Origin of the sequence: Actinomyces sp. 2119, assembly GCF_003591215.1 — a bacterium.
Lineage (GTDB): Bacteria > Actinomycetota > Actinomycetes > Actinomycetales > Actinomycetaceae > Actinomyces > Actinomyces lilanjuaniae.
The window spans coordinates 343531-401201 of record NZ_QYRR01000002.1; the positions used below are offsets into that span (position 1 = coordinate 343531).

The following is a 57671-nucleotide window of genomic DNA, read 5'->3' on the forward strand; positions in this document are numbered from 1 at the left end:
TGACCAGTCACCACAGGACGCATGACGCGGCCGTTCTTCACAGGGTTGCCGCAGCGAGGTCCTGTGCCGGGGCCAGGACGCGCACCCTGGAGCCCTCATACCCTGCAATGCCCCGTCCCCCGCAAACTTCTGCGTGCTTGTGCCTCGGCTGCGGCCGGAGCCGGAGAGGACACTGATGCCTGACCTACTGCCCCAGCCTTCCCCAGATCCCGCACCGGGCTCCGCCCGTCGGCAGCACCGTGCCGACGGTGGTGCTGGCGGGGCGCGCCTCCTCGCGGTCACTGGTGCCCGGGGCGGCCTGGGGGCGAGCACGCTCCTGCTTCACCTGGCCTGGGCTCTTGGGCGCAGGGGCTGTCGTACGGCGGCTGTTGACCTGGACCCGGCGGGCGGTCTGGGACTGCTCCTGGGCGACGACGTCCTGCCCGGTCTGCGCTGGGCCGACCTGCCGACCCAGGAGACTGCCTTCCGGGCCGCGCGTCTGGTCGGGGCGCTACCGGTATGGCACACTGTGTCGGTCCTCACCGGGGACGCCAGAGGTGGCCCGGCCACAGGGGAGGACGGCCGCCTTCCCGGGTGCGTGCACGCCGTGCTGACAGCAGTGGCCCGCGAGCACGAGGTGGTCCTGGTGGACCTGCCCCGAGGCATGCCCGTCCCGGTGTGCGCCCAGGTCCTGCTGCTCACCGGGCGCGACCTGTCCTCGGCGGTCGCGGCGGAGGTGCTCGTCCCCAGGCTGCGGGCCTCCGCCCTGGGACAGGGGGAGGACACGATCAGCAGCGGCTGCCAGGACGCCGCCCACAAGGGTGCGGGGGAGACCGACCCGGTGAGACTGGTGGTGCGTGGCTCGGGCGAGGACGTGACCGCTGCTGACCTCGAGCGCATCACCGGGTGTCGTGTCCTGGGGTCTGTTCCCAGGGACCGTGCTGTCGTCCAGCGTGCTGCTCGGGGGGAGGACCCCGTGCGCTCACGCTCGGCCATGCGTAGGGCTGCATCTGTCTTGGCGCGACGGCTCGTACCTGGCGCGGGGACGGCCCCTGTCTCCGCGCAGCAGGAGTCGGTGGTAGGGCGGGAGGGCTCGGGGTGGCAGTGACGTCAGGTTCCGAGCTGGCCCGGGTTCGTCGTGCCCTCGCCCACGGGTCCCGGCTAGACCAGGCGCTTGAGGAGGTCACCGACCCTGCCACGGGTGAGGCGGGTCTGGCACGCCTGAGGCACAGGGTGCACGCCGATGCGGAGGGTGCCGGACCGCTCCTGCAGCCCCTTATCGACACCGCAGGGGTCACCGACGTCCTGGTGCTCGACGGCCTGACCTGGATCGACCGTGGGCACGGGGTAGAAAGAGTCGCCGGTCCGGTGATACCGGAGAGCCAGGTCCGCGCGCTCGCGGTACGGATGGCTGCTTCGGCGGGGCGCCGTCTTGACGACGCCAGCCCGGTGGTGGACGCGACTCTGCCGGACGGGACGCGCCTCAACGCCGTCCTGCCGCCCCTGAGCAGCCAGGGCACGGTGATCAGTCTGCGGACCAGGAGGCCGCAAGGCTTCACTCTGGCAGAGCTTGTCGGCGCAGGGACGGTGGCGCCAGGCCTTGACGCCGTGCTGGCCGCCCTGGTGGGGCAGCGGGCCAGCTGCCTGGTCACCGGGGCCACCGGCACAGGAAAGACCACTCTCCTGGCTGCCCTGCTGGGACTGGTGCCCTCCAGTGAGCGCATCGTCTGTATTGAGGAGGCCAGCGAGCTGCGTCCTCGCCACCCGCACGTCGTCCACCTCCAGGAGCGCGGGGACAATATCCAGGGGGCCGGTGCCGTGAGCATGACCTCCCTGGTGCGGGCGGCGCTGAGGATGAGGCCGGACAGGATCGTCCTGGGGGAGTGCCGGGGACCCGAGGTCAGGGACGTCCTGACCGCGCTCAACACCGGTCACGAAGGAGGGTGGGCCACCCTGCACGCCAACTCTGTGGAGGATGTGCCCGCGCGTCTGACCGCCCTGGGGGCGCTTGCCCGTCTCGATGAGGGCGCTGTCGCCTCTCAGGCCGTGAGCGCGCTCGACGCCGTGGTCCACCTGCGGCGTCGACCGGGAGGTCGACAGACTACAGAGCATGAAGGCGTGTCGCCGAGGCCTCCAGGGGCGCGGTGGGTGTCCTCGGTCGGAGTGCTCATGCGGGAGGTCACGGTGGCTGGGGCGGTTCTCACCTGCCAAGAGGCCCTGAGCGTGTCAGCCGACGGCGTGGTGTCCGCCGGGCCCGCCGTCGACCGCCTGGTGTCGCGTGTTGGTGAGGAGCCGGTGTCGGCGGCCCTGCCGCGCGCGTGGGGCAGCTGCCGTCCCGTGGGGAGGCGGTCGTGAGCGGGGGTGTATGGATGGCAGCAGTACCGACTTTCCCGGCGGTTTTTCTCGCGGTCTTCCTAGCGGTCTTCCTGGCGGTCGCGGTCGTGCTGCTCCCGCCGCGACGCGCTTGGGCCGACGCTCGGGGCACGACCCGTCTGAGGCTGCCGGTGCGGGTGACGACATCGCGCCAGGAGGTGGATATCGGTCTGCTGCTGACCGAGGTCGCCAGCCTCTTGCGGGCAGGGGCCTCCCCGGCCCGGGCATGGTCGCGTGCGTTGGGGCGCTGCGGAGTGGTCGAGGGGCTTGACCCCGGGGATGACGGCGTCCCTCCCGCGCTTACGGAGCTGGGGGTCCCGGCTGTGACGCTGACCTGGCCGCGCTGGGAGCAGGGGCACCTGTGCTGGCAGCTGCCCGTCCGCGGCGCGGCGCGGCGACGGCTTGAGGCCGCTGCTGCGGCGGCCCCGGGAGCCGCTGCGGCCTGTCGGTTGTCAGCCTCCCTGGGTGCCCCGTTGGCCGAGGTCCTGGATGCCGTAGCCTGCGGTGTCGCCGAGTCGGGGCGCGCCGAGGCCTCGCGGGTGAGCGCACTGACCGGGCCGCGCACCACGGCCCGTCTGCTGGGGGGCCTGCCACTGGTGGGACTGGGCCTGGGAGTTCTGGTGGGTGCTGATCCGCTCTCCTTCCTCCTGGACGGAAGGTGGGGGTCAGTCCTGGGAGCTACGGGAGGTGCGCTCATGGTCGCCGGGCACCAGGCCACCAGAGCTATGGTGCGGGCGGCCACTGCCTCGGCCTGTGGTACCGACGAGGCGCTCGTCCTGGACCTGGCCTCCGCCTCCCTTGCCGCCGGGGCGTCGTTGCCCGGGGTGCTGGTCGCTCTGGGAGAGGCCGTGGAGGAGGAGGCGTTGTGCGTGGTGGGGCGGGCGCTGCTGCTGGGGGCCGGGTGGGAGGAGGCCTGGGAGGCTCCTGGGGACCCGGTGTGGCGGAACAGGTACGCCAGCCTTGAGGGGTGCCTGCGACCCGGATGGGAGGACGGCGCCTCACCCCAGACGCTGCTGGCGGCCACGGCTGCCACGATCAGGGCGGGTCGCAGGGCCAGGGACGAGGAGGCCGCTGAGCGTCTTGCGGTACGTCTGGTGGTGCCCCTGGGCGCGTGCCATCTGCCTGCCTTTGTCCTCCTGGGGCTTGTGCCCGTCATTGCCTCGGTCGGTGCGGGACTACTGGCCTCATGACGGTAACCTCGCAGCGGTGAGCGTGGTGGCGGGGTGCCCGCTGTCTGGCCACACCCCGTCCGTCCCGTAACCATGTCTGCTGAGCTGCCTGCGGCGGTGGGGTGCGTGCGTCGTGGGCCGACAGACTGGCACGATGTGACCATGGCACTGTCAAAGAAGCTGCTGAGCCGCGACGAGGTCGTCGTGCGGCACATGCGCACCCACGTGAAGGTCCTCCTGTGGCGGGTCCTCCTGGAGGTCGTCGTCCTTGTCGCCGCAGTCGCGGGGTCGGTCCTTGCCCCGCAGAGCTGGAGGCCGTGGGGGCTTGTGGCGCTGTGGGCACTGGCCGCCGTCGTGAGCCTCCCCCTCCTGCTCCTGCCGTGGCTGAGGTGGTACACCGACACCTACACGATCACCACAAGAAGGGTGATCACTCGTTCCGGTATTCTCAGGCGCACCGGCCACGACCTTCCCTTGAGTCGCATCTCCGACGTGCAGCAGGACAAGGACCTCAACGACCGGTTCTTCGGGTGCGGCACCCTTATCCTGCAGACCAGCTCAGACGACCCGCTCCTGCTCAGGGACGTCCCCCACGTGGAGGCGGTGCAGGTCGAGATCGCCAACCTGCTCTTCAACGACGTCCAAGGGGCTGTCCAGGGGGCTGCTGACCTCGCCCCCCGCCGCTAAGCCGGGCACCAGGCAGGCCGTCGTTCCTTCTGCGCCCTCCCTGCCCAAGTGCCTCCACCGCGACCACAGCCTGGGCGACGCCGCTGAGCGTGGCGGCGGTGTCGGCCTTTCGGCTGCAGGCGCACAGCTTATCGGGCTGAATGGCCTCGACCTCCTTGAGGTTGCCGGGGACGGACGCGACACTGCCGCGGTGGTGCTGATACGGGCGGACCTGCCTGCGGCCGGGGTGTGGTCCCGGACGGAAGGGAGGAGCCGCTGCCGAACTGGGGCGGAGCAGGGGAAGCAGGAGTAGAAAGGGACATGAGTGGACGGGACGTTCCCCGTCGACGTCGGTACGTGCAGGTGGTCAGCACCGGGCTGGCCAGCCTGAGGCAGGCTGTGCCCCGTCACGACGGATCAATCGATCATCGTCAACCAGCGTACACACTAAGGAGAGACATGCGTATCAGCGTCCTGGAGCAGATTCCCCTGTTCGAAGGCGGCAGCTCCTACCAGGTCCTTCACGACGTGGTCCACCTGGCCCGTGGCGTGGAGGAGGCGGGCTTCCACCGCCTGTGGCTGGCGGAGCACCACAGCACGGGGGTCTTCCAGTCCTCGGCCCCGGACCTGCTCATGATGCACGTCCTGGACGGTACTCGGCGTATCCGTGTGGGGTCGGGTGGAGTCATGGCCATGCACTACGGGTCTCTGCAGATGGCCGAGCGCTTCGCCACCCTGGCCGCGCTCCACCCTGGTCGTGTGGATATGGGCCTGGGCCGCGCGCCCGGCGGCGACATGCGCACGGCGGGAGCGCTCAACCAGGGGCGTGTCATCGACCCTGACTCCATCAACCTCCTCGTCGAGGAGACGGTGGCCCTGCTGCGTGACGAGCTTCCGGCTGACCACCACTACGCCTCTGTGACGGTGGATCCCAGGCCCGACCAGCTGCCCGAGGTGTGGCTCCTGGGATCCTCAGGCCAGTCTGCGGCGTGGGCGGGCTCCCGGGACCTCAACTACGCCTACGCGCAGTTCTTCACCGGCCGCCAGCAGGTGGAGGTCATGGACCACTACCGGGCACACCTGCCAGCAGGACACCGAAGCGGCCAGACACTGTCGGCTCTGTGCGTCAGCGCTGCCCCGACGAGGCACGAGGCCTGGGAGCAGGCCCTCGTGGCTGCCGACGCCCGCTACGCACTGCGCACCGGCCGTCCAGCTCGCTTCCGGGACCCCTCCACGCTGGAGACCTCCTACCGGGCCAAGGTGGAGGCCCACCTTGAGCGGGACGCGGCCGTCATCGTCGGCACCTACGATGAGGTCGCCTCCCGGGTCAGGGCCTTTGCTGAGAGCCACCACACCGAGGAGGTCATGCTCATCAGCTACATCAAGGACGTCGAGACCAAGATCCACCAGTACACCGAGCTTGCCGCCCGACTGGCCTGAGCCGTCGTGGTGACGTAGCGGCAGTGGCGTGGGGGGAGGGGCAGCGACTGGGACGGCCCTGGCTGCCCAGGCAGACGTAGCGGCAGTGGCGTGAGGGGCAGGCTTGCACCAGCTCAGCCCTTGCGAGGCGCTACGGTCACCTCATGAACGTCCCGGTCTCCCAGTCCGACTCTTCTGCCGACCCCCCGGTGGTGCCCCCACCGCCGCGTGCCACTGCTGAGCAGGCCCTCAGGCTGCGCAAGGACCTGGAGGCCAGCGGCTGGGGTGTGGACGCCGTCGCCCACCTGCTGGGGGAGGTGGGCGATGCTGCTCTGCGCCGGGAGGTCCGCTCCCCCGCCCTGCGGGCGCTGCGGGCCGTCATGGACGAGGACCGGGCCGCAGGCGCGAGGCCCTCGCCTCCGGCCGTCCTGACCGCCTTGTTCATGCTTGGTGAGCCGGTGCTGGCCACCGAGCTCGACCACGTCCTGAGGCGCACTCGTACCCGCGGTGCGGTCGATATCGGCCTGGTCAGCCCGCCTGACGCCGGGGGCCGGGTCCGTGCCCTGGTGGACCTGCGCCCCCACGAGGCTCGTGACGACACCGGGCAGGTGCGCTGGTGGGTGGCTTCCGACCTAGGTGAGATGGTCACCGGCCGTGAGCTGGCACCCGGCCACGTCCTGGGCATCGGCGGGGCGGGGCTGACCCTGGCCGGCCTGGTCCCGCGCACGCCGGTGGGTACCGCCCTGGACCTGGGGTGCGGCTGCGGGATCCAGACGCTCTACCTCCTGCGCCACGCCAGGCATGTGACTGCGACGGACATCTCGCGTCGGGCCTTGGACTTCACTGCTTTCAACGTCGCTCTCGCCGGTCAGGAGGAGCGGTTGGAGCTGGCGGCGGGCTCCCTGCTGGAGCCGGTGGCAGGGCGTCGCTTTGACCTCGTGGTCTCCAACCCCCCGTTCGTCCTGACGCCTGCCGCAGTCCGTGAGAAGGGGCTGGCGCTGATGGAGTACCGCGACGCAGGGGAGGACATCCTGCCTGGTCTCGTGGCGGGCCTGGGTGCCCACCTGCAGGCGGGTGGCACCGCCGTGCTTCTGGGGAACTGGGAGCACTACCGGGGGAGGGACTGGCGCCAGGACGTTGCCGACTGGCTGCCGCAGGAGGCCGACGCCTGGGTCATCGAGCGAGAGCAGCAGGACCCGGTGTCCTACGCGACTATGTGGCTGCGCGATGGCGGGGTGGCTCCAGAGCGGGCGCCGGGGGTCTTTGACGCCGCCGTCGGGGCATGGGTCGGGGACTTCGAGGAGCGGAGGGTGGAGGGGGTCGGCTTCGGCTACCTGGTCCTCCACCGCCCGCAGGCGCCGCGCAGGCCCTGGCGGGTCCTGGAGGAGGTTACCGGGGTGGTGGACGCCCCCCTGGGACCGCACGTCGCCCAGGTGCTGGAAGTCCAGGACCTGCTGGCTGGCCTGGACGACGACGCCGTCGCCGCCTTGCACCCCGTGCTGGCTGCCGACGTCACCGAGGAGCGCCATCTGGTGCCTGGCGCTGCTGACCCCTCGGTGATCATGCTGCGACAGGGTGGGGGCCTGGGACGGGCTGTACGGGTCAGCACTGGGGTGGCCGCCCTGGCGGGGGCCTCTGACGGCGAGCTGAGCGTGGAGCAGGTGGCGCAGGCGGTCGCGGCTCTGACCGGAGTGGAGGCACTGACTGATGCCGCCGCACTGCGTGCCGAGCTCGTGGCAGGCGTGCGCGAGCTGGCCCGCTTCGGTTTCCTGGTCCTGGAGTAAACAAGGTGCGCAGCACAGAAGCGTAGTGCTGTCAAGAGTTTCCAGAGCTGCCTGGTGGCTGCTAGAGCCAGGCGGGGTGTCTAGAAGCGCGGGAGCGCCGCCTGGTCCAGGGCGTCCAGCAGCAGGTCCACACCGGAGGATGGGTTGTCCGCAGGGAACTCAGCCCTGTCCCGCTCGTGACGTCCTCGCAGGCTGCGTGCGCGTTGTGCCGCCTCGGCTCGCCTGTCCATGTAGATTACCGAGTTGATGTGCTTCGAGACGGAGCGGTCGAGCTGGTTCCGCAGCGTGCCGGCCTGAGCGGTTGTCAGGTAGCCCCAGTGATCCCTGTGGTGGAGTATGAGCCACAGCTCGAAGCAGGGGTTGGAGACGGCTGTCCTGACTCCAGCGCGTTCTGCCCGCTGGCAGGCCTGGCGCAGGTGTGGGTGCGGCTCGGGAGCCTCGACGTCGAACACGCACCAGTACTGGTCCTCCTCGGGGTAGTCGCTGTGCTCCTTGTCCCAGCACGCGGCGCGGACCAGCTCCTCAGGGTGCCCCTGGCTGCGGACGACCTGGATCGTGACGCCACCGTGCCCGGCCCTGGCCCGGTACCTGGGGTCGCTTCCCAGCGCGGTGAAGTACTCCTTCTCCGTGATCTCCCCCCTCCAGGTAGAGGTGGAAGACAGGGCGGACTCTCTTGGTGCCGGTGGAGCGGCGCAGCCTGCGTGCCTGGTGCTGCCGTCCGGTTCTCCCGGGGCTCATCCTGTTAGTCCCAGCTCGCGCAGGAGGTCCGGGCGGTGCGTGTCCGGCAGCGCGCCGAAGCGCCCCTCCAGGTACCCCTTCTCCAGGTTCGCCGAACGGCGCACCGCCCTTCCCGCGAAGTCGGAGAGCGCCCCCAGCTCGGTGGAGCCGTCCGGGCGGCGCTGCGTCAGCCAGACCTCGTCGCGTCCCAGGTGGTTGAGAAGGCCGGTGTCGTGGGTGGTGAACAACAGCTGTGCACCGTTGGGGTTGGAGTCCTGGTCCTGGAAGAGACGGAGAAGCTCCAGGGTGAGCACTGGGTGAAGGCTGGCGTCGATCTCGTCGAACAGGACCAGCGCCCCGGTGTCGAGTGCCCCCAGGACGGGGGCAATGAGGCGGAGCCAGCCCTGTGTACCAGCGGACTCCTCTGACAGCGCCAGGGTGGCCCGCTCCTGCCCGGCCCGGTGTACAAGGCGCAGCTCCGGGCCGCCATACCGAGACCTGAGGACGCGACGTCTTCTGGTCGGCTCCAGATCGGGCAGAGGCAGCTGCTTACCTGGGCTAGAGTCAGTGAGGTCTGGCTCCCTGACGAGCTCGACGTCTTCCACCCCGAGGTCTGCCAGGCGCAGAAGTGCCAGGGCGCGCCGTCGCAGCTCTGGGGAGGCCTCGGCCCAGAACTGGCTCGTCATCCGCGGCGAGACGGGGTGTGGCAGCAGTTCGAGGTTCAGGGACCTCCCCAGCGACGTGATGCGACGAAGAGCCTGCCCGCACGCGGAGGTCGTGGGCTCGTCAAAGCGCCGCATGATGCTGAGGGCGAGCACACGGTCAGTCAGGAGTGCCCTGGTCCCGGACAGGGCTCCGAGCCCCCGCTGGAGCCTGAGGGTGCCGCCGTCACGCTCAAACACAAGGCTACGCCGTCGGTGAGGGTAGTGGAACAGGGCCTCGTAGGCTACCCGCTTACTGTCAAGGTCCAGGAGGTACTCGTAGCGGATCCCATCGATGGCCAGCTCCACGGTGAAGGTGGTCTCGCTAGGACCCTCATCGCCCGGGTCACCGAACGCGAAGGGCTGTACCGGGATTTCGTCGTCCCAGCGGGTGACGGAGCCTCTGACCGCGTCGCACAGCCATTGGAGTGCGCGCAGGACGTTGGTCTTGCCTGAGGCGTTCGGGCCCAGGATGCCTGCCGCAGGCAGCAGGCCGACGCCGATGTGGGGATGGGGCCGGACGACGTCGCGGTCCTCGTCGACTGCCACAAAGGTCAGCTCCACAGGCTCGTTGACCGAGCGAAAGTTGCCAACCGAAAAACGGATCAGCATGCGCAGCCTCCCTGCAGTTGAAGGGGCTTGTTTGCACAAAGTCTACGAAGAGCCCCCTGGACCTGCAACGAGGCGCGGGACAAAAGTCGTGTCGTGGCGCCACCGTGAGCACTTCCGCAGTGGAATCGCTGGGACCTACCAGGAGCTCTCCCGGTCACTGCCTCTACCATCGCTCGGTGATGATGAGCTCCCGGACTACTCCAGGCAGGGCGGCACCCCCAGGTGTTACAGCGCCAGGTGTGCGCGGGCGGGCGTTGCTGCTGGTGTCGTGCTGCCTGGTGGGGGTGCTCGCGCTGTGGTGGCTGTTTGTGGGTACCTATACCGGCCAGCGTCTGGAAGCGGCCGCCCTGGAGGGCTCTGAGATCGGCTCCCACTACGTCTCCGACCAGGCTCGCGCTCTCCTGTCCACGGTCTCCATGCCCGCAGCGGTGGTCCTGGTAGCGGTGATCCTCCTTGTCGGCTGGCTGCGTGGCAGCCACCGCCGTGCCCTGTGGGCGGTGGTCGCTGTGGTCGGGGCGAACCTGAGCACCCAGGTCATCAAGCAGTGGGTCCTATGGCGTCCCGACTATGACATTACCGCGCGCTGGGACAACGCGAATACCCTGCCCTCGGGGCACACGACCATGGCGGCCTCAGCCGCCGTGGCCCTGGTGCTGCTCGCCGGGACCCGCTGGCGCACGGCTGCGGCCTGGGTGGGGGCTGGCGCCACGGCGGCCATGGGGTACTCCACCCTGGTGTGCCAGTGGCACCGGCCCTCCGACGTGCTCTCGGCCGTGCTGGTAGCCGTCGCCTGGGGCGCGGTGGCGGTCGCCGCGGGAGCATGGCAGGGCGGTGACCGCGACCCGGACGGGCACGGTGGTCAGCATGACGGTGGTCAGCACGGTGGTCAGCATGGCAGCGGCCACAGCGACGGGGATCGTGACGAGGGTGCTGGCGGTGAGGCAGCCGCAGCCAGGGGCTCGCAGCAGCTGTGGAACACCGTGCTCACGGTCGCAGGAGCCGTGGGCTGTGCTGGTGCCGGTCTCCTGGAGATGTGGGTGTGGTCGCGCAGCGCCGCCCCGCTGACCCGGTGGGACCTCTTTGCCGCCTATACCGCAGGATCGGTGGCGACTGTCGCAGTGTCCTGCCTCGCTCTGGGCGCTCTGGTCGGCCTGAGTGGCTGGCGGCGATAGGTAGGACGGGGTAGGAGCCGAGCCGGACCGCAGACATCCTCAGCAGCAACAACTACCAAGTCTCATAACGGACCGAATCCTTATAGAGGACTGACCTGCCGGTCGCCCTGTGAGAATCCGGTCACTCTGCGAGGAACCGGTACATCCCGGCGTCGGCTGCGATATCCGTGGCAGCCTTCGCGTTCTTGACAGGACTGGCCGGGCGGTTACCGGACCTCGACGGCAGGCAGACTGATGGCGAAGGTGGTGCCGTGGTGCTCGGGGTCCTCCTGTCGGGTCGCTGACTCCACGGTCAGCGTCCCCTGGTGCGACTGCACGATAGCCAGGGCGATCGACATCCCAAGGCCGGTGGAGCCGGTACGACGCTCACGGGAGGTGTCGCCGCGGGCAAAGCGCTCGAAGAGGCGCTCACGCAGGGCAGGTTCGATACCGGGCCCGTTGTCGGCAATCCGCACCACCAGGTGGTTGTCGTGGCGCAGCAGGGTCGTGGTGACCCGTGTCCCCGGCGGGGTGTGCACGCGGGCGTTGGCCAGGAGGTTGACCAGGACCTGGCGCAGCCGGGGCTCGTCTCCCATTACCAGCGGCGGCTCGGGGACAAACTCCTCCTCGGGCTCGGGCTCCTGGCCCTCACAGCCCTGGGGGATCCCGGAGCCGTTCTGCGCGGCCCGATCACTGTTCCCCGCAGGAGGCTCCAGCGCCTCCAGGACCAGCTCCCAGTCGTGGTCGGGGCCTGCAGCGCGCGCGTCGGCTACGGTGTCCACCAGGAGACCGACCAGGTCCACCTCCGTGAGGACCAGCCCGCGTCCCGCGTCCAGGCTGGCCAGCAGCAGCAGGTCCTCCACCAGGGCCGTCATCCTCAGGGACTCCGAGTGCACCCGCTGCAGGGCGTGCTCAGCCTCCTCGGGCAGGTTCGCGTCAGCGCCCTCGCGCTGGATCAGCTCGGTGTAGCCGCGGATGGAGGCCAGGGGCGTGCGCAGCTCGTGGGAGGCGTCGGCCACGAACTGGCGCACCTGCGTCTCCGAGCGCTGGCGGGCGCCCAGGGCGTCCTCAACCCGGTCCAGCAGCGTGTTCAGGGCGGTCCCCACCTGGCTGACCTCCGTGGAGGAGACCAGGTCCTCAGCGGGCACGCGCTCGTCGATGGAGACCTCACCGCGCTCCAGCGGCTGGGAGGCCACGTGCTGGGCGGTGACAGCCACCCGTTCCAAGGGTGCCAGGGAGGACCTGACCATGCTCCTCCCGGCCAGGGCGATCACAAGGGCACCCACCAGCGCGATCCCGGCCTCGATGAGCAGCTGGGTGCGCACCAGCCTGTTGTCGTCCTCCATGGACAGGCCGGTGACGACGACAGCGCCGGAGTCGTCCTTGCTGGCCACGACCCGGTAGTCACCCAGAGAGGTAATGCTGACCGTCATGGGGTGACCATCGGTACGAACTGGCAGCAGGTCAGCATGGGCTTGTGGGGACAGGCTGACATAGTGGCCCTCGGCATCGATATAGGTGGCGCTGCTCACGGATCCCGAGGTGATAATGACGGTCAGCGTCCCCGTGGACTGGCCTGCGGCGTCCAGTCCCGGGGCCACCTCCTCGGTGCTGCCGACGTCAGGGTACTGGGGCGGGCCCGCCGGTCCCTGTTCCAGGCCGTTGCGGCGGTTCGCGGCCCGCTCGGAGGCGGCAGCCAGCTTGTCGTCGAGGTGTTCGGTCAGTGTGTAGCGCAGGGTCAGCGTGGAGAAGGCGCTCATGAGGGCGGCAGTGACAAGGACAAGGCCGAGCACGCTGAGCACGAGTGTCGTACGCAGGCTGCGCAGCCGTCGTGGGCGCGGCAGAGGTGAGGAAGGGGTCTGGTCGTCCTGCCCGGCAGGGCCAGGTGGCTTGGGCGGTATCCCGGGGGGTGCTGCCGTCACGGGGGTCTCAGAGGCTCCCGCCCGAGGAGCCTGCCGGGCCCTGAGATGCGGCGCCTGCGGCCGTGGCGGGTTCCTGGGAGTGTCTCGCAGCGGCTGGTGCGTCAGCGGCGGGCTTGAGCACGTAACCAACGCCTCGCATCGTGTGGATCATGGGGTCCCTCCCCTTGTCGATCTTGCGTCGCAGGTAGGAGATGTAGAGTTCGACGATGTTTGCCTGCCCGCCGAAGTCGTAGTTCCAGACGCGGTCCAGGATCTGTGGCTTGGACAGGACGCGGCGCGGGTTGCGCATGAGGTAGCGTAGCAGCTCGAACTCGGTGGCAGTGAGGTGAATCTCATCCTCGCCCCGCCAGACCTCGTGGGAGTCCTCGTTCATGCGCAGGTCGCCGACCTCCAGCAGGGAAGCGGGTTTCTCCTCGCTGGCTCCCGACCGGCGCAGCAGGGCGCGCAGCCGTGCCACGACCTCCTCCAGGGAGAAGGGCTTGGTCACGTAGTCGTCACCCCCGGCGGTCAGTCCAGCCACCCGGTCGGAGACGGCGTCCTTGGCCGTCAGGAAGAGAACGGGTACCCCGGGAGTGTGTCCGTGGACGCGGCGCATGACTTCCAGCCCGTCGAAGTCGGGCAGCATGACGTCGAGGACGATGACGTCCGGCTGGATCTCCTGGGCCGTCCTGACCGCCGCCGTCCCCGTGCCGGCTGTGGTGACCTCCCAGCCCTCATAGCGCAGGGCGCTCGCCAGCAGGTCGGCCAGCATCTGCTCGTCGTCGACCACGAGGACGCGCACAGGCGACCCGTCCGGGCGCGTGAGGGGCTCAGGGGTGGTGCTCATGCTGCTAATTCCAGCATAAGGCTGCTGGATTCTTTCGAGTTGCCGCCTGGGAGAAGCCTGTGTTATCAGGTTGGGACCACAAACACCCACATGCCTTGGCGGTGTATGAAATGCTGGACCGGTTGCGCCGTGCGACCGATCGTCCTGGTGCCAGAAACCAGGGCACATGTCGAGCGGGGCAGCGTCCGGGTGGCCGCGTCCGCGAGGTGATCCGGTTCTGGTACAAAGAATCAAAGTAGTGTCGGGGCGGAGCCCGTGGTGCGCGCCCCTATACCTGCTTCTGTCGTGCTGGGCCGCCGTGCCAGGCTGTGGTCCTGCTGTTCTATCAGGGCTATGGCAGCGTAGTCTCTTGTACCTGACCGGGTCGCGTCCCGGCTGCGTGGTACGTGAACCAGCGCTACCACCGGCTGCGGCCCGCCATCCTTATAACTACGCTACCAGGAGAGTCATGGAATACGTCGATGGCAACGAGCGCCGCTTCGGTGCCGAGGACCTGTTCTTCTCGACCACGGACGCCAAGGGCGTTATCCGCAGGACAAACCGGGTATTTAACTCGCTGTCCCGCTACAGCTCTGAGGAGCTGGTCGGCGCTCCGCACAACATCATCCGCCATGACGACATGCCCGCAGGCGCCTTCAGGCTGATGTGGGACGAGCTGGAGGCAGGGCGGCCAGCATGCGTCTATGTCCTGAACAGAGCCAAGGACGGGCTAGACTACTGGGTCTTTGCCACGGTCGTCCCCCTTGCCGACGGCTACCTCTCGGTGCGGGTCCGCCCCAGCAACCACGCGCTGTTCACCCCGGTTAGGGAGATGTACGCCCGGGTCCGTGCCGCAGAGCGTGAGTACGCTGACCAGGGGCACAGCCGTCGTGAGGTGGCTGACCGTGGTGCCACCTTGATGTCTGAGGAGCTCAGCCAGGCGCAGTTCCGCGGCCTGTACTCCTTTGCCAGGGCAGCCCTGCCGAGAGAGCTGGCCCTGCTCGTGGTCGAGGGCGTGCGTGTACCCCGCCGCACGGAGTCGGACAGCCCCATGTCCACCATCTTGTCGGCCATGGCGGTCATTGAGCGGGACACCGACGAGCTGATCTACCAGCTCAACGAGTACCAGGAGCTCATTAACGGCCTGGGGGCCTGGGCGACGAGTGTCCGCTCGGTCATCGACCGGGCTAACCGCGTGGGGGCGCTGGTAGGGGAGGTAACCAGCCCGGACCAGGACTCCTCCGTGCCGACTGTCTCAGAGCGGGTCAGGGAGCGTAGTGCGCAGGCCGTGGAGGTTCTCCAGCAGCTGAACTCCTCGCTGGTGGCCCTCTACGAGGTCGCCTCCGAGGTGCGCTTCCGCTCCTCGATGATGCGTCTGCACACCTTGATGACGGGGATCTTCGCCGCCGCGGTCCTGGACGAGACGGAGGTCGACTCCGCCGACGCCATCAGTGACCTAGCTGAGGCGCTCCTGGTGGACCTTGAGCCGCTTGCGCCGTCCTGCCAGAACGCGGCCGACCTCGCTGAGCGCCTGGACGCGGACCTGCGGTCGGTGGTCAGCAACCTCGACCGGGTCAAGCGTCCGTTCCAGCGCTGGATCCGGGCGCTCCAGGACGAGGGTGCCCAGGCCCTGGCTGAGGGCGTGGACGCTGCTGCTGTGCTCCAGGAGGCGGTCGAGCTCGGGGAGCAGGGCTTCCCCGAGACTGCCTCCCTGGCCGAGTTGGCAGCGAAGGCGCGCGGGGTCGTCGTGACCCTGGACGAGCCTCTTATCCGTGAGCGTGTCTCCACGGTTCGCCAGGCCCTGGCGCAGATGGGGGGATAGCCGCTGCCGAGGGTGACCGCCAAGGCCGGGGCACGTCATGCAGTGCCGGGGTCCTGGCGGTGCCAGGGCGGGGCGTAGCGGCTCCCCGCTGAGCGTCATGTTCCACTGACCGGAAGAGAGCACCCATGGAATCGCAGATCGGATACGAGCGGCTGTTCGACCCGCAGGACATCTTTTTCTCGACGACGGACCTTAGAGGCGTCATCCAGAACACTAACAGGACCTTTGACGTCCTCTCCCGCTACTCGCGTGAGCGCCTTATCGGGTCACCTCACAATATCGTACGGCACCTGGATATGCCTGCGGGTCTGTTCCGGCTCATGTGGGACGACCTCCAGGCGGGCAGGCCCGTGTGCGCCTATGTCATCAACCGGGCGGTGGACGGCCTGGACTACCGGGTCTTTGCCACAGTAGTTCCCCTGCGTGACGGGTTCCTCTCGGTGCGGATCAAGCCGATGGACGCGAGCACCCGGACCCAGGTGGAGGAGGCCTATCGGCGTGTGCGGGCCAAGGAGCGCGAGCTGGCCGCCCGTGCAGCCTCACGGCGGCAGATCGGCGAGTACGGTGCCCAGGAGCTGTCCACCGAGCTCGCCGCTCTGGGGTTCGGCTCCCTGTACGAGATGACCGAGGCCACTCTCCCCCGCGAGGTGGCGGCGCTGGTGGCTGCGGGGGTACGTGTTCCTGCCGCGGCCCCGGACGTGCTGGGGCCGGTGGCTCGTATCCTCAGCACCGTGGCCGTGATCGAGCGGGAGACCAACGCCCTGGTCTACGAGCTTGACGAGTACATGCGGCTCATTGTCGCCATGGAGGCGGCTCACGACTCCATCTCGGCGGCCCGGGGGCGGATCATGCGTATCGGTCAGCTGGTCTCCCAGGACGGAGGGGGCGGTGCGCGTACCCGGGCTCAGTCCCTGGCTGAGCGGATCAGTGAGCTGTCCGGTACCGCGGGCAGCGAGCTCGGCGGGCTGCCCCGGCGCCTGCGCTCCATGCACGAGGCGGTCACGCAGCTGCGCTTCGCCGTAGCCCTGATGCGGCTGCTGACCCTCATGGTGGGGCGGTTCGCCCAGTCCATCCTGGACGGTTCGGAGGAGGACGCCGTCCGCTCGCTGAGGGACCTGTGCGAGGCCCTGGAGTCGGGGGTCGCGGGCCTGGGGCCTGTTCTGCGCAGCGTGAGCACCCAGGTCGGCGAGCTGGACGACGCCCTGCGCGTGGTTACCTCCAGCCTCGACCGTGCTGCCCGCCGCCTGGGCCAGTGGGTGGATGCCCGTGGCGGCAACGGGGTCTCCGGCTCCCCCGTGGTGGACGAGGTCGCCTCCCTGGCGTCCCAGGGATTCCCTGAGGTGCGGTCTCTCGCCCAGCTTGCCGCGGAGTGCCGGGGACTGGGCCTGCCCTACGACGAGACCGCGACCACACAGAGGCTCGCCACGATCCGTGGCGCGTTGTCGGAGCTGTCCTGACGGCTGGCTGACCTGGTCTGGGCGTGTAGTTCCCGGCGTGGCGGCAGGTGCGGTCCGCAGCAGCCGTGGTTCCCACGGCCTCTCCACGACCCCACGACCTCTCCACAACGACGTGGCTGCTGCGAGGTACCAGCGGCCGCAATACGTTACAGTCAGCTGGGAGGGGGTCGTCCCTGTCGGTTCCCGACCGGCTCCCAGACGTCTGGGACGCGTAGGCGTGCCTGGTTGTGCGGCTGATGCACAACGGGGTACAGGCGTGTCCTGGCTGAGGGCTTGCCAGTCGGTCTGTCTCGCCACCACCCGTCACGCCCGCCTGTGAGGAAGGTCGCCCGTGTCCACCAAGCTCGTCATCGTGGAGTCCCCCAACAAGGTGCGTTCTATCGCCGGGTACCTCGGGGAGGACTTCGACGTCGAGGCCTCCGTGGGTCACATTCGTGATTTGCCGCAGCCCTCCGAGCTGCCCGCCGCTATGAAGAAAGGGCCCTACGGCAAGTTCGCCGTGGACGTGGAGGACGGCTTCACCCCCTACTACGTCGTCAACCCGGACAAGAAAAAGACAGTCGCCCAGCTCCGGAAGGCGCTCAAGGAGGCTGACGAGCTCTACCTGGCCACGGACGACGACCGGGAGGGTGAGGCAATCGCCTGGCATCTCCTGGAGGTGCTCAAGCCCACGATCCCGGTCAGGCGCATGACCTTCACGGAGATCACCCGCGAGGCGGTGGCCCGCGCCCTGGACAGCACGCGTGACCTGGACACCCACCGGGTGGACGCCCAGGAGACCAGGCGCATCCTGGACCGGCTGGTCGGCTATGAGGTCAGCCCGGTCCTGTGGCGCAAGGTCAGGGCGGGGCTGTCGGCCGGGCGGGTCCAGTCCGTGGCGACCCGCCTGGTGGTGGAGCGTGAGCGCGAGCGGATGGCCTTTACCTCGGCCTCCTACTGGGGGGTGGAAGCTGAGCTGAGCACCGTGCTGCCCGGGAGCCCGGATACCCCCGAGGCGGCTGCGCCGTCCCAGCAGGAGTCCCAGGACCAGCACGACTCCGTCTTCTCTGCCCGTCTGACGACACTGGACGGGCGGAGGGTGGCGACCGGACGCGACTTCAACGACGACGGCCAGCTGCGGCCGGCTGCGCTGAAGGCCTCTGTGGTCCACCTGCACCAGGCGGGAGCGGCTGCTGTCGCCGAGGCGGTCGGTCGCGGGCAGCCGCGGGTAGCCTCTGTCGAGGACAAGCCGTACAAGCGCCGTCCTGCTGCTCCGTTCACCACCTCGACCCTCCAGCAGGAGGCCTCACGCAAGCTGCGGATGAATCCCCGTGAGACGATGCGTGTGGCCCAGGGACTGTATGAGAACGGCTTTATCACCTACATGCGTACTGACTCGACGGTGCTGTCCTCCCAGGCTGTGGAGGCGGCCCGGGCGCAGGTGGCCGAGCTCTACGGCTCCCAGTACCTCCCGCAGCGCCCCAGGGTCTACGCCTCCCGGGCCAAGGGTGCTCAGGAGGCGCACGAGGCGATCCGTCCCGCTGGTGACCACTTCCGCACCCCGGCCCAGGTCAGTGGTGACCTCAGCGGCGCCCAGTTCCGTCTCTACGAGCTGATCTGGAGGCGTACCGTGGCCTCCCAGATGGCTGACGCCGTCGGCTCTACCGCGACGGTGACTGTTGAGGTGCCCCTGACCCCAGCGGCGGGTAGTTCCCGGGACGCCGGGCCGACGTTCTCAGTAGCGGGGCTAAGCGCCTCGGGCACGGTCATTACCTTCCGTGGCTTCTTGGCAGCCTACGAGGAGGGGCGTGACGCTGAGCGCTATGAGGACTCCTCCGGGGCTGGCAAGGCCGATGCGGGCAAGGACGTGCGCTTGCCCGCCATGACGGAGGGACAGGAGCTCGCTGCCCTTAGGGCTGAGGCCTCTGGGCACGAGACCACCCCACCTCCCCGCTACACGGAGGCCTCCCTGGTCAAGGCCCTGGAGGAGCGCGAGATCGGGCGTCCCTCTACCTACGCCTCGATCATGTCGACGATCTCTGACCGCGGCTACGTGGACCACCGCGGTCAGGCCCTGGTGCCCACGTGGCTGGCCTTCTCCGTCACCCGCCTGCTGGAGGAGAACTTTGCCGAGCTCGTCGACTACGACTTCACTGCCTCCATGGAGAGGGACCTGGACCGGATCGCCGCTGGCGAGGAGGACCGGGTGGCCTGGCTGTCCCGCTTCTACAACGGCTCGCAGGGGAACAGCGGCGCTGCGGGTGCTGAGGGTACTGCAGGCCCCGGGGGCGATGAGGATGCTGGAGGTACTGAGGGCACTGGGAGCACGGAGCTGACGCTCCACGGTCTCAGAGGTCTGGTCGCCGGGCTGGGGGAGATTGACGCGCGGGCGGTGAACTCTATTGACCTCGGTGAGGGTGTCACCTTGCGCGTGGGGCGTTACGGCCCTTACCTGGAGGACGCTGAGGGTAGGCGGGCGAACGTGCCTGCCGATGTCGCCCCCGACGAGCTCAGCCTGGATAAGGCGCGCGAGCTGTTCGCCCGCGCTGCCGACGACGGCCGCGAGCTGGGGGTCGACCCGTCCACAGGCCACATGATCATCGCCAAGGACGGCCGCTACGGACCTTACGTGACCGAGGTCCTGCCTGATCCTAGGGAGGAGGGCGCCGACAGCGCGGTGGCGACGGGCGCGGGCAGCCAGGGCGGTGAGGCTACTGACCCCGCCGGGGCTGCGACGTCGTCTGCTAGGTCGGCCAGGGCGTCCCAGACCTCAAGGAAGGCGAGGACGGCGAGGCCCAAGCCGCGTACGGCGAGCCTGCTGAGGTCGATGGACCTGGCCACGGTCACCCTGGAGCAGGCCCTCGACCTGCTCAGTCTGCCTCGGGTGGTGGGGCAGGACCCGGAGTCCGGGGAGGACATCACTGCGCAGAACGGCCGCTACGGCCCCTACTTGAAGAAGGGCTCGGACTCGCGGTCCCTGGAGACCGAGGAGCAGATCTTCTCCGTCACCCTGGAGCAGGCCCTGGAGCTGTTCTCCCAGCCCAAGCGTCGTCGGGGGCAGTCCGCTGCGCGGCCTCCTCTGCGTGACCTGGGCACGGACCCGGCCACGGGGCGCCCTGTCGTCATCAAGGACGGCCGCTTCGGGCCGTACTTCACCGACGGGGAGACCAACGTGACTCTGCGCCGGGGGGACGACCCGGCCACGGTCATCGCCGAGCGCGCCTACGAGCTGCTGGCTGAGAAGCGGGCCAAGGGGCCTGCCAAGAAGCGCGCCACCCGTAAGACGAGTACCGGCAGGACGGGTGCCAGCAAGGCCAGCGCCCGCAGGACGGCGGGAGGCACGGCTGGGACGCGTAAGGCCGCAGGCGGTGGGACGACGTCAAAGACCGCCAGCAGCAGGGGGACCAGCACCGGGACGGCCAGCACTGACGGAACCGGTCAGAGCTAGGAAGGCTGGTACCGCCTGAGGTGGGGCGGTGCGCCGAAATGTACCAGCTACTGAAAGGTACATGTACCAAATCCTCAGAGAACGACTGGCACGTTGGTCGTCTGTGAGGAATTGGTCGTTTTCGAGGAGTCGGTCCCGGGGAGTGTTTACCTGTCAGGGCTGTTCCAGCCTGTCCTCCAGCCCAGTGGTCGTCGTGGGTGTGGGGCAGGTCGGCCGCACCGAGGCGGCCTCTCTCGGGCACGAGGCCAGCGGTCGGCGTGGGCGTGGGGCAGTTGGCGGCCTCCACACCGTGTAGCGGGCATGTAGCGGTCGTCGTGGGTGTGGGCCAGGTATAGTTGTTATGCCTGTTCCAGGTGGGGTGGAGTGACGGGGGTTTGCCTGGCGCGGTTCAGGCCTGGGTGGAGACCGTCAAGCACAGGTGGAGCGGTGTGAGCCAGGCTCACAGGCCCGGGGCAGGAGCGCTTCGGCAAGGAGTTCCCCCGGAGGGGTGCCAGGCTCACACGCCCGAGGCGGGAGCACTAGCGCGCCTGCGTGCAACTGAGGCGGGTCACGCGTTCAGGGCACGAGGCTACTGGTCGGCCTGCGGCTCGGTCACGACTGGTCGGGCACGACGCTCGGGGTGGGAGACTGTCAGGGTGAACTGGAATGAAATCGGCTCCTGTTGACGTCTTTCGGCCTGGCGAGATTCGTGGCAGCCTACCTTGTACGATTCCCGCTGAAGTGGAATTCACTTAATGGATATCCAGCCTCCACCCAGAAAATGCGACGGAAAGCACAGTATAAGGTCTTCTGGTCGAGGCGTGGTTTCCGGCTGTTGTCCTGTCGCTGATCTGCGACAGGCTCGCGACGCGGCCGCGTCACGCGGTCACTAGGCTTCACAGCGACAGCGCGGTGAGTGTTCCCGCTGCGGTGAGCGTCCCTGGAAAGGAATCCCTGTGCGTGCTTCTTGCTCTTCTCGTGTCTCTCGATACCTGCTGGCCCCTGCCGCAGCTCTTGTGCTGGGGCTGTCCCTGACGGCCTGCTCGGTGTCGGTCGGCGGCTCCGATGGCGGTGGGGCTGACTCTGCAGGTTCTGGTGACGCTACCACCACCGAGGCGGCGCAGGGCCAGGACGGCTCCAGCGGCTCCGACAACGCCAGCAGCTCGGCAGACTCTGAGGGCGACGCTGGCTCGGGCACCTCCGACAGCGACACCTCCGACATCACCGATCCTGGCTGGCAGGACGCCATCAGCAACGGGACCAGGCAGACCGTCTCCGGCTCCTACGCCGTCTCGGGGTCGGGGGAGAGTTTCAACCTCGTGGGTGACCTCGACGGTGAGCTGGGCGTCCTGGGCTCTGAAGTCACGGTTGCTGCGGAGAACGTGGGCACCCTGGCCGTTGCGGGCAGTGACGTCACCGTCTACGTGCGCAGCGTCAGCACGGTCATGATCACTGGCTCTGACGTCAAGGTCTACTGGCTCAGCGGCACTCCGGACGTCACCGACATGGGCTCCGGCAACGTCGCCACCCAGATCGGCTAGGACTGAGGTAGTCCAGCTCCTGCGCTGCCCCTGGCGGCGCTGGCGCCCGGCCTGGTCAACGCCCCCGGTCGCTGCGGTCGGCGTCACGGGGGTGGTGTCAGTGGCTGGGGCTGAGGTTGCCGAGCGCCCCCAGGACTCACCGAGCACCACCGAGGAGGATCGCGCCCATGTCAGCGCCCACCCCTGTCCCGTCCGCTCCGCAGTCGGTTGCGTCCGCGACTTCTGCGGCCCCCACGGCCCCCACGGCCACCGTCCTGCTCGTCGATGACGAGTCAGCCATCCGCCGCTCGCTGGGCCCCTACCTGGAGCGCAGCGGCTACCGGGTGCTCCTGGCCTCCGACGGGGTAGAGGCGCTGGACCTTCTTGCGGCCCGCGACGTGGATATCGTGGTCTCCGACGTCCTCATGCCCCGTATGGACGGTCGCGAGCTGGTCCGCCGGATCCGGGCGGGCGGGACCTGGACCCCGATCATCCTCCTCACCCAGGTGGACGCCTCCTACGAGCGGGTCTCCGCGCTGGACGACGGTGCCGACGACTATCTGTCCAAGCCCTTCGACCCGGCCGAGCTGGCCTCGCGCATCCGGGCGGTGCTGCGCCGCACCCAGGGGAGCACCCAGCCGCTGACCTCCGCTGCGCGCCTGGTGGCTGGGGACCTGGTGCTGGAGCGAGCCTCCCGGCGGGTGACGCTCGCGGGCAGGGAGCTGTCGCTGACCCCCAAGGCGACCATGCTCCTGGACTACCTCATGAGCCACCCCGGGGAGCTGCACACTCGTGAGGCCCTGCTGGCGGCCCTGTGGGGGATCGACTTCGCCGCCTCGACGCGGGCGGTGGATCACCGTGTCCGCGAGATCCGCAAGATCCTGGGGGACGCGGCTGGGCAGCCCACCTACATCGAGACCGTTCCCTCGGTGGGGTACCGGTTTCGCGCCAGGGTCCACGCGTGAGGGGCTCCCTGCCCGCGCCTGGGCCTGACGGCTCCCAGGCGGTGGCTGCCGTGCCAGCTGTGTCGACCACGTCGGAGCCGCCGGGTGCGCCAGGTGCCTCCAGGGCCACGGGTGGGAACGCCCCCTCGCGCAGGCCCTGGCTCGTGGCCTGGAGCCTGGCTGTGCTCGTCGTGGTCGTGACGACAGGAGCCGCGTTCCTGACTGTTCCGCACACCACTATGACCCTGACTGCGACGCTGCCGCTGCTGGTGCTCGAGACGGGTACGGTCTTGCTGGCCTCGGCCCTGGTCGTGGTCCTGGTGCGCTGGCGCCTGCGCGTCGCCGGTGAGCGCGCGCGGCGCCAGGCCCAGGAGGAGGCCTGGGCGCAGCACCAGCAGTTCCTGCGGCGCCTGGACCACGAGCTGAAGAACCCCCTGACCGCCGTGCGGGCGGCTGTGGCCGACCTCCCCCAGATCATGCCCGCCGACCTGCCAGCCCGGGCCGACGTGGTGGACGCCCAGGCGCGCCGTATGGGCCGTCTTGTCGCCGACCTGCGCAAGCTGGCCGACCTGGAGACCCTGCCCCTGGCCCTGGAGGACGTGGACCTGGCGGAGACCGTCCAGGACGCTGTCCAGGCCGTCGCCGAGGAGGCCGCCTCCAGGAACCAGGCGGTCCGTATGCGCGTGGACCTGCCCCAGGTCCCCTGGCCCCTGCCCCACGTGCGCGGCGACGGCGACCTGCTCTACTCAGCGATCTACAACGTGGTGTCCAATGCCGCGAAGTACACCTCCTCAGGGGGCACCGTTGAGGTCCGAGGCCGGGAGGAGGCGGGCGCGGTAGCGATCGAAGTGGCTGACACCGGTATCGGCGTGCCCCCGGCGGACCTGCCCGTGGTGTGGAGCGAGTTGGCGCGCGCGGGCAACGCCCGCGGCCTGCCCGGCTCCGGCCTGGGCCTGCCGCTGGTGGCCACGATCCTGCGACGCCACGGTGGGCAGGCGAGGATGACCTCCCGGCAGGGGGTAGGGACCCGGGTGTGGCTCTCCCTCCCGGTAGCGGGGCCGCCACCAGGCTGAGGGTGCGACCGCCTGGCCGCCGCAGGGCCGGGAGCGGGCGGACAAGGCAGCGCTCCCGGCGCGAGGAGAGCGTCCGGTCCCGTCTCCCCGGGGCCAGCGGGTGCCGGGCAGGCTGTCGCGAGGCTGCGACAGCACGGAGACGACAGGGCGATAACGGGACCCTAGAGTCCTCCTCATGACACACCACTTCCCCGTACGGCGCCCGGCCGCCCTGGTCTGCGCCATCCTTGCTACCGTCTCCCTGGCTGCCTGCTCCCTGGACATCGGCGGGTCCGGCTCCGGTGGCAGCGGCTCCGAGGGCGACACCGGCTCTGGCCCCCAGTCGGCGGCCCAGGAGCCGCGGGGCTTGGCAGGCTCATCGGCGTCCTCCCAGGCGTCTGCGGAAGGGTCAGCCTCGCCCGTCCCCGGAGGGGAGAATGCGGTATCCGGCTACGCCGTCGGGGAGATCCCGCCCGTCCCCATGTTCACGCTGCCCGACCTCAGCCTGCTCACCGAGTCCTCTGACGTGTTCACCCCCGACCTGACCCAGGAGGTCGACTCAGTCCCCGGGGTGAGTGTGGGGCCTGCCCGCTGCGAGGAGCCGGGTGTGCTGGCCTCGGGCTCGGGGCACACCGTGCTGGGTGGTGACGGCTCCGCGGTCACTTCCTCCGAGGGCTCCTCCACGACCAACAACGGCGACGGCTCGGGGGCGTACTCTGACCCCACGGTGACGATCACCAACAACGGTGACGGCTCGGGCACGTACTCTGACCCTACGGTGACGATCACCAGCAACGGTGACGGGTCGGGGACCTACTCCGACCCCACCCTGTCCGTGACGGTCAACGGGGACGGGTCAGGAACTTATGCGGACGCCGGGGTGACGATCACCAACAACGGCGACGGGTCGGGCACGTACTCTGATCCCACGGTGACGATCACCAACAACGGGGACGGCTCCGGTACGTACTCCGACGCCACCTTGTCCATCACCAACAGCGGCGACGGGACCGCTCTGGTCGCCAGCCCCACTGCCACCCTCACCGTGGACGCTGACCCGCTGCCCCAGGTGGGCAAGGTCGGCTCCTTCCCCTCGATCGACGCCATCCAGCCGGTGACCTCCTGCGGGACGCTCATCACCCTGGAGGACAGGGTTCTCTTCGACTTTGGCTCCTCCGAGGTCCGCGATGACGCCTCCCAGACCCTGGGCAACCTGGCTGAGGTGCTGACCAGCTCGGGCGCCCCGGCTATCCAGGTCCACGGTCACACTGACTCCGTGTCGGACGAGGCCTTCAACCAGACCCTGTCTGAGGAGCGCGCCCAGGCTGTCGTTGAGGAGCTGGCTAGCCAGGGTGTGACCGCCTCCATGGAGGCCACCGGCTACGGGGAGACCCAGCCGGTCGCGTCCAACGAGAACGAGGACGGCTCGGACAACCCGGCGGGGCGCCAGCTCAACCGCCGCGTGGAGGTCTTCATCCCCGCTTTCTGAGCCTGGCTGGCGGGCTGTCCCTTGCCGTCCCTGATCTGACCTGAACCGGAGTTTGTTGTGAACCTTGTGACCCGTTTCCGTCCTGTCCTGGCTGCTGGCGCCGCTGCGGCCTGCGTGGCCCTGAGCCTGGGAGCCTGCTCGATCTCTGTGTCCTCGCCGGGAGGAGGTGACAGCTCGTCACAGTCCTCCCAGCCGACCCAGGCAGACACCGACGCCAAGGCTACGCAGAGCAGCGAGGCCGCTGAGACCAGTACCGAGGCGTCTCCTCGCTCTGCCGAGGCCGAGGAGTCTCAGCAGGACGAGCCGACGTCCCAGGCCTCTGAGGTCCAGGTGCACAGCAGCGCGGACGCGTCTGAGCAGGAGGGGACTGACGCGGTGCCCGGTGCCCGGGACGAGGAGGAGGCAGAGGTGGGCTTGGGCTCCGCCGACCGCCCGGGCGCCTCGGCGACCATTACCGACTCGGACTGGTTGTTTGAGGAGGGGTTTGTTGACAAGACGGTGAGGTGCGACAACGGTCCGCTGTTGCTGAGCCAGCGGTCCGAGGAGGTGCGTGTCACGGGTGACTGCACCACCCTGACGGTTACGGGGGCGTACACGGTGGCGATTGCCGAGTACGCCGACACGGTGGTGATCAACGGTGACGGTATCGAGGTCTACGTGCGCGATGTCAACCGGGTAGTCGTCAGTGGCAGTTACAGCACCGTGGTCTGGGCGGGTCGGACCCCCATCATTGAGGACACCGGCTCCGGCACGGAGGCTCGTCCTGCGGAGAGCGACTGACCTCCTGCCCGGCTGTGCCCTGCCAGCCGGGCAGGTGCGAGCGCCCAGGGCGGCCCTGACTTGACCCGCTTCCGTTCATACTGTCTATAGTGTCTATGTACGGAAGGGGGTGTCATGCCGCTGACGGTTGTCCTGTCGAACACGGCGGGGGTTCCGATCTACGAGCAGATCGCCCAGCAGGTACGTGACGCGATCCTGACCGGGCGGGTCGAGGCCGACGAGGCCCTGCCCTCCATCCGGGCGCTGGCCCGGGACCTGCGCGTCAGCGTCATCACCACCACGCGGGCCTACTCCGACCTGGTGGCCGAGGGCTTCCTTGCCAACGTCCCTGGCAAGGGGTACTTCGCCCTGCCTCGTAACTCCGAGCTCGTGCACGAGCAGGTCCTGCGGGAGGTGGAGGAGCACCTCGACCGCGCGGTCGAGCGGGCCCGCCTGGTCGGGCTCAGCAGCGAGGAGCTGCACACCATGCTCGACACCGTCATGACGACATCCCAGGCCCCCGGTGGGGAGCCGGGAGAGAGCGCGAAGGAGAGCTAGTGAACCCCATTGAGGTCACTCACCTGACCAAGCACTACCCAGGCTTCAGCCTGGACGACGTCACCTTCTCGGTGCCGCAGGGCTACATCACCGGGTTTGTCGGCGCCAATGGCTCGGGCAAGACCACGACGATCAAGGCTGTCCTGGGCATGGCCCTCCCGGACTCCGGCACGGCTGCCTGCCTGCCGCACGAGCGTGTCGGTGTCGTCTTCGACACCGCGCCGTACCACGCTGAGTGGCGGGTGAGGGATGTCGAGAGCGCCCTGACGCCCTTCTACCCCACCTGGAACCGTGAGGTCTTCGCCCGGGAGCTGGCTGCAGCCCGGCTGGACCCGCTCCGGAAGGTCGGTGCGGGGCACCCCTGAGCACCTCACCGGTGCCGTGCGGCAGGTGAGCCTGGGCGTGCGCAGCACGTCGCTGGGCTGGGAGGCTCTCATGCCTGCCAGCGAGGCCGAGGCTCTGGCTGACCGGGCGGTCGTCGAGGCCCCCAGCATTGAGGAGCTCGCCGTCTACATCGCCAAGGGGGACCGTCGTGGCTGAGCCAGGAACGGCTAGCACGGGTGATCGCAGCAGCGCGGTCATGAGCACGGTGATGGCGGCGGTCCGCCTTGACCTGCGCCTGGTGCCGACGTGGTACCTGCCTCTGGTAGGGGTGGTGTACCTGCTGTGGGTGTGCGCTGGCTGGCTGGCCCGGCTCCTTGGGGAGGGGAGTTTTTCTTCTGACCAGAACCCGGTGACGAACCCGGTGGTGTGGTGTGCGGTGATGGTCTCCCAGTCTCCACCCAGGTGACCCTATATTGTCGTGATGGGCATGATGTTACTATCTCGGCCGTTTGCGTTCCCACCGGCATGAAAGGAGTGCCATCATGCACACACGTCGTCTGTACACACGCCGTCTCGTGGTCGCGGTAGCCGCCGCCATGCTCCTGCTGGGTCTGGTCCCTGCCAGCGTGGCGCAGGAGCCCCCGCCCTCCTCACCACGTCCCTCGGTGAGTGTCAGTACCCAGGTGACCCAGGTCGGCAGCTACGTGGCCTTCTCCGACAGGCTCTCCTGCGAGCCTGTCCCCGACGCCGAGGGGGCCGGTGAGGCCGGTGAGGCTGTCGTCCGCCTCGACGGTGAGGTCGTGGCCACCAGTAGCGTCGGTCAGCTGAGCGGGGGGTGGTTCGCCTCGGTCAAGGTTCCTGACCAGCCAGGGACCTACACCTACGAGGCCACCTGCTCCGGCCCCGGGGGCACCGTTACCTACGCCCCCCAGGAGGTCCGGGTCCTGCCTACCCGCCCCGAGGGCGTGAGTGCTCAGGTCGGAGAGCCTGTTCGCGAGGGGTGCACCGTGTCGGTGCCGGTGACCACCACCGGGGCCTACACCTTCCAGGCCAGGGTCTGGGACGACCAGACCCTGTTGGAGGAGACCACCTGGGACACCCAGGACGACACCACGACCCTCATCAGCTGGACCATCACGGGGCGCCCTGACCCCACGTTCCCTGACGACATCTTCTTCAGCGTGCTCGTCAACGGCAGCGTCAACGTCAACGAGGAGGAGCCACGGCGGGCAGGAGCCTCCGTGTCCTACCCGGACGAGGTCGCTGACCAGTGCTCTGCCGCCGTCCCTGTGACCGCCGCCCTGGTCGGGGACCCTGCCAGCCTGGGTGCGGGCCAGACGGTGACGGTCCAGGGGGAGGGGCTCCTCTCCGGCGAGGACGTGGACGTGGTCCTGGAGGAGACCGGCGAGCGTGTTGGCGGTGTCGCCACGGGCAGGACGCCGCGCAGCCGCACCGGGCAGGACCCCTACTCGGTCACGGCCACACTGCCTGACGACCTGGCCCCCGGCGACTACGTGCTGGTGGTCCAGGGAAGGACCTCGCAGCGCACGGCCCGGCTCCCCCTCACCGTGTCGTGACGGGGCCTGCTGCCTGCAGCCTCCCAGGCTCCCCGGCTACCCTGAGCGCGTGACCACCTCAGCCGACCGTAGCGTGCACAGTGACCGTGCCGGCTCCCGCCCCGGACTGTTCATCTCCTTCGAGGGGGCCGACGGCGTCGGCAAGACCACCCAGCTGACGCTCTTGGCCGACGCACTGACTGCGGCGGGGGTCGAGGTCGTCGTCACCCGGGAGCCGGGTGGCACCGAGCTCGGCTCCGACGTGCGCCGCCTCCTCCTGCACGGAGGCCACGTCGACCCGCGCGCGGAGGCCCTCCTCTACGCCGCGGACCGGGCGCACCACGTCGCCACGCTCGTGCGCCCCGCGCTGGAGTGCGGCGCCGTGGTGCTGACCGACCGCTATCTCGACTCCTCCGTGGCCTACCAGGGGGCTGCCCGCAGCCTGGGTCCCCACGAGCTGCGTGACCTGTCCCTGTGGGCCACCAGCGGGCTCCTGCCTGACTTGACGATCCTGCTCGACGCCGATCCCGACCTGGCCTCCCGCCGTACGCAGGATCGTGGGGAGGTCGACCGTGTGGAGCGCGAGGGCGCGAAGTTCCGTGCCGCGCTGCGGGAGCAGTTCCTTACCCTGGCCGCCTCCGAGCCCGAGCGCTTCACCATCGTCAACGCCGCCCGCAGCGTGGACGAGGTCGCCGAGGACGTCACCTCTGCCGTGTGGGGGCTGCTGGCCTCCAGCGGTCGCGCCAGCGGGGACGGGGCCGCATGAGCGTGTGGGACGACGTCGTCGGCCAGGAGGAGGTGGTGGGCGTCCTGTCGGCGGCCGCCCGGGCGGCCCGGTCCCTCGCCCACAGGCGCCAGGAGGCGGCTGCTGCGACCACCCCTGGCCGCGACGACGACCCGGATGCCGGAAACGCTGGCAACGCCGGGGACTCAGCCATGGCCCACGCCTGGTTGGTGACCGGGCCTCCCGGCTCGGGGCGCTCCAACGCGGCCAGGGCTTTTGCCGCCTCCCTCCAGTGCACCGGGCCGGTCCCCGGGTGCGGCCGATGCAAGCCCTGCCGTGACGTCATGGCGGGGTCCCACCCGGACGTGGTGCGCGTGGCCACGGAGAGGCTCATCATCACCATGGAGGAGGTTCGGGGCCTGGTCGGGGAGGCGCAGCGCCGTCCCTGGGCCGGCCGCTGGCGGGTGGTCCTCGTGGAGGACGCGGACCGCATGGCGGAGCGGACCACCAACGTGCTGCTGAAGTCCGTGGAGGAGCCCCCGCCGCAGACCGTGTGGCTGCTGTGTACGCCCAGCGCCGACGACGTCTTGCCCACTATCCGTTCCCGCTGTCGGCTGGTGACCCTGCGGGTCCCCTCGACGCAGGCGGTCGCCGAGCTCCTCGTGCGCCGTGACGGCGCCGACCCGCAGCTGGCGCAGCAGGCGGCACGGGCCAGCCAGTCCCACATCGGGGTGGCCCGTCACCTGGCCACGGACCCTGGCGCGTGGGAGCGCCGCCACCGGCTGCTCATGTCGCCGGTGTCGCTGCGCAGCGTTGGTGACGCGGTCCTGGCGGCCGCCTCCTTGGTGGAGGCGGCCGAGACGGAGGCCAAGGAGGCTACGGCTGAGCGTGACGCCCGGGAGAGAGCCGAGCTGGCCCGTGCCCTGGGGCTGGAGGAGGGAGGCAAGATTCCTCCAGCCCTGCGTGCCCAGGTGCGCCAGCTGGAGGAGGACCAGAAGCGGCGCGCCCGTCGGGCACGTACCGACGTACTGGACCGGGCCATGACTGACCTGCTGTCCTTCTACCGGGACGTGCTCGCCATCCAGCTGGGTAGCGACGTGGAGCGTGTCAATATCGACCTGGCGGACACGGTGGACCAGGTGGCCCGCACCACCGGTGCCCAGCAGTCCCTGGCGCGGATCGCCGCTATCGAGGAGTGCCGCTCCCGCCTGGGCTCCAGCGCTGCTCCGCTGCTAGCGGTGGAGGCCCTCATGGTCCAGCTGCGCCCCCAGGCCTGAGTGCGCCGTCCTGGTCCAGGATCGCGCTCGAACCGCCTGACCCTGAGGAGATCTGGGAGAGGTCGTGGAGGGGTCGTAGAGAGATCGTGGAGAAGAGGAGAGCACGTGTCAGCGACCAGTCCCGTTCCAGGCCCCGGCTCCTCCTACGGGCCGCCGCGCCTGGTGCGTCGGCCGAACCTGTCTGCCCGCGTGAACGGGGGCCTGATGATCCTGATCGGGCTGGCGATGTGCGCCATTCTGACGCGCATGGTGAGCGCGTTCCAGGAACCCGCAGGGGCCGGGTCGTTCCTGCTGTTGATCGGCCTCATACGCACTGTGGGCCTGGCGATGGGCCTGGGGGCTGTCGTGGCCGGGGTGGTGCCGTTGCGGCAGCGCACGGTCTTTGACGCCACCGGTATCCACTCCCGGGGGCTCCTCCGCACCAGGCACCTGCCGTGGCCCTGCTCGCGGGCCGCCTTCGTCGTCGACGTGTCGGTCCGCCGCGACCACGCCAGCCCGTCGAGAACAGGTGTCTCCCGGCGCGGGGCAGTGACGGTGCTCGGCCGGGTGGAGGTCTCAGCCGGTGGCCGCCGGACCAGGCTGGCCGCCCCGCGTGTCTCGGCGGTCGGCAGGGAAGGGGTCCGGGACCGCCTTGAGGCAGAGGTCGACGAGATCTGGGCGTGGGCACGGGCCAACGGGTACGTCTGCCCCGTCGGGGCCGTCCCTGGCCCCGACGGGGCGCCCGGCGCTGTGGTTGCCACGGAGACGAGCAGTCCCGGTGGTGTGTCGGCCGACCCGTCCCTGGTGAGCCAGGAACCGCTTGTCCTCAGAAGGAGGCTGACAACCTGGCTGCCGCGCGTGGTCCTTGCCGTCGTCTACGCCGTGGTGGGATGGCTCGCCTCCAGCGTCATCCTCCCCCGGATTCAGGAGGCACACAGCGTGTCTGCCGACCCTTCCGTCGGCTCCGTCCGGCCGCAGGGCTACCTCCTTGCGACCCTTCTTGTCGCGGTGCCACTCCTGCTTGCTGCCGTCCAGCTGTTCCACGCTTACAGGAGCGCGTGCACGCGTCTGACGGTCACCCGGGAGGGTCTGTCCCACGTCGACGGGCTGCGGGCCAGGTGGCTGGACTGGCCGAGGTCGCGGTCCTCCATCTTCGTCACACTGCGCGCCTCCGGCGGGCGCACCACTGCGGCGGTCGTCGTGGTTGCTGCTGATGGCTCCGGTGCCCTGCTGCCCGCGCTGGCCTGGAGGTCCAGGGATGAGCGTCAGGCGATCCTGTGCGCCCTGGAGGCGGTAGAGACGATCTGGATGTGGGGTGTCTCTCGCGGTGTGGTCCATGATGACGGCGTCTACCAGCCTCTGGCCGACCTGGAGGCGGAGCAGGCCCGGGTGAGAAGCGCGCAGCGAGCTGACTACCTCCTGCGAGGGACGCGGTGAGCGAGCCGTCAGCCTGCTGAGTCGGCACCTCGACCCGCCCCCAAGCAAGGTTTGTGACGTCAGCTGGCTATGTGCGTGTCCCTGGCCGGCTGCGTGGCAGAGGCGACCTCGCTGGCGGCCCAGGAGGCCAGCAGCCGCATGGCGTCGGCGCTGGGGCTGCCTGGCTCCACCCCGTAGACCACCATGGTCAGGCCCGGGCTGCTGGTCATCGCGGTGGACTCGCAGACCAGGTGCATCTGCCCGACCACCGGGTGGTGCACCAGCTTGTCCGCCCGACACACGTAGCGCACGTCGTGGCGTGCCCACATGACGGAGAACTCGCGGCTGTGAGTGGACAGCTCACCGACGAGCGCCGTTAGCTCCGGGTCGCCGGGGTTCGAGCCTGCCGCCAGCCGCAGCATGGCCACCAGGTCCTCAGCCCCCTGCTCCCAGCGGGGGAAGAAGGAGCGCGAGCGCTCGTCCAGGAACATGAACCGGGGCATGCTCGGTCTCGCGCTGCCCCTGCCACTACCGTTCCTGGCTAGCCCGGGGGCGGGGTCAACGAACAGCGGGGAGTAGAGCGCCCGGGCCATAAGGTTGGTGGCCAGGTAGCTGCCGGTGGCGTCGTGGACGGCTGCGGGCATCGGCATGGAGTCCAGGATCCACTGCACCCCGGGACGTAGGGCGCTGTCGGCCTGGTGGGAGCGGTGGCTCCGTACCTGCCCGCTGGGGCTGGCCGAGCGGGCCAGGTCGTGCAGGTGCTGGGTCTCCGCGTCGTCCAGGAGGAGCGCCTGGCTCAAGGCGTCCAGGACCTCCCGGGAGGCTCCTGACAGGTTCCCGCGCTCCAGGCGGGTGTAGTAGTCCACGCTCACGCCGGCCAGAAGGGCTACCTCCTCGCGGCGAAGCCCCGGCACGCGCCGGTTCCCGGCAGTGACAGGAAGCCCGGCCATCTGCGGTGTCACCCTGGCGCGGCGCGTGGTGAGGAACCTCTTGATCTCCTGGCGGATGTCCATGGGAGCCAGGCTACGTGGTGGTGCCCCCTGCCGGGAGGTTCCCTCGGGTCCCCCCCAGGGGCACGGGACACAGGTACGGATGGCTCCGCCCTGGGAAGGAGAGACGCGAGCCTAGCGTGCTCGTAGGCTCGCCTCGTGAACACCTCTACGACCAGACGCCGTGTTCGTCGGCCCCTCGCCGTATCGTGCGCCCTGCTGCTCGCGTGCACGGGCCTGACTGCCTGCCAGGGGGGTGAGCCTGTCGCGGCGACCCCTGCCTCTGCCGATGCCTCTCCGCAGGTCCCGGTCGGCCTGGAGACCTACTACTCCCAGGAGGCCGACTGGTACCCGTGCAGCGACGGCATGGACAAGACGCAGGAGGACACCGGCTACACCTGTGCCACCGTCTCTGTCCCCTTGGACTATGACGACCCGGAGGGGGAGACCATTGACATCGCGATGAAGAGGCGCGCCGCCGACGGGGAGTCGGCGGGCGTGCTGCTGGTCAACCCCGGTGGCCCTGGCGGCTCGGGGGTCACTATTGTCGAGAACGTGAGGGAGCGGTTCTCCCGGGACGTAACGGACAGCTACGATGTCGTCGGCTTTGACCCGCGTGGCGTGGGGCAGTCCACCGCCGTGGACTGCTGGACCGACGCTGAGCTCGATGAGCGGCGCAGTGGCACCGACGGGCAGGAGGAGAACGCCTCCCCCCAGCAGGCCGCTGCCGCTGCCCAGGAGGACGAGGCCGCCTGCCATGAGGCCACCGAGGTCCCCGGGCTCCTGGACCACGTCTCAACCGAGAGCGCCGCCCGCGACCTTGACGTCCTGCGCGCTGTCAACGGCCAGGACGTGCTGACCTACCTGGGCTACTCCTACGGGACCTACCTGGGGGCGACCTACGCCGACCTGTTCCCTGACAACGTGGGTCGCATGGTCCTGGACGGTGGCCTTGACCCCGCCCTCAGCCTGGACGAGGTCGCCCAGGGCCAGGCTGAGGGCTTTGAGCGGGCGCTGCGCGTCTATGTCGAGGACTGCCAGTCCGGGCCGTCCTGCCCTCTTAGCGGGGACGTCGACTCCGGGGTCGAGCAGGTCCGCCAGCTCCTGGACTCCATCGCCACCTCCGCGATCCCCACCAGTGACTCCAGCAGGTCGCTGACCCGCCCCCTGGCGCGCTCCGCTGTCCTGGGATCCCTCTATGACCCCGACACCTGGGGGGACGTGCTGACGACGGGGCTGGGCCAGGCCATGGGGGACAACCCGGACGGCTCGACGCTGCTTGCTGTGGCTGACGCCTTCGCTCAGCGGGACAGTCAGGGCGCTTACCGGGGCAACAGCTCGGAAGCCATCACCGCTGTCAACTGCCAGGACTACCCTGTCGAGGGTGACGAGGCGGCCTGGGAGCAGCAGGCGCAGGCCGTGAGGCAGGCCTCGCCTACCTTTGGCGAGGAGCTGACCTACGCCCACGCCTACTGTCAGGGCTGGGACCACTTCTCCGGCAACGAGAACAGCGAGGTCACGGCCAGCGGCGCCGCCCCGATCCTGGTCGTCGGCACCACGGGCGACCCGGCGACCCCCTACGAGTGGTCGGTCTCCCTGGCCGACCAGCTGGAGTCTGGTCGGCTTCTCACCTGGGAGGGTGAGGGGCACACGGCCTACGGCCGTGCTGGCGAGTGTGTGGGTGACGTTGTTGACGCCTACCTGCTGAGGGGGGACCTGCCGCAGGATGACCTGACCTGCTCCGGCGACTGAGCCCGTGTCGGCGCCCGTGTGCTCCCTGCCCCCGCCGAGGCGCTCGGGCTAGCCGGGCTGCTGGGCCTGCTCGGTCAGTTCTCCGGCAACTGAGCGCCCCACGGCGGCGGCCAGGTCGGCTCCGCGCAGACCCTGGCTGAGCAGGAACTGGACCTTGGCGTAGGTGGCCTCCAGGGTCATGTCTGCACTGCCGACCGCTCCGGCGCGGGCCAGCGCGTCACCGGCCTCGTAGTGGCCCAGGAGGACCTCAGCCTCCTGGCACTGGGAAGCGACGACGACTGCCGTACCTGCTGCGACGGTCTCCTTGATCACGGTGGTCAGGCCGGGCTCCTGGCTGGGGACGTTGCCCACGCCGAATGCCCGTAGCACGACGGCCTCCGGTTGGGGGGTCAGCATGGCCTCCAGCCGCTGGGCGGTGATACCGGGAGCCAGGTCCGCCACGACCACGTCGTGGCGGGTGTAGGGCAACGCCCTGGGCCAGCCTGATCCCTGGGCCTGCGGGGGCGACCACTGCCAGGGTGCTCCTGTCATGGCCAGGGGCGCGGCGTTGGGGGAGGTGAAGCCCTTGAAGGCCCACGACGAGCTCTTGGTGGCACGGTTGCCGGCCAGGAGGCGGTGGCCGAAGAACAGGGCCACTGTCTCCAGGCGTCCGCTCGTGGCCGCTCGCAGTGCCCCGGTGACGTTGGGGGCGGCGTCCGAGCCCACGACGCCCAGCGGCAGCTGGGAGCCGGTGATGACCACGGGGCAGGGGAAGTCGGTGAGGGCGTAGGACAGGGCGGCGGAGGTGTAGGCCATGGTGTCGGTGCCGTGCAGGACCACGAAGGCCTGGTGCGGGTCCGAGGCGGCGTGGGCGCGCAGGTCCTCCACGACAGCCTGCCAGGACAACGGCGTCGCGTTGGAGGAGTCGATGAGCGGGTCCAGGGCTGTCATCGTCACGTTCTGGGCGAGGTCGGTGCCGTCCAGGAGGGTGGCGAGCCACCCCTCTAGGTCTGCGCCCGGGACCAGCCCACGAGGGGAGTCCACCATCCCGATGGTCCCCCCGGTGTAGGTGATGTGGACGCGCATGTCAGTCCTCCCGGGCTGGGGCGGCCGGGTGCGGCCCGGAGCCTGGGCCGCAGGAGGCGGCAGGACCGTCAGTACCGCCGGGGTCAGCGGAGGCTGCGGTGTCCTCAGCCAGGACCTCGTCGAGGAGGTCCCCACGGATGCGGCCGCGCACCGCGTACCAGCCAGCCACCATCATGACGACGATGGCGGCGAACAGCGCCAGCGTCCAGCGTCCGGCAGGGCTGGTGAGGTTGGAGGCCACCACGATGGTGAAGAAGAGGAGGGCGGCGTAGGTGGACCAGGGTGCCCAGGGCATCTTGTAGTCGGGCCGGGTCTCCTCCCCTGCTCTGACTTTTCGCAGGTAGGCGAGGTGGGTGACCAGAATGGCCGCCCAGGTACCTGCGATACCGATTCCAGCAAGGTTCATGACGATCTCGAAGGCGTCCTCGGGCAGGTGGGCGTTGAGCACGACCCCCAGCAGCCCCAGCGCGGAGGTGAGGGTGATGCCCCCGGCAGGTACCTGGTTCCTGTTGAGCCCCGCCGCGACCCTGGGTGCCTCTCCCGCCACGGCCATTGACCGCAGGGTGCGTCCGGTGGCGTACAGGCCGGCGTTGAGGGAGGACATGGCTGCGGTGAGGACGACAACCTGGATGATGTCTCCGGCGTGGGGGATGCCCAGGCCGGAGAAGAAGGTGACAAAAGGTGACTCGTTGGCGGAGTAGGCCGTGTAGGGCAGGACCAGCGCCATGAGGGCTACCGACCCTACGTAGAAGACGAAGATGCGCAGGATCATGGAGTTGATGGCCTTGGGAAGCACGCGTTCCGCGTCCTTGGCCTCCCCAGCGGCCACACCTACCATCTCGGTGCCCCCGAAGGCGAACACCACACCGAGCGTCAGCGCGAAGACGATTGGCAGGCCCTCGGGAAAGATGCCGGAGTTGTCGGTGATGTTGTGGATGCCTGCGGTGGACTCGCCGACCGGAGCCCCCACGAGGATAGCCCAGATGGCGGCCACCATGAATGCGACGATGGCGGCGACCTTGATGAGGGCGAACCAGAACTCAGCCTCGCCGAACATCTTGACATTCATCATGTTGAGGGCGAACACGAGAGCTAGGGCGACCAGCGCGAGAACCCACTGGGGTATCACGTGGAAGGCGCTCCAGTAGCGCAGGTAGAGGGCGACGGCGGTGATGTCGGCCATGACGGTGACCGACCAGTCCAGGAAGAACAGCCAGCCGGTGACGAAGGCGCCCTTCTCCCCCAGGAACTCCCGTGCGTAGGAGACAAAAGCCCCGGAGGAGGGCCTGCGGATCGCCAGCTCGCCTAGTGCTCGTACCATGAGGAAGGCGAACAGGCCGCACACGGCGTAGGCGATGGCCAGGCCGGGGCCGCCCTGGGCAAGACGTCCACCGGCGCCGAGGAACAGGCCGGTGCCGATGGACCCGCCGATGGCGATCATCTGGAGGTGACGGTTCTTGAGGGACTTGTTGTAGCCGGTGTCCCCTCTGTCTTGGACACAGGGCTCCTGCCCTGGTGCAGAGCCCCCTCCGGGTGAGGTACGAGGCGGGTGGGAGGTCTGTGCCATGGCTGTCCTTCCGGGTCGGAGGTCATGCGGCGCGTGTGCTGGTAGCCGCTGTGCGCCTGTCTCGTGGAGGGTGGGCGGACACCGCGGCGTCCTGGCAGCCCGCTCCCCGGTGCTCCGCTGGGAGCGCAGACAGCTGCGGTGCCGTCGGCGCCGACCAGGGCGGGGGCGGGCCTGCTGGAACCAGGCTAGCGTTTTTCCCTAGGTGCGGCTGTGCGCCGGGCGGTCGCGGCTGGCTGTGCGCTCCCTCAGGTGGGCAGAAACAGCGGCTCTGCCGTGAGGCCGCAGACGGCCCTGTCTGGTGGTCGAGGTGTTCCTGCTGTGTCCAGAAACACCGTCTGCTCGTCCGGGTGCAGATTGCACGCAGGGCTCTCGGACCGGTATGTTCGGCACGCCCGCATCCAGCGGTGCGCCGCCTTAGCTCAGTCGGCAGAGCGATTCACTCGTAATGAATAGGTCGTGGGTTCGATTCCCACAGGCGGCTCGACCGGCAGCCTGGCACCATGTGCCAGGCTGCCGTCGTCTGTAGTGCCTGTGCCTGCGGGACAGGGCAGCACGCTGCGACATTACTCGGGCCCAGGAGGGAACGACAGGAGAGGTCGGGGCGGTGCAGCCTGCACGCGTCGGCCTGTAGAACCTCGCGACGACTGGCCGTCGGCTGTCGGTACCCATCCTGGGAGGATTCTGAGAAAATAGGTGGCTGATATTGAAAAGCCCTCCTGCTGCGCTCCTGCCGGGACGCGGCTGACCCATGGTCCCGTCATGTTCTTCCCTGCTGGTGCCGTGAGCACGTCCTTGTCGGCTACGCCTGCTTTCCCTCCGAGGCTGCTATCCGGATAACCCTGTGGAGTCGGCGAGGTTAGAGGGCGTCGTCTGATGACGAGTGTTGCATCAATTCTGGAAGACGTTTAGTCTAGATGCCGTCCGGAGCGGGATTCGCTCAGGTAATCCCGCACCCGTATCTGATTGAGGGACCATGGCACAGAAGACGCAAGTCATCCTTGTCGACGACGTCGACGGCTCCGAGGCGACCCAGACCATCACCTTCGCGCTTGACGGCGTTACCTACGAGATTGACGTAAACGACGAGCACGCGGCCGCTCTTCGTGAGTCTCTTGAGGAGTGGGTGGCAAAGGCTCGTCGAGTCGGCGGGCGGCGTAACACCCGGCGCCGCTCCTCTGGGTCGTCGGACACGCAGAAGATCCGCGAGTGGGCGCGGGAGCAGGGTATGGAGGTCTCCGACCGCGGGCGTGTCTCGGCGGAGATCCGCGACGCCTACTACAAGGCCCACTGAGAGGCGCGGCGCGAGGCTGCGTCGGCCGCGCAGCCCGTGTGCTGACGCCCAGGTCGTGGACGTGTGCCGTAGCCAGGGCGTACTGCCCTGTGACTCGGGTCCTCGGCGCCCTGGGACCTCTGGGGTCTCGCGTCGCGGAGCGCGGCCTGGCAGGATAGGCCTATGGCTTACACCCTCGTGCTGCTCCGCCACGGCGAGAGCGAATGGAACGCAAAGAACCTCTTTACCGGCTGGGTCGATGTGCCGCTGTCAGACAAGGGGCGTGCAGAGGCTGTCCGCGGCGGCGAGCTTCTCAAGGAGGCGGGAGTCCTGCCCGAGAAGCTCTTCACCTCCGTGCTGCGCCGTGCCATCATGACCGCTAACCTGGCTCTGGATGCTGCGGACCGCCACTGGATTCCTGTGGAGCGGCACTGGCGTCTCAACGAACGTCACTACGGCGCCCTGCAGGGTAAGAACAAGAAGGAGATCCGGGACGAGTACGGAGAGGAGCAGTTCATGCTCTGGCGTCGCTCCTACGACGTCCCTCCCCCGGAGATCGAGTTAGGCTCGGAGTTCTCCCAGGACTCGGATCCCCGTTACGCCGGGGAGCCCATTCCTGCCACGGAGTGCCTGAAGGACGTGCTGGAGCGTCTGCTGCCCTACTGGGAGGGCACGGTCGTCCCGGAGATCCGGACGGGCAGGACCGTCATGATCGCCGCCCACGGCAACTCGCTGCGGGCAATCGTCAAGCATCTTGACGAGATCTCCGACGAGGACATTGCCGGTGTCAACATTCCGACCGGTATCCCGCTCGTCTACGAGCTCGACGAGGAGACTCTCAGGCCACTGACCAAGGGTGGCCGCTACCTTGACCCTGAGGCCGAGGCCAAGATCGCCGCAGTGGCTAACCAGGGCAGGTGAGTCGGTGCGAGACGGCGGCTGCTGAGGCTGTCGCCGCTCGCTTCTCCGGCTGTCTGGGACCCTACTGGGACTGAGACGTGGGCCGTGCACCCCTGCAGCCGGGTGCACGGCCCACGTGGCGTGTGGTGGTGGGTCAGCGCCGGTGCAGGGCGTCGGCGTCCTCGTTGTCGTGGGTCTCCGGCAGCGACGCCCCTGAGACCAGGTAGGCGACTCGGCGGGCTACGGAGGTGGAGTGGTCCCCGAACCGCTCCAGGAAGCGGCCCAGCAGGACCGCGTCGATAACCTGCTGGCGGCTCAGTTCGTGAGCTGGGTCCAGGATCATCTGGAAGGACCTGCGGTGCAGGGCGTCCAGCTTGCTGTCCCCGGCCTCGATCGTCTTGGCCAGGCCCAGGTCCCTGGTCTCGATCAGGCGGGCCACGTCCCTGCCCGCGCGGACAGCCAGGTCCGCCATCTGCAGGAGGAGGCCGAGGACCGGCTCAGGGGCGGGGGGCTCGGGGTAGCGTCCCCGGGCGATTGCCGCGACATGGCGGGCCAGGTCTCCCTGGCGCTCCAGGGTCTGGGCTACCCGCAGGGCGGACAGGACGTGGCGGAGGTCGCCGGCAACCGGTTGCTGGCGGGCCAGCAGCATGACGCACAGGTCGTCGATGTCACGCTGGAGGTCGTTGATGCGCTCGTCGGCGTCAATGACCTGCTCGGCGACAATGATGTCGCCGTGACGCAGGGACTCCGCGGCGCGCTCGACAGCGGTGGCGACCTGGTGCGCCATGGACTCAAGGTCAGCGCCCAGCTGGCTGAGCTCCTGGTGGAAGATCTCACGCACGACATGCTCCTTGTCCTTGATTGTTCCTCGGCTGTTCCTTTGCTGTTCCTCAGCCTCGTAGGGGGCGTGGGAGGCCTGCGAGGACGGCCTCGGCTTCTAACCTAGAGGACGTGGAAGCTGTCTGGTTGCTCATCGCTGCTGTCGTTGGGGCGGCAGCAGGGGTGGTCGCTGTCCTGGCCGTGGGCGGGGCGCGCGGCAGGAGGCGCGGCCAGTCCTCCCCGCAGCCGGGAGGACTGGCCGGGACCGATACGGTCGTCTCCGTCCTGGCGGCCCTGAGCTCCACTGTCGTCGTCCTGGACGAGGACGACGAGGTCCTGCGAGCCTCAGCCAGCGCCTACACCTACAACATCGTGCGCGACGACGCTGTGGCCGAGCCTGCCGTGGCCGCGATGGTGGCAGCGGTGCGGGCCACGGGATTGCCTCAGGAGGCTCCCGTGACGGTGGCTCGGGGGCCCGTCAGCGGTGCGGGGCAGTTCTACCTCCAGGTGCGGGTGGCTGGGCTGGGGCAGGGGCGCGTGCTCGTCCTTGCGGAGGACCGTACAGCAGCACGGAGGGTGGAGGAGATGCGCCGGGACTTTGTCGCCAACGTCTCCCACGAGCTCAAGACTCCTGTCGGTGCGATAGCGCTGCTGGCCGAGACCGTGGAGGAAGGCGCTCGTGACCCTGCCCTGGATCCGGGTTTCGTGAGCGACTACGCGGGGCGCATACGCAAGGAGGCGCGTCGCCTGGAGGTGCTTGTCCACGAGATTATCGAGCTGACGCGGCTCCAGGAGGGTGACGCCCTGGAGGAGCCCGAGGAGGTCGACCTCGACGAGGTGGTCGCCGAGGCTCTGGACCGTGTCAGGGTGGAGGCGGAGGCCTGCCAGGTCGAGCTGGTCTCCGGGGGTGTGCCGGGACTGCGGGTCCGTGGCGACGCCGCTCTTATCACCACGGCTGTACGCAACCTCCTGGACAACGCGGTGCGTTACTCCGGCCCCCGTAGCCGGGTGGCTGTGGGCACCTCCCTGGACGAGCGTGACGACGGCCTGGTGCGCGTCGCGGTCGTGGACCAGGGCGTCGGGATCAGCAAGGACGAGCAGGACCGGGTCTTCGAGCGGTTCTACCGGGTGGACAGGGCACGTTCGCGCTCCACTGGCGGCACGGGGCTGGGGCTGAGCATCGTCAAGCACGTCGCTGCCGACCACGGAGGTGCTGTCGAGGTGTGGTCCGCCCCGGGGCGGGGCTCGACCTTCACCCTGGTCCTGCCCCGACTGCGCGGGCGGGAGACTGGGCTGCTCCAGGGGCCGGCAGCGGGAGGGCAGTGACGTGACGCGTATCCTCCTGGTTGAGGACGAGGAGAACTTTCGTGAGCCGCTGACGCTAAGTCTGAGGCGCGACGGGTTTGAGGTGGTCCAGGCCGTGGACGGGGTCGCTGCGGTGGAGATCTTTGAGGCCGCCTCCGCCCCCGGTGGCTGCGGGCCGATAGACCTGGTCCTGCTGGACCTGATGCTGCCACGCCTGAGCGGGACCGAGGTCTGCCGCCGGATCCGGCGCGGCTCCGCAGTGCCCATCATCGTGCTCAGCGCCAAGGACTCCGAGGTGGACAAGATCGTGGGGCTGGAATTGGGTGCCGACGACTACGTCACCAAGCCTTACTCCTACCGGGAGCTGGCTGCCCGGGTCAACGCGGTGCTACGACGCAGCCGGGTGGCCAGCCTGCGGCAGGAGGAAGGGCTGGTGCTGGAGGCGGGACGCGTCGTCATGGACCTGGGGCGTCACGAGGTGCGGGTTGACGCAGAGGTGGTAGCGATGCCGCTGCGTGAGTTCGAGCTCTTGGAGCTGTTCCTGCGTCACCAGGACCGGGTTCTCACCCGCCGCCAGATTATCGACGAGGTATGGGGTACTGACTACGTAGGTGACACCAGGACTCTCGACGTCCACGTCAAGCGGCTGCGTGCCAAGATCGAGGCGGACCCCTCTCGTCCCACGATGCTGGTCACTGTGCGCGGCCTGGGCTACCGGCTTGTCCCCGCCCCTGGTACCTGACCTCTGTGTTGCGGCGCGGGAGGGTAGGACTCCTGTGAGATACGTCCCCGACGTTACGGCAGAGTTCCCTGATAAACTAGGGCTCCACAAACAACCTGGAGAGTCATCCCTATGACCTTTGAGATCGGCGAGACCGTTGTCTACCCCCACCACGGCGCAGCTCGGATTATTGATATTCGACAGCGCAAAGTGCGGGGAGAGTCCAAGACCTACCTGCAGCTTGAGGTGGCTCAGGGGGATCTGACAATTCTTGTCCCTGCGGAGAGCGTCGAGCTGATCGGGGTTCGTGACGTCGTCGATGAGACCGGTCTGGAGAGAGTTTTTGACGTTCTGCGGGCCCCGCTGACAGAGGAACCCACCAACTGGTCGCGGCGTTTCAAGGCCAACCAGGAGAAGATCGCCTCCGGTGACGTCATCAAGGTGGCTGAGGTGGTTCGTGACCTGTCCCGCCGCGACACGGACCGGGGACTGTCTGCCGGAGAGAAGCGGATGCTCGCCAAGGCCAGGCAGATCCTGGTCTCTGAGCTGGCTCTGGCCCAGAAGACCCCGGAGGAGGTTGCCGAGTCCCGGCTGGACGAGGCGCTGGCATCCTGATCTCGGCGGGCACGACGGTTCCACGCTACTGTCCCCTGTGTGAGCCCCACCCGCCCTTCCAGCTCTCCTGCCATGTCACTTGCCCCTCCCGCGCAGGGCGTGGTGGCTGTCTTGACCGCAGCCGGCTCAGGCCGTCGGCTGGGGGCGGGAGGCCCCAAGGCCTTGGTGAGGGTGGGAGGGCTGTCCCTGCTACGTCGTGCTGCCCAGGGGCTTGTTGACTCCGGTGTGGTGGACCATGTCATAGTGACCGCGCCAGCCGCAGAGCTGGACCGCTTCCGCGTCGAGGTAGACGCGGTGGCGGCCGAGGCTGTCGAGGTCGTGGCGGGCTCGCCCGTCTCTCGGCAGGCCTCGGTCCGTCTGGGTCTGGAGGCTGCGCTGGACAGGATGCCGGGTGCCGAGGTGGTGCTGGTTCACGACGCGGCCCGGGCGCTGACCCCGCCGGAGGTGACGCGTCGGGTCGTGGCTGCGGTGCGCGCGGGCCACGGTGCGGTGGTCCCCGCCCTGGCCGTTGCCGACACGGTCAAGGAGGTGGCCCCCGGGCTCGTCGCGGCCCAGCCCGGGCCGGCGTACCTGTCGGCGGTGCCGGACCGTCCTGGGTGCCTGGAGTCGGGAGGTGAGGAGCCGCCCGGGCCCTGGGCCGAGGCCGTCGTCGGCACGCCCGAGCGTGCGCGGCTGCGCGCCGTGCAGACCCCGCAGGGCTTCTCAGCCGGTGTCCTGGTGTCGGCCCACCGGGCCGGCGCCGCCAGAGAGGTGGACGAGGCCCTGGCGGCCTCGGACGATGCCGGGCTGGTCGAGGCCCAGGGCGGGCGGGTCGTCGTCGTGGCCGGGCATGAGCAGGCCTTCAAGATCACCACGCCCCTGGACCTGGCCCTGGCTGAGGCTGTCCTGCGCGACGAGGATTCCCGTACGCGCCCGCCCTCGTCCGGGGAGCAGTAGTGTTCCTACCATGACAAAGCCTGCCCCGCCCTCCTCACGACTCCCGGCAGACGCAGGCGCGCCGCGTGCCTGCCCCTGGGCCTCCTCCCCGCGCCGCTCGTCGCTGCTGACCTGGCCCGTCCTCGCCTGGGGGCTGTGGGACTGGGGGTCGGCGGCTTTCAACGCCGTCATCACGACCTTTGTCTTCACCGTCTACCTCACCAGCGAGGCCTTTGGTCCCGAGGCCTCCACCCAGTCCGCGCTCAGTACCGGGCTGGCTGTGGCGGGCGTGTGCATCGCACTCCTGGCACCGGTCACCGGCCAGCGCGCGGACCGGGCCGGACGCACCGTGTTCTGGCTGGCTGCCTACACGGCTGTCGTGGTGGCTGTGTCCGCGGCGATGTTCCTGGTTCTGCCCCGGCCGGGCTACCTGTGGCTGGGGATCGTCCTGCTGGGGGTGGGCAACGTCTTCTTTGAGCTGGCCACCGTCAACTACAACGGCATGCTGGGTCACCTGGCTACCAGGGACAGGATCGGGGCCGTCTCCGGCCTGGGGTGGGGCATGGGCTATATCGGGGGCATCGTCCTGCTGCTCATCGTCTACGTCGGCTTCATACAGCCGCAGGTGGGGTGGTTCGGCGTCACTGGCGAGGACGGCCTGGACGTCCGGGTGTCGGTGCTGCTGTCGGCCCTGTGGTTTGGAGTGTTCGCCCTACCGGTCGTGGTGACGCAGTCCGGGCGGGGCGCCAGACGCCGCCGTGCTCGGGTCGCCGTGGCCAACCAGGAGGAGGCCAGCCGGGGTCAGGAGCGACAGGCAGCCACCATGGAGACTGGACCTGACGACCAGCAGGAGCAGGTGCCCAGACGCCGTGAGTCACTGGTCGCCTCCTACGTGGGCCTGTGGCGCACCCTTGCGCGTCTGCGCCATGACCACCCGGAGGTCTTGTGGTTCCTCCTGGCCTCCGCCGTGTTCCGTGACGGGCTGGCGGGCGTGTTCACCTACGGCGGCGTCATCGCCCAGGCGACCTTCGGCTTCTCTGCCGGGGACGTTGTCGTCTTCGCCGTCGCCGCGAACCTGGTGGCCGGGGTGACCACAATTGCTGCCGGACGTCTGGACGACGCCGTCGGAGCCCGTCGGGTCATCCTGGGCAGCCTTGCCGTCCTGGTGGTAGCAGGGGTCCTGGTCTTCGTCCTGCACGACGCGGGAGCCGGCGTCTTCTGGGCGCTGGGACTGGTCCTGTCCGGCTGCGTGGGGCCGGCCCAGTCGGCGTCGCGCTCGTTCCTGGCGCGGCTTATCCCGCCGGGCCGGGAGGGGGAGGTCTTCGGGCTCTACGCCACCACCGGGCGGGCGGTGTCCTTCCTGGCACCCATGATGTACGGGGCGTTCCTAGGGGTGGGCGCCTCGGTCGAGGGCGCGAGTGCCACCCACTGGGGGGTCCTGGGAGTAGTCGCGGTCGTGCTGGCGGGCCTGCTGCTCATGCTGCGGGTCAGGGACACCGACGGGCAGGTCGCCCTCGGTGGCGCCGGGGCGTGACGCTGGGCCGAGGGCAGACTGTACGCCGGGCGTGCGGGTCAGAGCGTGCCTGGAGCCGCTCAGCCTGCTTGCGGCGGGGTGGGCTTGCCTGTCGTGCTCCTGCGTCCAGTTCCTGCGTCCAGCCGGAGGCGCTGGCCTGCTGGTCTGGCGGGCAGCGTGCTCCTAGCGCCTGCGGCTCAGGCGTTCCACGTCCTCCTCGGACAGAGGGCCCTGAGTGGTCCCGGCTGAGCCGTCCTGCCGTGTCCAGGAGACAGCCAGGCCGTCGCGATAGCCAAAACGGGCCAGGTGGGAGCCGACCACCTGCTCCAGACGCTCCTGCTCGTCCTTGGCGGCCGACAGCGCCATGACCAGGGTGTCAGCCTCGCAGGTGAGGTCGACGACACCGGTCACCGGGCCGTCGAGATCGAAGGCCAGCCGTCCGGTGGACGTGGTGTCGTTCCACTCGGCCTGGATCTTGCGGGTCATGTGGTCCACGAGCTGCCGCCCGTAGCGTGACGGGCTGCTCGTGGCGACGCGGGCGGTCGAGTGGTGGTCGAGGACAGGGTGATCCGTGCTGTGGTGTGGTGGGCTAGTACTCATAAGGGAAGAATAACCTGTGTGGTGCGGAGGTCGCCAGCAACGTGCAGCGGGGCTGGCGCCGCTGACCGGGGTGGCGCGGAAGTGGGTATCGAGGTCGCCCTGGCTCGGCCCGGTGAAGACGAGGACCCCGCCCCGTCGCCCCGGGGCCTTGACTGGCAGCAGGCGGCTGCCTGATACATCCGTCAGGCTGCTACGTACTGGACGATCGAGGGCTCCCCCTCGGCAAGCAGCAGCAGGCGGGAGATGATCGTGGTGAAGTGCTGCGAGGCGCTGTGTGCCTGGAGCGCGGCGTCGTCCCTCCAGGTCTCCAGGAAGGTCAGGCGGGTGGGCTCCTCACGCGAGCGCAGCAGCTCGTAGGAGATGTTGCCGTTCTCGGCGCGCGAGGCTGACACGAGGGGCTGAGCCGTCTCGATGAACCTGTCGACCTGGTCGGAACTGACCGCAAAGGTGGCGATGACGTGGATCATAGGTGTCCTTCCTGCGATGTGGGACGGGTGGGTGTGCGGTGCGCGTGGAGGCGGTGGTCACGTACCCGGAGGAACGACGGCACCGGGGCATTCTGCAAGGTGCCCGCACAGGTGCGATGCGCCACTGTGATGCCGGGCGGGCCTGGTCCTCAGGCTTCTTGCAGCCAGGTCCGGGACCGCCGCCTACCTCAGGTCCTTGACCGCGTCCTCAAGGATCCGCAGCTGGGCCAGGGTCTCCTCGGGCCGCACCAGCGGCGGGGCGCCGTGGGCCACGGTCTCGTACAGGGCGTCGTAGAACATGGAGTAGGACGACCGCACGGTCTCCACCCGCTCCTCGTGCATGCGGCTGTCGTCGTCGTAGTAGCGCAGCGTGCCCCACTGCTCGGGCGTGTCGAGGCCGAAGTCGTCGTGGCCGGCCGGGAGGTAGAAGTGCTTGAGGTCGCGCTCCTGCTGGTCTTTCTCCACCTTGATGAAGGTACCGCGGTCGCCGTACACCTCAAAGCTCGGGCGCTGGATAGCGGCCGTGTAGCTTGCTGCCGCGGTCGCCTTGATCCCCAGGTCGTCGTAGTAGAGGTCGAAGTCGAAGTACAGGTCGGGACGTCCTGGTCCGTAGAGCTGGCGGGCCTCGGCGTGCCAGCGGTCGGGCACGCCGAGCCAGTCGATGAGCTGGTCGACGCAGTGGCAGGAGTGGCCGTACACGATACCTGAGAGGCGGTCGTAGACGCCCGTCCTCCCGTGCTCAACGAACTCCTCGCGCCAGTAGTCGTAGTGCGTGACGATCTCGAACACCTTGCCCAGCTTGCCCGACTCCATGACCTTACGCGCCGTGAGATAGTCCGAGTCGAATCGGCGGTTCTGGTAGCACTGGACGGTGACACCCTGGGCGTCGGCGAGCGCGTAGAGCTCCTCGGCCTGTGCCACGGTGCCGACGAAGGCCTTGTCGCACACCACGTGCTTGCCCGCCTTGAGCGCCTGCCGACTGAGCTCGTAGTGGGTGGAGTGCGGCGTGCTAATCTCCACCACGTCGATCTCGGGGTCGGTGAGCACGGCCTCCAGGTCACAGGTGTAGGTCACGTTGGGCAGTGCTGGCCACACGTCGTGCCTGATGTGGCGTGCGTGCACGGTCTTGACGCGGAACTTCTCAGGTAGCGCCTGCGAGAAGGGGATGTGGTACCGGTTGGTCCCCTTCCCGTTGCCGATGAACCCGATGCTCAGGATGCGCCTTGCCATGCGGTTGTCTCCTGCCGTTGTGGTGCTCACGACACTAGCACTCCCTTGGGTGTAGGAGACGGCCCGGCGTGGGACTGACCTTCGTGCTACTCCTGGGCACTTCCTCGGGGGGACGGACGGCGGTTGTCGACTCGTCCACGGCTTCGCCCCTAGGCCGAGGACGCCCCTGACCCATCCAGGGCTGCTTTGGCAGCACCGTCTCCGGGTCGTGGAACCGCAGGAGCCTCCCCAGCGGGAGACTGGCGGGGTCTGGCGGACTGCTGGGCCTGTGGCACCGACGTCATGGAGACCATACGTCCCGGGCGGCGGTGTGGTGGCGCCGGTAGACTTTTGTTCCCGAGCCTGATAACGAAAGGACCTGCATGAAAACCCGGTTCCTGGTGCTCACGGCTGTTCTGCTCCTGCCGCTGACGGCCTGTGCCTCCACTGCGGAGGACTCGGCAGGCGCAGACCCCTCCGTTCCGGGCGCCTCGGCCGAGGTGTCATCCTCGGAAGGCGCCGCTGCGGACGTCGCCCTGGAGGACCTGGTCAGTCTCACCCAGCCCGAGGGGACGCAGGACAACTCCCAGGAGGGCTACAGCATCATCTTCGTGGACCCGGACGACGACCTGGCTGGCAGCGGCGTCATCGACCTGGGGGCCGGTGAGCCGAGCGAGGACCAGGCTGTCTCTGAGATCGCTGCCGCCACGGACCTCGGGGAGTCGGACGTCACGAGCTCGGGCGCAGTGGACGTCGATGGCGAGGACGCCCAGGTCTACACCGGCACCACGCAGACCGATGGCCAGCACGTCGCGGTACGGGCAGCCATGGCTACACGCGAGGGCCGCAGCGTCGTCGTCTTGGTCCAGCGCACCGGGACCTCAGCCGACGCCGCTGCCTCCGCTGCCGAGAAGGACTTCCTCACCTTCGTCAGCGGCATCTCCTGGAAGGTCTGAGACGAGGTTGCCGACTCAGAGGGTCGGTACAGCAGCAAGGTCTGTGACCCTGCTGCTAGTGGTTGCCAGTGCTGCTGCCGTGGTCCGTGGCTCGCCAGGACCTGCGCTAAAGGACGTGCGCTAGGCGCTTGCGCTGGAAGGGCTCCAGCCTGTGGCGCAGCTGTGTCTGCCGGTGCCTCCACCGTAGCGGTACAAAGCTCCCGGTTCCCGGCCCGTCGGGGTAGGACATGTATGGCCGTTATGGGCAGGTCGGCTGTCTTTACGCAACGGTGCGCATGCACAAGTTTTATCGGCTGGTCTGGTTTTATCGGCTGGTCTGGCTGGGACGGGACCTTACGTGCCGGGTTGAGGTTCGGGGCGAGGAGGACGTGCTGTCTGCCTCTGTCCGCGCCCTGGGAGATACGGCTCTGCCTCTAAGCTGGGCTGTGCCGACACGCATGCTCTGAGGGGCCGCGAATCCGTCGGTTCGTCTTCCCCGCGCAGAACATGACTTGGCCCGTGTGCCCGGCACCGAAGGGCGCCGGGCACACGGGCCCAAGCCTCACGAGGGGCCTTCCCGCTCCCGGGCTCCCATGCACCCGGGGAGGTGGCCGCCTCCTTCGCCAGAGCGGCGTCACGCGGGCTCCCTAAGACCCGGCAACTCCTCGGAAGACGACCCGTCTCAGGGCTCCCCAACCCTCGGGGCCGGTTCCGTCCGGCGGCAAGAACTATGTAACCCTGCCACCCTGAAAGGAGCCACGACCGCTGTCTGAAAAACTCCTGGGAAGTACGGCTGGCTAGGGAGCCAGGTCCTCCACGACCTCGGACAGGGCCTTCCTCGTGGCCTCCATACCGGGGACGAAGCCGTACACGGTGGCGGCCTGCGCCACCACCGACACCGGCCGGTCCAGCTCGCGCCTGAGCAGGGAGGCGAGCTGGACCGGCGCGTCCTGGGCGTACATCGGGTGCCCCGCCTGCGTGGCCGCGTCGGCAAGACGCTGCCAGGCACGGGGGTCGTCCACGAGGTCACGGACCGTCCGGACGGCCCGGCTCGCGGCGTCGGAGCCAGCGTGGCTCGCGGGCAGCGTGACTACACGCTCGTGCAGGCCGTGCCCCACGGTCTCAGCCTCGGCTCCCGGCAGCACCAGCTCGGCCTGCGCTCCGACCGGAACCTGGACGCGTACGTGCAGCCGTCCGGCGTCGCTCCGCCAGGAGGCGCGCGCCGTCCCGCCTGGGAGGCGACGGACCACGCTCGCCGAGGAGAACCCGTGACCGACCTTCGGGGCCACCCGAAGCCGCCCGCCCCCGGGCGCGACTACCTCCAGACCCGCCAGGTCGCTCACCAGCCACTGGGTCACGGCCCCCAGGGCGTAGTGGTTGAAGCTGGTCATCTCCCCGGGGTTGACCGAGCCGTCGGGCAGCATGGAGTCCCAGCGCTCCCAGGTGGTTGTGGCCCCCATGGTCACTGGGTAGAGCCATGAGGGGCACCCTGTCTCCAGGATCAGGCGTGCCGCCACGCCGGGGTGCCCGCCCTGCACCAGAGCCGCAGGTACCAGCGGGGTCCCTACGAAGCCGGTCGAGATCCTGAAAGCCCGGGCGCGGACCAGGTCGGCCAGGCGGTCGCCAGCACCCTGGACGCGCTCAGGTGTGTCCAGCAGCCCCCATGCCAGGGCCTGGGCATAGACAGTGGCGCAGTCGGAGACGATAAGCCCGTTCGCGGTGACGTAGGCGTCCAGGTAGGCCTGGCGCACCTCGGCGGCCAGGGCACCCAGGCGCTGGGCGTCCTCGGGACGCCCCAGGGCCTCGTAGGTGTGGGCGACGACCTGGGCGGAGCGGGCGAAGTAGGCGGTGGCCACCACGTCGGGATCGGCCTTGGCAGCCGCAGGCTCCTGCGGCGGGGCGTCGGGGTCGAGCCAGTCGCCGAACTGGAAGCCGCCGCGCCACAGGCGTGAGGGGCCTGCGGCGGCGGCCACGCCCGCGACAAAGCGCTCCATCGCCTCGATACCAGCCTTCAGAACGCCCGTGTCGCCCGTGGCCTCGTAGATGGCCCAGGGCACCAGGGTGACGGCGTCGCCCCAGGCGCAGGTGAGCTGAGGGCTGTCCAGTACGTCGGGGACGACGACGGGCACAGCGCCGTCCGGAGCCTGGGCCGATACCAGGTCGCGGCACCAGGACGCCAGGAAGGCGCCCGCGTCATAGAGGGACAGGGCGGTGGGCGCGAAGACGGCGATGTCACCCGTCCACCCCAGGCGCTCGTCGCGCTGCGGGCAGTCAGTAGGCACGGTAATGAAGTTGCCGATGGTGGACCAGCGCGTGTTCTCCACCAGACGGTTGACCAGCTCCTGGTCGCAGGAGAACCAGGCGGAGCGCTCCATACCTGCTGAGACCACGCGGGCCGTGGCAGCCTCCATGAGCACCATGTCCGTACGGTCTGTGCTGGTAGCGGCCCCTTGACGGCCCGAGGTGCCTTCCTGGCCCGGGATGCCTGCGCGGTCTGCGCTGCCGGTGTCCTCACGCCTTGTCGGCTCCAGGCCCTCTACCTCGACGTAGCGGAAGCCGTGCTGGGTCAGGGTCGGGGCGAAGACCTCGGGGGTCTCAGGGGTGGCGGTACCCGCGAGGATGACCCGGTCGGTGCACTGGGCCCGCCTCAGCGGGCGGGTGCCGAGCTCGCCGTCCTCCATGACCTCGGCGTGGCGCAGGGTGATGGTGGTCCCGGGCTCACCCGAGGTAACGGTGAGGCGGACGTGTCCGGTGAGGTTCTGGCCGAAGTCCAGGACCTTCCTGCCCGACGGCGTGGTGATCACCTGCTGAGGCCTGAGCTCGCCGACCACGGTGGGCAGCGGCAGGATGGTGGGCTCCAGGTCTGCCTCGGGCAGGTCCAGAAGCTCCACCGGGGCCTCGGCGGCGACCTCCCCCAGGGCGGGCAGGCGCAGGTCGGTGGTCTGGCCGTTGTAGAGGTCGTTGGCGGTGACGTTGGAGGGGCGCCAGGTCCAGGCGGCGTCGGTGCCCACGACGGTAGTGGAGGTGCCGTCGCTGATCTCCAGCTGGGCCAGCAGCCACAGGGCCTCCCCGTAGACGCGGTCGCGCATGTACCAGGTCAGGTGCCCGCGGTACCAGCCGTTGCCCAGGACGACGGCGATCTCGTGCTCTCCGGGGGGCAGCAGCCCGGTGACGTCGTAGGTCTGGACCAGGAGTCGGTCCCGGTACTCCGTCCACCCGGGGGCGAGCTCGTGGGCGCCGACCCGAGTCCCGTCGACAAAGACCTCGTAGACCCCGCCTGCGGTGACGTGGAGGCGGGCTGAGGCAGGGGCACCGGTGGTGGTGCCGGTGGTACCGGGCCGCTGCGGCACCACGAGGCGGCGCACTAGGACGGGGGCGGCGTCCTCGCGCCGGTTGCCGGGCGCGCTGACGGGGCGGGCTGTCCAGTCACCTCGGTCGAGCAGGCCGGTCTCGACGACGGCAGGCTCGGACCACGCAGAGAAGGCGCCATCGGCTCCGGCGACGCGAACCCGCCATGTGGCGCGCTCGCGGGAGGACAGGGGAGCGGCGGGCCAGGGGACAAAAGTGGAGGTCGGGCCGTGCAGCGTGAAGGTAGAGGTCGGGGAGGCTGGGTCTTCTGGGCTGGCTGGCTCAAGCGGGTCGGCTGAGTCAACCGGGGCAGCGGAGGTCTGGGACGGGGCTGTCTTGGGTACCGGGACCGTGAGCGGGGACGTACGGGTCACCTCGACCTCGGCCACGGCCTGCGTCCAGCCGGAGGGGGCGGTGGGGACCTCCCAGGACAGGGACGGAGACGGTCCGGTTCCGCCGAGGACCTCGTAGCCCGGGCGGTGGTGGTCGACCCGTAGCCTGGTGGGCGCGGCCAGGTCGCCCACGGGGTCGGTGAGTCGGGGGGCGCCCTCGTCCAGCAGGGTCACCTTCTGTGGTGCGCGGGCCAGGCCGGTGTGGTGGGGGTGGTGGAGGTCGTCGTGCGCGGGTATGTGATCAGTGGACATCAGGATCTCCAGGGTCATCGTTGAACCGTTTCATGACTGTAGGTGCTCCCGGCTTCCACGTCAACAGCCGACTAGGAAGGGCTTGCTGCTCCAAAGGTGCGGGTAGACGATGCGGGTAGACAGAGAGAAACAGAGGGAAGGCGCGCAGAAGCGGCCGGGGTCGTGCAGGGCACAGCTACCCTGGTCCATACCCTGCCCAGTGGTGCTGGGCGTGACAGTCCCCGCCCTGGCTGTCACCTTGTCCTCCGTTCCCGGCTGCTCCCCGTCCTCTTCCTCACCTGACCCGGTCCTCACCACAGGAGACACTCCATGATTGACACCGACCCCTTTGCTACCTCCTCAGCACCCAGCCTGCCGCTGTCCGTGCCCGGCATCTCGTCAGCCACCCCGTTCCCCGAGGGCTTCCTCTGGGGCGCCGCCACCGCCTCCCACCAGGTGGAGGGCGGCAACACCAACAACGACGTCTGGCTCTACGAGCACGTGCCGGGCACCATGTACACCGAGTCCTCCGGCGACGCCTGCGACCACTTCACCCGTTACCGCCAGGACATCGCCCTGCTGGCCTCCCTGGGGCTCAACGCTTACCGCTTCTCCCTGGAGTGGAGCCGTATTGAGCCCGCTCCCGGGGAGTTCTCGGCGGTGGCCGTGGAGCACTATCGGGACGTGCTGCGCGCCTGCCACGAGCACGGGCTCACCCCGCTGGTGACCTACCACCACTTCACCTCCCCCCAGTGGCTCATCGCCCGCGGCGGCTGGGAGGACACCGGCACTCCCGCCCTGTTCGCCCGCTACTGCCGCCACGTCACCGAGGAGCTCGGGGACCTGTTCGACATCGTCTGCACCATGAACGAGCCCAACCTCGCCGTCCTCCTGGCGGAGATGGGCATGTGCGAGACCGAGCCCTCCCAGCGGCTCGGAAACCCCACCTGGGAGGGGGCTGCGGCGGCCCTGGGGACGACGCCGGACAGGGTGGCGGGATTCCAGCTCAGTGCCACCAAGGAGGCCTACGAGGTCAAGCTCGCGGCCCACCGCGCCGCCGTCGAGGCGATCAAGGCCGTCAGGCCCGCGATGCAGGTGGGGTGGACCCTGGCCAACTCCGACTTCCACGCCGCACCCGGCGGTGAGGAGCAGGTGGCGCGCGTGACCGAGGAGAACAACCTGCGCTACCTGCGTGCCAGCCAGGGCGACGACTTCGTAGGCCTCCAGACCTACAACCGCACCGTGCTCGGCCCCGAGGGTCCGGTACCACCGGAGCCGGGGGCCACCCTCAACCAGGGTGGTGAGGAGATCTGGCCCTGGGCCGTCGGGGCGGTGGTGCGTCAGGCCTGGGATGCGCTCCAGATGCCGATCTACGTAACCGAGAACGGGTTGAACACGGAGGACGACACCCAGCGGGTCGACTTCCTGCGCACCGCGATCGGCGAGGTCGGCTCCGCGATTGCCGAGGGGGTAGACGTGCGCGGCTACATGTGCTGGTCGGCCATGGACAACTTCGAGTGGGTCCTTGGCTACGGCCCCAGGTTCGGCATCATTGCGGTGGACCGCTCTACCCAGGAGCGCACGCCCAAGCCCAGTGCCTACGTGCTCGGCAAGATCGCCCGTACAAACGGGACGTGCCTGGGCGGGGACTGAGCCTGCCGGGGCCTGGCGAATCCTCACCGCAAGCCGATTCCGCTGGCATTCCTCATGGCCGGAGAGGCCATTATCCAGGTCGGCCGGGCCCTGGCGTGGTCGAGCTCCTTCCCAGCGGCTCCTTCGGTGCTGGTCAGGCCCGGGCGGGTCACGGCCACTCCCGTGGAGGCGTGCTGGTGGCCCACGGTCACTCGGGTGGGCGCGGGGGCGCTGGTCTCGGTAGCCGGGGAATCGGTGGTCGGGGGGTGCAGGCACTGGTTCTACGGTTTCTACGGTGCGCACGACGGCTTCTTTCAGCGTCTGGGCTCAGCAGGTACGGTGAAGTCGAGACCGGCCTCCTCCCCGGCGGCGACGTCGGCCTCGGCGTGGGCCTCGACGGCGAACTCGTTGCGCTGCGGCCCGTGGAAGGCCCACACGGCGACGGCGTAGCCGGTGGCGGCGATACCCAGCAGCCCCAGGTAGAAGAGCCTGGGCTCGGAGCGCAGGAGCACCGGTGTGACCGAGGCCGCCAGGGCCGCGACCACGCGGGCGACGGCGATGACGGTGCCCTGGGCGGTGGTGCGCAGCAGCGTGGGGAAGCGCTCGTTGGCCCAGACCTTCATGATCCCCTCGAAGGCGAAGGCGCTGCCCGCCATGTTGACCAGCTGGTAGGCCACGAGGGTGGCCAGTGAGAATCCGAAGACGGGATAGATGAGCAGCGACGTGAGGAACAGTGCCGCCCCGGCGTAGAAGAAGGGCATGCGCCTGGGGGTGTCGATGACCCGCATGGACCAGATCGCGAGCAGGATGATCGCCGGCATGGTCAGCAGGGCGATCCGGGAGTTGAGGGCGACGTCGACGTCAGCGAGGTTGACGGCGATCCAGGTGGTGAACTGCCCCCCGGTATTGGCCGGGATGTTGATAAGGGAGTAGAAGATGATGAGCGCGTAGAAGGGCTTGGCGTAGGGGCCGGTAAGCAGGGAGGTCAGTGAGGATCGCTGCGCCCGGACGGTGGCCTGGCCTGCCCGGCGCTCGGCCCGGGCCTCCAGCCAGGTGGTGGACTCCGGGAGGGACAGGCGTCCCAGGAGGGTGACGGCAGCGACCACGCCGACGTGGGCGAACATGACCTGGGCGCCCGTACGGCCCCAGTTGCCCACCACGGAGGAGGTGGTGATGGCCCCGATGATGCCCACTGTCCACAGGATGTTGGACAGGAGGATGATCTTGCCGCGGTTGTCGTCAGTGGCGGACTCGGCGATGGTGGCCAGAGACACCGGCAGGTCCGCCCCGGTCCCCAGCCCGGCCAGGACGGTCCCAACCAGCAGCAGGCTGAAGCCGGGGGCCACGACGAGGAGGACCGCACCGACCACGATCATCACCATGGTGACGGAGAAGACGTGCTTGCGCCCGAAGCGGTCCCCCAGCCAGCCTCCACTGAGGGCTCCCAGGGCGATGGAGAAGGTCAGGGTGCCGGAGAGCACACCAACCTGCTGGTCGGACAGGCCCAGCGCCATCTGGTAGATGGCAAAGGCGATACCTGCTGAGACGATCGTGCAGGCGTCGATGTAGGAGGCCATGCCGGAGACGATCCCCACCCACCAGGGGTTAGGGCCGGTTCGGGTAGCAGAAGTCGTGGTGGTAGTCATAGGTGTTCTCCTTTGAACGGGATGGGACTGGGCGGGTGTGGTCGTGTCGGGGGAGCTCACAGGCGGTGCGGGTCGTAGACGATGTTGGGGGCGTCGTCGGCAGGCGGGCCGGGGTCGCCGTGAGACCGTGTGACGGCACGGGCTACCAGGCCCCCCATGTCCTCGAAGCGGAAGGGGACCGCGTCGTCGTCACCTGCCAGGACCCGCTCGCACAGGGTGCGCAGGTCCTCCAGGACGGTCGGGGTGATCTCACCGCTGCCGTGGGAGACCAGGACCCGGTCGTAGCGTCTGGCAGCCCGGGCCGTGAGGCGCTCCAGCATGGCTGCATAGCTGGTGAGCGTGGAGCTCTCCGGTAGGAAGAGGAAGGTGAGTTGGTTGGCCGCGTCGCCGGTGATGAGGACTCGCTCCTCCTCCACCAGGAGGGCCACTGAGCCGGGGGTGTGCCCCGGTGCCTCCAGGACCTCGACGGTGAGGCCTCCCAGCCCGATGCGTTCGCCATCGTGCAGCGGTACCAGCCGGGTGGGGTCCACCTCCGGTGCCAGGACCGGGGCGGGAGCGTCGCCGGGTGTGTCGGCGTGGGCGGAGCGCACCGCGTTGTGGAGCCGACGGGAGGCAACCTGGTGCCGGGCCAGCACAGGCAGGTCGGCGGGGTGCATGTGCACGTCGGTAAGCCCAGAGGCGCCGAAGGCGTGGTCGATGTGGCCGTGGGTAAGGACCACGGTCAGAGGAAGGTCTGTCAGCGAGGTGACGAAGGCGGCCAGGTCACCTACCCCGTAGCCGGTGTCCACGAGCAGGGCGCGCTCGCGACCGGTGACCAGGTACATGTGGACGTCGCGCGGGTCGTGGATGCGTGTGATGTGGCGGCTCACCCGTGTGTCGGTGAATCCGGGGGCGAGGAGCTGCCGGGAGTCGGCTGGTGGTCTGCTCATGGGCACGTGAGTCCTCACAGCAGCGGGGTGCGCACGCCGAAGGCCTCGACGACAGCACGCAGCTCGGTGTCAGTGACACCCTCGCCCAGGTTGCCGCTGGTCATGTTGCGTACCTCGTACATGGCCCCGGTCTCGACGTACTCCACCGTGTCGACGGCGGCCAGAGGGGAGGTGTCGGAGCGCACCATGACGCCGTGCTTGGACCACACGACGATGACGTGGTCTCGCAGCGCCCTCACAGTGTTCTCCATGAGCTCCTGGCTGCCAGGCACCATGAAGTCCAGCACCTCCGCACCTGCGGGGACCTGCACGATGGTCTCCGGCTCCCACCGCAGGATGCGGCGGTTGAACTCACGGGTGCTGCGGATGTCCTTGATGTGGGAGAGCTGGACCAGGTGGGGCGGCTGGGCGTGGACCACCGCCTGGAATCCCAGCCCGCGCTGCTCCGCCTGGTCGTTGTGGATCGCCAGGTGGGAGTTGAACTCGCTGGTAGGGCGCTCGTAGGCCCGGTCGGGGTGGGTGTACCAGGTGGCGGTGGTGCCGCCGTCGTCCACGACGAAGGCCGAGATGGTGGCCTCAGGGGAGTCGGCGACGTCTCGCAGACGGCAGCCTGAGCCGGTGACCAGGACGGTGCGCCCAGCCAGGGCCGGGGCAGGCAGAGGCAGCCCGGTGGCCGGACGCACCTGCGGGAAGCGGCGCTCCAGCCCGAGGTCCTGCGCTCCGGCGTCGACGTAGACGGAGAGGTTACCGGCTCCGGCCTCCACGGCCGCCATGTGGTCCAGGCGGCGTCCGGCGGCGCCCATCTGGGTGAGGATCTCGTTGAGTGTGGGGTCCGTGGCTGTCGTGGTCATGAGGTGCTCCTTGGCATCTGGGTGGTCGGGGTAGGCGGGGTGGTTCATGGTGGTCGGGGGCGGTCCGGGCTGCCGTGGACAGGAGCGGGTAGGCCGTGCCGAGGGGTCAGGCAGTGGGGGCCTGTCGTCCGAGGAGCCGCTGCTCGGCCTCCTCCCAGGCGCTGGAGGCAGCGGGTGCGGGCTCGTAGCGGGTCAGTGTGCTGGAGGCCCGGACGAGGTTGCGCAGGTCGCTCAGGTCGCCCTGGACCAGCCCGGCCCCGCGCGCGGCAACCACGATGTTGCCCAGGGCGGTCCCCTCTGCGGGCCCGGCGACCACGGGCAGCCCGGTGGCGTCTGCGCACAGCTGGCACAGGAGTCGGCTACGGGTGCCTCCGCCGACCATGTGCACCACGTCCACCGACGTGCCCGACAGGGCGGTG

Annotated in this window: 49 protein-coding genes and 1 tRNA gene (1 of these 50 running past the window's edge); 34 read left to right on the forward strand and 16 right to left on the reverse strand. The window is 69.3% G+C overall.

Annotated features, from left to right (window positions below; all coding sequences use genetic code 11):
* Positions 1-175 precede the first annotated feature (175 nt).
* The 6 genes from D4740_RS03365 (at position 176) to D4740_RS03390 (ending at position 7390) form a co-directional block, all read left to right on the forward strand.
* Positions 176-1087 carry a cellulose synthase operon protein YhjQ/BcsQ gene (locus tag D4740_RS03365; RefSeq protein ID WP_119835505.1) on the forward strand — a complete coding sequence of 304 codons (912 nt, stop codon included), beginning with the start codon at positions 176-178 and terminating at the stop codon, positions 1085-1087.
* The gene (locus tag D4740_RS03370; RefSeq protein WP_119835506.1) at positions 1084-2334 is read left to right on the forward strand and encodes a TadA family conjugal transfer-associated ATPase; all 1251 of its coding nucleotides are present in this window, start codon (positions 1084-1086) and stop codon (positions 2332-2334) included. The genes D4740_RS03365 and D4740_RS03370 overlap by 4 nt, the downstream gene beginning before the upstream one ends.
* Positions 2335-2348: 14 nt before the next feature.
* Positions 2349-3542, forward strand: coding sequence for a hypothetical protein (locus tag D4740_RS03375; protein ID WP_119835627.1), 1194 nt, complete (start codon positions 2349-2351; stop codon positions 3540-3542).
* Between the two features lie 141 nt (positions 3543-3683).
* Complete coding sequence (locus D4740_RS03380) at positions 3684-4208, forward strand: PH domain-containing protein (protein ID WP_119835628.1); 525 nt, start codon at positions 3684-3686, stop codon at positions 4206-4208.
* A 438-nt stretch (positions 4209-4646) separates the two neighbouring features.
* A complete protein-coding gene (locus D4740_RS03385) occupies positions 4647-5627 on the forward strand; it encodes an MsnO8 family LLM class oxidoreductase (protein WP_119835507.1) in 981 nt (326 codons plus the stop codon).
* Between the two features lie 143 nt (positions 5628-5770).
* Complete coding sequence (locus tag D4740_RS03390) at positions 5771-7390, forward strand: methyltransferase (RefSeq protein WP_119835508.1); 1620 nt, start codon at positions 5771-5773, stop codon at positions 7388-7390.
* Between the two features lie 80 nt (positions 7391-7470).
* Here D4740_RS03390 and D4740_RS03395 read toward each other — a convergent pair whose 3' ends face one another.
* Complete coding sequence (locus D4740_RS03395) at positions 7471-8052, reverse strand: RloB family protein (protein ID WP_119835509.1); 582 nt, start codon at positions 8050-8052, stop codon at positions 7471-7473.
* Between the two features lie 72 nt (positions 8053-8124).
* The gene (locus tag D4740_RS03400; protein WP_119835510.1) at positions 8125-9420 is read right to left on the reverse strand and encodes an ATP/GTP-binding protein; all 1296 of its coding nucleotides are present in this window, start codon (positions 9418-9420) and stop codon (positions 8125-8127) included.
* Positions 9421-9659: 239 nt separating this feature from the next.
* On the opposite strand from D4740_RS03400, the gene D4740_RS03405 reads away from it, so the two are divergent.
* Positions 9660-10592, forward strand: coding sequence for a phosphatase PAP2 family protein (locus D4740_RS03405; RefSeq protein WP_259390639.1), 933 nt, complete (start codon positions 9660-9662; stop codon positions 10590-10592).
* A gap of 206 nt (positions 10593-10798) precedes the next feature.
* Here the strand turns inward: D4740_RS03405 and D4740_RS03410 are convergent, their stop codons facing one another.
* Positions 10799-12373 (reverse strand): HAMP domain-containing sensor histidine kinase, encoded by a 1575-nt coding sequence (locus D4740_RS03410; RefSeq protein WP_310732064.1) that lies wholly within the window; start codon positions 12371-12373, stop codon positions 10799-10801.
* 127 nt (positions 12374-12500) lie between these two features.
* On the reverse strand, positions 12501-13319 hold the full coding sequence (locus tag D4740_RS03415; RefSeq protein ID WP_243106795.1) for a response regulator transcription factor: 819 nt from the start codon (positions 13317-13319) through the stop codon (positions 12501-12503).
* Between the two features lie 448 nt (positions 13320-13767).
* Between D4740_RS03415 and D4740_RS03420 the strand changes: the two genes are divergently transcribed.
* The 16 genes from D4740_RS03420 (at position 13768) to D4740_RS03495 (ending at position 31602) form a co-directional block, all read left to right on the forward strand.
* Positions 13768-15120, forward strand: a complete 1353-nt coding sequence (locus D4740_RS03420) for a PAS domain S-box protein (RefSeq protein WP_119835511.1) — start codon at positions 13768-13770, stop codon at positions 15118-15120.
* Positions 15121-15245: 125 nt separating this feature from the next.
* Positions 15246-16577: a PAS domain-containing protein gene (locus tag D4740_RS03425; protein WP_119835512.1), complete on the forward strand. Its 1332-nt coding sequence runs from the start codon at positions 15246-15248 to the stop codon at positions 16575-16577.
* Between the two features lie 331 nt (positions 16578-16908).
* On the forward strand, positions 16909-20004 hold the full coding sequence (gene topA / locus D4740_RS03430; RefSeq protein ID WP_119835513.1) for a type I DNA topoisomerase: 3096 nt from the start codon (positions 16909-16911) through the stop codon (positions 20002-20004).
* 935 nt (positions 20005-20939) lie between these two features.
* A complete protein-coding gene (locus tag D4740_RS03435) occupies positions 20940-21524 on the forward strand; it encodes a DUF3060 domain-containing protein (protein WP_147392835.1) in 585 nt (194 codons plus the stop codon).
* Between the two features lie 167 nt (positions 21525-21691).
* Positions 21692-22468 carry a response regulator transcription factor gene (locus tag D4740_RS03440; RefSeq protein WP_119835515.1) on the forward strand — a complete coding sequence of 259 codons (777 nt, stop codon included), beginning with the start codon at positions 21692-21694 and terminating at the stop codon, positions 22466-22468.
* The gene (locus D4740_RS03445; protein ID WP_259390640.1) at positions 22465-23520 is read left to right on the forward strand and encodes a sensor histidine kinase KdpD; all 1056 of its coding nucleotides are present in this window, start codon (positions 22465-22467) and stop codon (positions 23518-23520) included. The genes D4740_RS03440 and D4740_RS03445 overlap by 4 nt, the downstream gene beginning before the upstream one ends.
* A gap of 175 nt (positions 23521-23695) precedes the next feature.
* On the forward strand, positions 23696-24988 hold the full coding sequence (locus tag D4740_RS03450; RefSeq protein ID WP_119835516.1) for an OmpA family protein: 1293 nt from the start codon (positions 23696-23698) through the stop codon (positions 24986-24988).
* A gap of 57 nt (positions 24989-25045) precedes the next feature.
* Positions 25046-25768 carry a DUF3060 domain-containing protein gene (locus D4740_RS12830; RefSeq protein WP_182911328.1) on the forward strand — a complete coding sequence of 241 codons (723 nt, stop codon included), beginning with the start codon at positions 25046-25048 and terminating at the stop codon, positions 25766-25768.
* Between the two features lie 114 nt (positions 25769-25882).
* The gene (locus D4740_RS03465) at positions 25883-26305 is read left to right on the forward strand and encodes a GntR family transcriptional regulator (protein WP_119835519.1); all 423 of its coding nucleotides are present in this window, start codon (positions 25883-25885) and stop codon (positions 26303-26305) included.
* On the forward strand, positions 26305-26670 hold the full coding sequence (locus D4740_RS03470; protein WP_243106792.1) for an ATP-binding cassette domain-containing protein: 366 nt from the start codon (positions 26305-26307) through the stop codon (positions 26668-26670). Before D4740_RS03465 ends, D4740_RS03470 begins: the two co-directional genes overlap by 1 nt.
* On the forward strand, positions 26654-26845 hold the full coding sequence (locus D4740_RS13165; protein ID WP_243106790.1) for a hypothetical protein: 192 nt from the start codon (positions 26654-26656) through the stop codon (positions 26843-26845). The genes D4740_RS03470 and D4740_RS13165 overlap by 17 nt, the downstream gene beginning before the upstream one ends.
* A gap of 40 nt (positions 26846-26885) precedes the next feature.
* A complete protein-coding gene (locus D4740_RS03475; protein WP_119835520.1) occupies positions 26886-27095 on the forward strand; it encodes a hypothetical protein in 210 nt (69 codons plus the stop codon).
* 76 nt (positions 27096-27171) lie between these two features.
* On the forward strand, positions 27172-28206 hold the full coding sequence (locus tag D4740_RS12835) for a hypothetical protein (RefSeq protein WP_182911329.1): 1035 nt from the start codon (positions 27172-27174) through the stop codon (positions 28204-28206).
* Positions 28207-28255: 49 nt separating this feature from the next.
* Positions 28256-28951, forward strand: a complete 696-nt coding sequence (gene tmk, locus D4740_RS03485) for a dTMP kinase (RefSeq protein ID WP_243106788.1) — start codon at positions 28256-28258, stop codon at positions 28949-28951.
* A complete protein-coding gene (locus D4740_RS03490; RefSeq protein WP_119835632.1) occupies positions 28948-30186 on the forward strand; it encodes a DNA polymerase III subunit delta' in 1239 nt (412 codons plus the stop codon). Before tmk ends, D4740_RS03490 begins: the two co-directional genes overlap by 4 nt.
* A gap of 105 nt (positions 30187-30291) precedes the next feature.
* Positions 30292-31602, forward strand: coding sequence for a hypothetical protein (locus D4740_RS03495; protein ID WP_119835521.1), 1311 nt, complete (start codon positions 30292-30294; stop codon positions 31600-31602).
* Positions 31603-31661: 59 nt separating this feature from the next.
* Here the strand turns inward: D4740_RS03495 and D4740_RS03500 are convergent, their stop codons facing one another.
* Complete coding sequence (locus tag D4740_RS03500) at positions 31662-32594, reverse strand: helix-turn-helix domain-containing protein (RefSeq protein ID WP_119835522.1); 933 nt, start codon at positions 32592-32594, stop codon at positions 31662-31664.
* A 135-nt stretch (positions 32595-32729) separates the two neighbouring features.
* Here D4740_RS03500 and D4740_RS03505 point away from each other — a divergent pair, with 135 nt between their 5' ends.
* A complete protein-coding gene (locus D4740_RS03505; protein ID WP_119835523.1) occupies positions 32730-34322 on the forward strand; it encodes an alpha/beta hydrolase in 1593 nt (530 codons plus the stop codon).
* 48 nt (positions 34323-34370) lie between these two features.
* Here the strand turns inward: D4740_RS03505 and D4740_RS03510 are convergent, their stop codons facing one another.
* Together D4740_RS03510 and D4740_RS03515 are read right to left on the reverse strand one after the other, a co-directional pair.
* Positions 34371-35387, reverse strand: a complete 1017-nt coding sequence (locus tag D4740_RS03510; RefSeq protein ID WP_119835524.1) for an asparaginase — start codon at positions 35385-35387, stop codon at positions 34371-34373.
* Position 35388: 1 nt separating this feature from the next.
* Complete coding sequence (locus D4740_RS03515) at positions 35389-36954, reverse strand: amino acid permease (protein WP_119835525.1); 1566 nt, start codon at positions 36952-36954, stop codon at positions 35389-35391.
* A 408-nt stretch (positions 36955-37362) separates the two neighbouring features.
* Here D4740_RS03515 and D4740_RS03520 point away from each other — a divergent pair.
* From D4740_RS03520 to D4740_RS03530, 3 genes are all read left to right on the forward strand, one after another.
* Positions 37363-37435: transfer RNA gene (locus D4740_RS03520), tRNA-Thr, on the forward strand.
* A gap of 492 nt (positions 37436-37927) precedes the next feature.
* Positions 37928-38245, forward strand: a complete 318-nt coding sequence (locus D4740_RS03525; RefSeq protein ID WP_119835526.1) for an Lsr2 family protein — start codon at positions 37928-37930, stop codon at positions 38243-38245.
* A 162-nt stretch (positions 38246-38407) separates the two neighbouring features.
* Entirely contained in the window at positions 38408-39145 is a 738-nt protein-coding gene (locus D4740_RS03530) for a phosphoglyceromutase (RefSeq protein WP_119835527.1), read from the forward strand.
* A 133-nt stretch (positions 39146-39278) separates the two neighbouring features.
* Here D4740_RS03530 and phoU read toward each other — a convergent pair whose 3' ends face one another.
* On the reverse strand, positions 39279-39965 hold the full coding sequence (gene phoU / locus D4740_RS03535; RefSeq protein ID WP_119835528.1) for a phosphate signaling complex protein PhoU: 687 nt from the start codon (positions 39963-39965) through the stop codon (positions 39279-39281).
* 110 nt (positions 39966-40075) lie between these two features.
* Here phoU and D4740_RS03540 point away from each other — a divergent pair, with 110 nt between their 5' ends.
* The 5 genes from D4740_RS03540 to D4740_RS03560 all read left to right on the forward strand — a co-directional run bounded on the left by D4740_RS03540 (position 40076) and on the right by D4740_RS03560 (position 45033).
* Positions 40076-41269 carry a cell wall metabolism sensor histidine kinase WalK gene (locus tag D4740_RS03540; protein WP_119835529.1) on the forward strand — a complete coding sequence of 398 codons (1194 nt, stop codon included), beginning with the start codon at positions 40076-40078 and terminating at the stop codon, positions 41267-41269.
* Between the two features lies 1 nt (position 41270).
* On the forward strand, positions 41271-41990 hold the full coding sequence (locus tag D4740_RS03545) for a response regulator transcription factor (RefSeq protein ID WP_119835530.1): 720 nt from the start codon (positions 41271-41273) through the stop codon (positions 41988-41990).
* Between the two features lie 111 nt (positions 41991-42101).
* Complete coding sequence (locus tag D4740_RS03550) at positions 42102-42584, forward strand: CarD family transcriptional regulator (protein ID WP_119835531.1); 483 nt, start codon at positions 42102-42104, stop codon at positions 42582-42584.
* 72 nt (positions 42585-42656) lie between these two features.
* Positions 42657-43520 (forward strand): 2-C-methyl-D-erythritol 4-phosphate cytidylyltransferase, encoded by an 864-nt coding sequence (locus D4740_RS03555; protein ID WP_119835532.1) that lies wholly within the window; start codon positions 42657-42659, stop codon positions 43518-43520.
* 10 nt (positions 43521-43530) lie between these two features.
* Complete coding sequence (locus D4740_RS03560) at positions 43531-45033, forward strand: MFS transporter (protein WP_119835533.1); 1503 nt, start codon at positions 43531-43533, stop codon at positions 45031-45033.
* 162 nt (positions 45034-45195) lie between these two features.
* Here the strand turns inward: D4740_RS03560 and D4740_RS03565 are convergent, their stop codons facing one another.
* The 3 genes from D4740_RS03565 to D4740_RS03575 form a co-directional block, all read right to left on the reverse strand.
* On the reverse strand, positions 45196-45612 hold the full coding sequence (locus tag D4740_RS03565; RefSeq protein ID WP_119835534.1) for a DUF2218 domain-containing protein: 417 nt from the start codon (positions 45610-45612) through the stop codon (positions 45196-45198).
* 182 nt (positions 45613-45794) lie between these two features.
* The gene (locus D4740_RS03570; RefSeq protein ID WP_119835535.1) at positions 45795-46079 is read right to left on the reverse strand and encodes a putative quinol monooxygenase; all 285 of its coding nucleotides are present in this window, start codon (positions 46077-46079) and stop codon (positions 45795-45797) included.
* A 183-nt stretch (positions 46080-46262) separates the two neighbouring features.
* The gene (locus D4740_RS03575) at positions 46263-47309 is read right to left on the reverse strand and encodes a Gfo/Idh/MocA family oxidoreductase (protein ID WP_119835536.1); all 1047 of its coding nucleotides are present in this window, start codon (positions 47307-47309) and stop codon (positions 46263-46265) included.
* A gap of 362 nt (positions 47310-47671) precedes the next feature.
* Here D4740_RS03575 and D4740_RS03580 point away from each other — a divergent pair, with 362 nt between their 5' ends.
* Positions 47672-48244, forward strand: a complete 573-nt coding sequence (locus D4740_RS03580; protein ID WP_119835537.1) for a hypothetical protein — start codon at positions 47672-47674, stop codon at positions 48242-48244.
* Positions 48245-49020: 776 nt separating this feature from the next.
* Here D4740_RS03580 and D4740_RS03585 read toward each other — a convergent pair.
* Positions 49021-52233, reverse strand: coding sequence for an alpha-L-rhamnosidase (locus D4740_RS03585; protein ID WP_119835538.1), 3213 nt, complete (start codon positions 52231-52233; stop codon positions 49021-49023).
* Positions 52234-52524: 291 nt separating this feature from the next.
* On the opposite strand from D4740_RS03585, the gene D4740_RS03595 reads away from it, so the two are divergent.
* Complete coding sequence (locus D4740_RS03595; RefSeq protein ID WP_119835540.1) at positions 52525-53847, forward strand: glycoside hydrolase family 1 protein; 1323 nt, start codon at positions 52525-52527, stop codon at positions 53845-53847.
* Between the two features lie 293 nt (positions 53848-54140).
* On the opposite strand, the gene D4740_RS03600 is transcribed toward D4740_RS03595, so the two are convergent.
* The 4 genes from D4740_RS03600 to D4740_RS03615 all read right to left on the reverse strand — a co-directional run.
* On the reverse strand, positions 54141-55472 hold the full coding sequence (locus D4740_RS03600; protein WP_119835541.1) for an MFS transporter: 1332 nt from the start codon (positions 55470-55472) through the stop codon (positions 54141-54143).
* 56 nt (positions 55473-55528) lie between these two features.
* Complete coding sequence (locus tag D4740_RS03605; RefSeq protein WP_119835542.1) at positions 55529-56401, reverse strand: MBL fold metallo-hydrolase; 873 nt, start codon at positions 56399-56401, stop codon at positions 55529-55531.
* Between the two features lie 14 nt (positions 56402-56415).
* On the reverse strand, positions 56416-57252 hold the full coding sequence (locus D4740_RS03610) for a class II aldolase/adducin family protein (RefSeq protein WP_119835543.1): 837 nt from the start codon (positions 57250-57252) through the stop codon (positions 56416-56418).
* A gap of 106 nt (positions 57253-57358) precedes the next feature.
* Positions 57359-57671: the final stretch of a rhamnulokinase family protein gene (locus D4740_RS03615; RefSeq protein WP_119835634.1), read on the reverse strand. 1268 nt of this gene lie beyond the right edge of the window; the window shows 313 of its 1581 coding nt (coding positions 1269-1581); its start codon lies beyond the right edge, outside the window — the gene reads right to left on this strand; its stop codon occupies positions 57359-57361.

Coding starts and splice junctions, on each gene's coding strand:
- D4740_RS03365 (WP_119835505.1), top strand. CDS start 176: ATGCCTGACCTACTGCCCCAGCCTTCCCCAGATCCCGCACCGGGCTCC.
- D4740_RS03375 (WP_119835627.1), top strand. CDS start 2,349: ATGGCAGCAGTACCGACTTTCCCGGCGGTTTTTCTCGCGGTCTTCCTA.
- D4740_RS03380 (WP_119835628.1), top strand. CDS start 3,684: ATGGCACTGTCAAAGAAGCTGCTGAGCCGCGACGAGGTCGTCGTGCGG.
- D4740_RS03385 (WP_119835507.1), top strand. CDS start 4,647: ATGCGTATCAGCGTCCTGGAGCAGATTCCCCTGTTCGAAGGCGGCAGC.
- D4740_RS03390 (WP_119835508.1), top strand. CDS start 5,771: ATGAACGTCCCGGTCTCCCAGTCCGACTCTTCTGCCGACCCCCCGGTG.
- D4740_RS03400 (WP_119835510.1), bottom strand. CDS start 9,420: ATGCTGATCCGTTTTTCGGTTGGCAACTTTCGCTCGGTCAACGAGCCT.
- D4740_RS03415 (WP_243106795.1), bottom strand. CDS start 13,319: ATGAGCACCACCCCTGAGCCCCTCACGCGCCCGGACGGGTCGCCTGTG.
- D4740_RS03420 (WP_119835511.1), top strand. CDS start 13,768: ATGGAATACGTCGATGGCAACGAGCGCCGCTTCGGTGCCGAGGACCTG.
- D4740_RS03425 (WP_119835512.1), top strand. CDS start 15,246: ATGGAATCGCAGATCGGATACGAGCGGCTGTTCGACCCGCAGGACATC.
- D4740_RS03440 (WP_119835515.1), top strand. CDS start 21,692: ATGTCAGCGCCCACCCCTGTCCCGTCCGCTCCGCAGTCGGTTGCGTCC.
- D4740_RS03450 (WP_119835516.1), top strand. CDS start 23,696: ATGACACACCACTTCCCCGTACGGCGCCCGGCCGCCCTGGTCTGCGCC.
- D4740_RS03465 (WP_119835519.1), top strand. CDS start 25,883: ATGCCGCTGACGGTTGTCCTGTCGAACACGGCGGGGGTTCCGATCTAC.
- D4740_RS03475 (WP_119835520.1), top strand. CDS start 26,886: ATGAGCACGGTGATGGCGGCGGTCCGCCTTGACCTGCGCCTGGTGCCG.
- D4740_RS12835 (WP_182911329.1), top strand. CDS start 27,172: ATGCACACACGTCGTCTGTACACACGCCGTCTCGTGGTCGCGGTAGCC.
- D4740_RS03490 (WP_119835632.1), top strand. CDS start 28,948: ATGAGCGTGTGGGACGACGTCGTCGGCCAGGAGGAGGTGGTGGGCGTC.
- D4740_RS03500 (WP_119835522.1), bottom strand. CDS start 32,594: ATGGACATCCGCCAGGAGATCAAGAGGTTCCTCACCACGCGCCGCGCC.
- D4740_RS03510 (WP_119835524.1), bottom strand. CDS start 35,387: ATGCGCGTCCACATCACCTACACCGGGGGGACCATCGGGATGGTGGAC.
- D4740_RS03515 (WP_119835525.1), bottom strand. CDS start 36,954: ATGGCACAGACCTCCCACCCGCCTCGTACCTCACCCGGAGGGGGCTCT.
- D4740_RS03525 (WP_119835526.1), top strand. CDS start 37,928: ATGGCACAGAAGACGCAAGTCATCCTTGTCGACGACGTCGACGGCTCC.
- D4740_RS03530 (WP_119835527.1), top strand. CDS start 38,408: ATGGCTTACACCCTCGTGCTGCTCCGCCACGGCGAGAGCGAATGGAAC.
- D4740_RS03550 (WP_119835531.1), top strand. CDS start 42,102: ATGACCTTTGAGATCGGCGAGACCGTTGTCTACCCCCACCACGGCGCA.
- D4740_RS03555 (WP_119835532.1), top strand. CDS start 42,657: ATGTCACTTGCCCCTCCCGCGCAGGGCGTGGTGGCTGTCTTGACCGCA.
- D4740_RS03560 (WP_119835533.1), top strand. CDS start 43,531: ATGACAAAGCCTGCCCCGCCCTCCTCACGACTCCCGGCAGACGCAGGC.
- D4740_RS03565 (WP_119835534.1), bottom strand. CDS start 45,612: ATGAGTACTAGCCCACCACACCACAGCACGGATCACCCTGTCCTCGAC.
- D4740_RS03570 (WP_119835535.1), bottom strand. CDS start 46,079: ATGATCCACGTCATCGCCACCTTTGCGGTCAGTTCCGACCAGGTCGAC.
- D4740_RS03575 (WP_119835536.1), bottom strand. CDS start 47,309: ATGGCAAGGCGCATCCTGAGCATCGGGTTCATCGGCAACGGGAAGGGG.
- D4740_RS03580 (WP_119835537.1), top strand. CDS start 47,672: ATGAAAACCCGGTTCCTGGTGCTCACGGCTGTTCTGCTCCTGCCGCTG.
- D4740_RS03585 (WP_119835538.1), bottom strand. CDS start 52,233: ATGACCCTGGAGATCCTGATGTCCACTGATCACATACCCGCGCACGAC.
- D4740_RS03595 (WP_119835540.1), top strand. CDS start 52,525: ATGATTGACACCGACCCCTTTGCTACCTCCTCAGCACCCAGCCTGCCG.
- D4740_RS03600 (WP_119835541.1), bottom strand. CDS start 55,472: ATGACTACCACCACGACTTCTGCTACCCGAACCGGCCCTAACCCCTGG.
- D4740_RS03605 (WP_119835542.1), bottom strand. CDS start 56,401: ATGAGCAGACCACCAGCCGACTCCCGGCAGCTCCTCGCCCCCGGATTC.
- D4740_RS03610 (WP_119835543.1), bottom strand. CDS start 57,252: ATGACCACGACAGCCACGGACCCCACACTCAACGAGATCCTCACCCAG.